This window comes from Methylobacterium variabile, assembly GCF_001043975.1.
GTDB classification, from domain to species: domain Bacteria; phylum Pseudomonadota; class Alphaproteobacteria; order Rhizobiales; family Beijerinckiaceae; genus Methylobacterium; species Methylobacterium variabile.
The window spans coordinates 1-52,743 of record NZ_LABY01000020.1 but is presented as its reverse complement, the minus strand read 5'-3'; the positions used below and the strand labels follow the sequence as shown (position 1 = coordinate 52,743).

62 protein-coding genes and 1 tRNA gene (1 of these 63 only partly in view) are annotated in these 52,743 nt (G+C 72.3%); 35 read left to right on the top strand and 28 right to left on the bottom strand.

Features of this window, described 5'->3' with window-relative positions; translation table 11 throughout:
* The 3 genes in view from pqqE to VQ02_RS03345 are tightly spaced (each overlapping or abutting the next) and all read left to right on the top strand, a layout consistent with a single transcriptional unit that may run on beyond the window.
* Positions 1-655 carry the 3' portion of a pyrroloquinoline quinone biosynthesis protein PqqE gene (gene pqqE / locus VQ02_RS03355; RefSeq protein ID WP_048442740.1) on the top strand. 497 nt of this gene lie to the left of the window's left edge, so only the last 655 of its 1,152 coding nucleotides appear in the window; its start codon lies off the left edge, out of view; it ends in the stop codon at positions 653-655.
* Positions 652-1,365, top strand: coding sequence for a hypothetical protein (locus tag VQ02_RS03350; protein ID WP_048442739.1), 714 nt, complete (start codon positions 652-654; stop codon positions 1,363-1,365). The genes pqqE and VQ02_RS03350 overlap by 4 nt, the downstream gene beginning before the upstream one ends.
* Positions 1,346-1,714 (top strand): hypothetical protein, encoded by a 369-nt coding sequence (locus VQ02_RS03345; RefSeq protein ID WP_048442738.1) that lies wholly within the window; start codon positions 1,346-1,348, stop codon positions 1,712-1,714. The genes VQ02_RS03350 and VQ02_RS03345 overlap by 20 nt, the downstream gene beginning before the upstream one ends.
* Here the strand turns inward: VQ02_RS03345 and VQ02_RS03340 are convergent.
* A complete protein-coding gene (locus VQ02_RS03340) occupies positions 1,693-2,934 on the bottom strand; it encodes a GGDEF domain-containing protein (RefSeq protein WP_053080191.1) in 1,242 nt (413 codons plus the stop codon). The two genes, VQ02_RS03345 and VQ02_RS03340, sit on opposite strands and share 22 nt — an antisense overlap.
* A gap of 507 nt (positions 2,935-3,441) precedes the next feature.
* On the opposite strand from VQ02_RS03340, the gene VQ02_RS03335 reads away from it, so the two are divergent.
* The 3 genes from VQ02_RS03335 to VQ02_RS03325 all read left to right on the top strand — a co-directional run bounded on the left by VQ02_RS03335 (position 3,442) and on the right by VQ02_RS03325 (position 5,992).
* Positions 3,442-4,362 carry an NmrA family NAD(P)-binding protein gene (locus VQ02_RS03335; protein ID WP_048442737.1) on the top strand — a complete coding sequence of 307 codons (921 nt, stop codon included), beginning with the start codon at positions 3,442-3,444 and terminating at the stop codon, positions 4,360-4,362.
* A gap of 62 nt (positions 4,363-4,424) precedes the next feature.
* Positions 4,425-5,351: a cyclase family protein gene (locus VQ02_RS03330; protein ID WP_048442736.1), complete on the top strand. Its 927-nt coding sequence runs from the start codon at positions 4,425-4,427 to the stop codon at positions 5,349-5,351.
* 8 nt (positions 5,352-5,359) lie between these two features.
* A complete protein-coding gene (locus VQ02_RS03325) occupies positions 5,360-5,992 on the top strand; it encodes a Uma2 family endonuclease (protein ID WP_048442735.1) in 633 nt (210 codons plus the stop codon).
* A gap of 35 nt (positions 5,993-6,027) precedes the next feature.
* Here VQ02_RS03325 and VQ02_RS03320 read toward each other — a convergent pair whose 3' ends face one another.
* Together VQ02_RS03320 and VQ02_RS03315 are read right to left on the bottom strand one after the other, a co-directional pair.
* Positions 6,028-6,417: a VOC family protein gene (locus VQ02_RS03320; protein ID WP_048442734.1), complete on the bottom strand. Its 390-nt coding sequence runs from the start codon at positions 6,415-6,417 to the stop codon at positions 6,028-6,030.
* A 27-nt stretch (positions 6,418-6,444) separates the two neighbouring features.
* On the bottom strand, positions 6,445-7,224 hold the full coding sequence (locus tag VQ02_RS03315; protein WP_048442733.1) for a quinoprotein dehydrogenase-associated SoxYZ-like carrier: 780 nt from the start codon (positions 7,222-7,224) through the stop codon (positions 6,445-6,447).
* Between the two features lie 314 nt (positions 7,225-7,538).
* On the opposite strand from VQ02_RS03315, the gene folP reads away from it, so the two are divergent.
* The 3 genes from folP to folK are packed head-to-tail and all read left to right on the top strand — an operon-like array spanning position 7,539 to position 9,194.
* Complete coding sequence (folP, locus tag VQ02_RS03310; protein WP_209436970.1) at positions 7,539-8,324, top strand: dihydropteroate synthase; 786 nt, start codon at positions 7,539-7,541, stop codon at positions 8,322-8,324.
* Positions 8,324-8,695, top strand: a complete 372-nt coding sequence (gene folB / locus VQ02_RS03305; RefSeq protein WP_157080472.1) for a dihydroneopterin aldolase — start codon at positions 8,324-8,326, stop codon at positions 8,693-8,695. The genes folP and folB overlap by 1 nt, the downstream gene beginning before the upstream one ends.
* Entirely contained in the window at positions 8,688-9,194 is a 507-nt protein-coding gene (gene folK / locus VQ02_RS03300; RefSeq protein WP_048442730.1) for a 2-amino-4-hydroxy-6-hydroxymethyldihydropteridine diphosphokinase, read from the top strand. The genes folB and folK overlap by 8 nt, the downstream gene beginning before the upstream one ends.
* Here the strand turns inward: folK and VQ02_RS03295 are convergent.
* From VQ02_RS03295 to VQ02_RS03250, 10 genes are all read right to left on the bottom strand, one after another.
* Positions 9,178-9,882: an SDR family oxidoreductase gene (locus VQ02_RS03295; protein ID WP_048442729.1), complete on the bottom strand. Its 705-nt coding sequence runs from the start codon at positions 9,880-9,882 to the stop codon at positions 9,178-9,180. The genes folK and VQ02_RS03295 overlap by 17 nt on opposite strands.
* A gap of 58 nt (positions 9,883-9,940) precedes the next feature.
* Entirely contained in the window at positions 9,941-10,477 is a 537-nt protein-coding gene (locus tag VQ02_RS03290; protein ID WP_048442728.1) for a PQQ-dependent catabolism-associated CXXCW motif protein, read from the bottom strand.
* Positions 10,474-11,304: a rare earth element methanol dehydrogenase accessory protein XoxJ gene (xoxJ, locus tag VQ02_RS03285; protein ID WP_048442727.1), complete on the bottom strand. Its 831-nt coding sequence runs from the start codon at positions 11,302-11,304 to the stop codon at positions 10,474-10,476. Before xoxJ ends, VQ02_RS03290 begins: the two co-directional genes overlap by 4 nt.
* Before the next feature lie 119 nt (positions 11,305-11,423).
* On the bottom strand, positions 11,424-12,035 hold the full coding sequence (locus VQ02_RS03280) for a c-type cytochrome, methanol metabolism-related (protein ID WP_048442726.1): 612 nt from the start codon (positions 12,033-12,035) through the stop codon (positions 11,424-11,426).
* 196 nt (positions 12,036-12,231) lie between these two features.
* Positions 12,232-14,046: a lanthanide-dependent methanol dehydrogenase XoxF5 gene (xoxF5, locus tag VQ02_RS03275; RefSeq protein ID WP_048442725.1), complete on the bottom strand. Its 1,815-nt coding sequence runs from the start codon at positions 14,044-14,046 to the stop codon at positions 12,232-12,234.
* Positions 14,047-14,474: 428 nt separating this feature from the next.
* Positions 14,475-15,407, bottom strand: coding sequence for a quinoprotein relay system zinc metallohydrolase 2 (locus VQ02_RS03270; protein ID WP_425339878.1), 933 nt, complete (start codon positions 15,405-15,407; stop codon positions 14,475-14,477).
* The gene (gene tsaA, locus VQ02_RS03265; protein WP_048442724.1) at positions 15,404-15,904 is read right to left on the bottom strand and encodes a tRNA (N6-threonylcarbamoyladenosine(37)-N6)-methyltransferase TrmO; all 501 of its coding nucleotides are present in this window, start codon (positions 15,902-15,904) and stop codon (positions 15,404-15,406) included. Before tsaA ends, VQ02_RS03270 begins: the two co-directional genes overlap by 4 nt.
* A gap of 232 nt (positions 15,905-16,136) precedes the next feature.
* Positions 16,137-17,138, bottom strand: a complete 1,002-nt coding sequence (locus tag VQ02_RS03260) for an asparaginase (RefSeq protein ID WP_048442723.1) — start codon at positions 17,136-17,138, stop codon at positions 16,137-16,139.
* Positions 17,139-17,287: 149 nt separating this feature from the next.
* A tRNA-Thr gene (locus VQ02_RS03255) sits at positions 17,288-17,362 on the bottom strand.
* A 136-nt stretch (positions 17,363-17,498) separates the two neighbouring features.
* The gene (locus VQ02_RS03250) at positions 17,499-18,164 is read right to left on the bottom strand and encodes a metallophosphoesterase family protein (RefSeq protein WP_048442722.1); all 666 of its coding nucleotides are present in this window, start codon (positions 18,162-18,164) and stop codon (positions 17,499-17,501) included.
* Positions 18,165-18,467: 303 nt separating this feature from the next.
* On the opposite strand from VQ02_RS03250, the gene VQ02_RS03245 reads away from it, so the two are divergent.
* The 5 genes from VQ02_RS03245 to trpS all read left to right on the top strand — a co-directional run bounded on the left by VQ02_RS03245 (position 18,468) and on the right by trpS (position 22,679).
* Positions 18,468-19,487 (top strand): helix-turn-helix domain-containing protein, encoded by a 1,020-nt coding sequence (locus VQ02_RS03245; RefSeq protein WP_053080190.1) that lies wholly within the window; start codon positions 18,468-18,470, stop codon positions 19,485-19,487.
* A 179-nt stretch (positions 19,488-19,666) separates the two neighbouring features.
* On the top strand, positions 19,667-19,906 hold the full coding sequence (locus tag VQ02_RS03240; RefSeq protein WP_048442721.1) for a hypothetical protein: 240 nt from the start codon (positions 19,667-19,669) through the stop codon (positions 19,904-19,906).
* Positions 19,907-20,108: 202 nt separating this feature from the next.
* Positions 20,109-20,747, top strand: coding sequence for a septation protein A (locus VQ02_RS03235; protein WP_048442720.1), 639 nt, complete (start codon positions 20,109-20,111; stop codon positions 20,745-20,747).
* Positions 20,748-20,813: 66 nt separating this feature from the next.
* Positions 20,814-21,548 carry an endonuclease III domain-containing protein gene (locus VQ02_RS03230; RefSeq protein WP_048442719.1) on the top strand — a complete coding sequence of 245 codons (735 nt, stop codon included), beginning with the start codon at positions 20,814-20,816 and terminating at the stop codon, positions 21,546-21,548.
* A gap of 90 nt (positions 21,549-21,638) precedes the next feature.
* Positions 21,639-22,679 (top strand): tryptophan--tRNA ligase, encoded by a 1,041-nt coding sequence (trpS, locus tag VQ02_RS03225; protein ID WP_048442718.1) that lies wholly within the window; start codon positions 21,639-21,641, stop codon positions 22,677-22,679.
* 185 nt (positions 22,680-22,864) lie between these two features.
* Here trpS and VQ02_RS36675 read toward each other — a convergent pair whose 3' ends face one another.
* On the bottom strand, positions 22,865-23,074 hold the full coding sequence (locus VQ02_RS36675) for a hypothetical protein (RefSeq protein ID WP_157080471.1): 210 nt from the start codon (positions 23,072-23,074) through the stop codon (positions 22,865-22,867).
* A 169-nt stretch (positions 23,075-23,243) separates the two neighbouring features.
* Between VQ02_RS36675 and VQ02_RS03220 the strand changes: the two genes are divergently transcribed.
* The gene (locus VQ02_RS03220; RefSeq protein ID WP_048442717.1) at positions 23,244-23,945 is read left to right on the top strand and encodes a haloacid dehalogenase type II; all 702 of its coding nucleotides are present in this window, start codon (positions 23,244-23,246) and stop codon (positions 23,943-23,945) included.
* Positions 23,946-24,089: 144 nt separating this feature from the next.
* Here the strand turns inward: VQ02_RS03220 and clpB are convergent, their stop codons facing one another.
* Positions 24,090-26,726 carry an ATP-dependent chaperone ClpB gene (gene clpB, locus VQ02_RS03215; RefSeq protein ID WP_048442716.1) on the bottom strand — a complete coding sequence of 879 codons (2,637 nt, stop codon included), beginning with the start codon at positions 26,724-26,726 and terminating at the stop codon, positions 24,090-24,092.
* A 260-nt stretch (positions 26,727-26,986) separates the two neighbouring features.
* Here clpB and VQ02_RS03210 point away from each other — a divergent pair, with 260 nt between their 5' ends.
* Complete coding sequence (locus VQ02_RS03210) at positions 26,987-27,766, top strand: MOSC domain-containing protein (protein WP_048442715.1); 780 nt, start codon at positions 26,987-26,989, stop codon at positions 27,764-27,766.
* Positions 27,767-27,778: 12 nt separating this feature from the next.
* Here the strand turns inward: VQ02_RS03210 and VQ02_RS03205 are convergent, their stop codons facing one another.
* Positions 27,779-27,988 (bottom strand): hypothetical protein, encoded by a 210-nt coding sequence (locus tag VQ02_RS03205; RefSeq protein ID WP_048442714.1) that lies wholly within the window; start codon positions 27,986-27,988, stop codon positions 27,779-27,781.
* A 276-nt stretch (positions 27,989-28,264) separates the two neighbouring features.
* On the opposite strand from VQ02_RS03205, the gene argB reads away from it, so the two are divergent.
* The 4 genes from argB to VQ02_RS34560 all read left to right on the top strand — a co-directional run bounded on the left by argB (position 28,265) and on the right by VQ02_RS34560 (position 31,244).
* The gene (argB, locus tag VQ02_RS03200) at positions 28,265-29,188 is read left to right on the top strand and encodes an acetylglutamate kinase (RefSeq protein ID WP_048442713.1); all 924 of its coding nucleotides are present in this window, start codon (positions 28,265-28,267) and stop codon (positions 29,186-29,188) included.
* Between the two features lie 127 nt (positions 29,189-29,315).
* Positions 29,316-30,047 carry a pyrimidine 5'-nucleotidase gene (locus VQ02_RS03195; RefSeq protein ID WP_048442712.1) on the top strand — a complete coding sequence of 244 codons (732 nt, stop codon included), beginning with the start codon at positions 29,316-29,318 and terminating at the stop codon, positions 30,045-30,047.
* Positions 30,048-30,183: 136 nt separating this feature from the next.
* Positions 30,184-30,606: a metallopeptidase family protein gene (locus tag VQ02_RS03190; RefSeq protein WP_048442711.1), complete on the top strand. Its 423-nt coding sequence runs from the start codon at positions 30,184-30,186 to the stop codon at positions 30,604-30,606.
* A 272-nt stretch (positions 30,607-30,878) separates the two neighbouring features.
* Positions 30,879-31,244, top strand: coding sequence for a hypothetical protein (locus VQ02_RS34560; protein WP_053080188.1), 366 nt, complete (start codon positions 30,879-30,881; stop codon positions 31,242-31,244).
* On the opposite strand, the gene VQ02_RS03180 is transcribed toward VQ02_RS34560, so the two are convergent.
* The 3 genes from VQ02_RS03180 to VQ02_RS03170 form a co-directional block, all read right to left on the bottom strand.
* Complete coding sequence (locus tag VQ02_RS03180) at positions 31,168-32,397, bottom strand: hypothetical protein (RefSeq protein WP_048442710.1); 1,230 nt, start codon at positions 32,395-32,397, stop codon at positions 31,168-31,170. The two genes, VQ02_RS34560 and VQ02_RS03180, sit on opposite strands and share 77 nt — an antisense overlap.
* Positions 32,398-32,519: 122 nt before the next feature.
* Positions 32,520-32,786 (bottom strand): hypothetical protein, encoded by a 267-nt coding sequence (locus VQ02_RS03175; RefSeq protein ID WP_048442709.1) that lies wholly within the window; start codon positions 32,784-32,786, stop codon positions 32,520-32,522.
* Positions 32,787-32,791: 5 nt separating this feature from the next.
* Positions 32,792-33,805: a WD40 repeat domain-containing protein gene (locus tag VQ02_RS03170; RefSeq protein WP_048442708.1), complete on the bottom strand. Its 1,014-nt coding sequence runs from the start codon at positions 33,803-33,805 to the stop codon at positions 32,792-32,794.
* A 249-nt stretch (positions 33,806-34,054) separates the two neighbouring features.
* Between VQ02_RS03170 and VQ02_RS03165 the strand changes: the two genes are divergently transcribed.
* From VQ02_RS03165 to VQ02_RS38015, 9 genes are all read left to right on the top strand, one after another.
* Positions 34,055-34,459 carry a response regulator gene (locus tag VQ02_RS03165; protein WP_048442707.1) on the top strand — a complete coding sequence of 135 codons (405 nt, stop codon included), beginning with the start codon at positions 34,055-34,057 and terminating at the stop codon, positions 34,457-34,459.
* A 40-nt stretch (positions 34,460-34,499) separates the two neighbouring features.
* Positions 34,500-34,937 carry a hypothetical protein gene (locus tag VQ02_RS03160; protein WP_048442706.1) on the top strand — a complete coding sequence of 146 codons (438 nt, stop codon included), beginning with the start codon at positions 34,500-34,502 and terminating at the stop codon, positions 34,935-34,937.
* Positions 34,938-35,217: 280 nt separating this feature from the next.
* Positions 35,218-35,781 carry a hypothetical protein gene (locus VQ02_RS03155; protein ID WP_048442705.1) on the top strand — a complete coding sequence of 188 codons (564 nt, stop codon included), beginning with the start codon at positions 35,218-35,220 and terminating at the stop codon, positions 35,779-35,781.
* 40 nt (positions 35,782-35,821) lie between these two features.
* Positions 35,822-36,514 (top strand): MotA/TolQ/ExbB proton channel family protein, encoded by a 693-nt coding sequence (locus VQ02_RS03150; RefSeq protein WP_048442704.1) that lies wholly within the window; start codon positions 35,822-35,824, stop codon positions 36,512-36,514.
* 80 nt (positions 36,515-36,594) lie between these two features.
* Complete coding sequence (tolR, locus tag VQ02_RS03145; RefSeq protein WP_048442703.1) at positions 36,595-37,071, top strand: protein TolR; 477 nt, start codon at positions 36,595-36,597, stop codon at positions 37,069-37,071.
* Between the two features lie 7 nt (positions 37,072-37,078).
* Positions 37,079-38,068, top strand: coding sequence for an energy transducer TonB family protein (locus VQ02_RS03140; protein ID WP_048442702.1), 990 nt, complete (start codon positions 37,079-37,081; stop codon positions 38,066-38,068).
* A 103-nt stretch (positions 38,069-38,171) separates the two neighbouring features.
* Positions 38,172-38,684 (top strand): metallophosphoesterase family protein, encoded by a 513-nt coding sequence (locus tag VQ02_RS03135; RefSeq protein WP_048442701.1) that lies wholly within the window; start codon positions 38,172-38,174, stop codon positions 38,682-38,684.
* Positions 38,685-38,850: 166 nt separating this feature from the next.
* The gene (locus VQ02_RS03130; RefSeq protein ID WP_048442700.1) at positions 38,851-39,171 is read left to right on the top strand and encodes a hypothetical protein; all 321 of its coding nucleotides are present in this window, start codon (positions 38,851-38,853) and stop codon (positions 39,169-39,171) included.
* A 96-nt stretch (positions 39,172-39,267) separates the two neighbouring features.
* Entirely contained in the window at positions 39,268-39,411 is a 144-nt protein-coding gene (locus VQ02_RS38015; RefSeq protein ID WP_167350702.1) for a hypothetical protein, read from the top strand.
* Between the two features lie 25 nt (positions 39,412-39,436).
* Here the strand turns inward: VQ02_RS38015 and VQ02_RS03125 are convergent, their stop codons facing one another.
* The gene (locus VQ02_RS03125; protein WP_048442699.1) at positions 39,437-39,697 is read right to left on the bottom strand and encodes a hypothetical protein; all 261 of its coding nucleotides are present in this window, start codon (positions 39,695-39,697) and stop codon (positions 39,437-39,439) included.
* A 165-nt stretch (positions 39,698-39,862) separates the two neighbouring features.
* Between VQ02_RS03125 and flaF the strand changes: the two genes are divergently transcribed.
* Positions 39,863-40,228 (top strand): flagellar biosynthesis regulator FlaF, encoded by a 366-nt coding sequence (gene flaF / locus VQ02_RS03120; protein ID WP_048442698.1) that lies wholly within the window; start codon positions 39,863-39,865, stop codon positions 40,226-40,228.
* A 130-nt stretch (positions 40,229-40,358) separates the two neighbouring features.
* Here the strand turns inward: flaF and VQ02_RS03115 are convergent, their stop codons facing one another.
* From VQ02_RS03115 to VQ02_RS03105, 3 genes are all read right to left on the bottom strand, one after another.
* Positions 40,359-40,679, bottom strand: coding sequence for a hypothetical protein (locus tag VQ02_RS03115; protein WP_048442697.1), 321 nt, complete (start codon positions 40,677-40,679; stop codon positions 40,359-40,361).
* A gap of 254 nt (positions 40,680-40,933) precedes the next feature.
* Positions 40,934-41,413, bottom strand: a complete 480-nt coding sequence (locus tag VQ02_RS03110; protein ID WP_245239613.1) for a Rap1a/Tai family immunity protein — start codon at positions 41,411-41,413, stop codon at positions 40,934-40,936.
* Positions 41,414-41,541: 128 nt separating this feature from the next.
* Positions 41,542-42,225 (bottom strand): hypothetical protein, encoded by a 684-nt coding sequence (locus VQ02_RS03105; protein WP_048442696.1) that lies wholly within the window; start codon positions 42,223-42,225, stop codon positions 41,542-41,544.
* Positions 42,226-42,521: 296 nt separating this feature from the next.
* Between VQ02_RS03105 and VQ02_RS03100 the strand changes: the two genes are divergently transcribed.
* Entirely contained in the window at positions 42,522-43,376 is an 855-nt protein-coding gene (locus VQ02_RS03100; RefSeq protein ID WP_048442695.1) for a trypsin-like serine peptidase, read from the top strand.
* Here the strand turns inward: VQ02_RS03100 and rsmD are convergent.
* Positions 43,363-43,923 (bottom strand): 16S rRNA (guanine(966)-N(2))-methyltransferase RsmD, encoded by a 561-nt coding sequence (gene rsmD, locus VQ02_RS03095; RefSeq protein WP_048442694.1) that lies wholly within the window; start codon positions 43,921-43,923, stop codon positions 43,363-43,365. The genes VQ02_RS03100 and rsmD overlap by 14 nt on opposite strands.
* Before the next feature lie 14 nt (positions 43,924-43,937).
* Positions 43,938-45,857, bottom strand: a complete 1,920-nt coding sequence (locus tag VQ02_RS03090) for a pseudouridine synthase (RefSeq protein ID WP_083469016.1) — start codon at positions 45,855-45,857, stop codon at positions 43,938-43,940.
* A gap of 44 nt (positions 45,858-45,901) precedes the next feature.
* Here VQ02_RS03090 and VQ02_RS03085 point away from each other — a divergent pair, with 44 nt between their 5' ends.
* The 4 genes from VQ02_RS03085 (at position 45,902) to VQ02_RS03070 (ending at position 50,625) form a co-directional block, all read left to right on the top strand.
* Entirely contained in the window at positions 45,902-46,390 is a 489-nt protein-coding gene (locus VQ02_RS03085) for a nucleoside deaminase (protein ID WP_048442693.1), read from the top strand.
* An 89-nt stretch (positions 46,391-46,479) separates the two neighbouring features.
* Positions 46,480-47,814, top strand: a complete 1,335-nt coding sequence (locus tag VQ02_RS03080) for an Nramp family divalent metal transporter (protein ID WP_048442752.1) — start codon at positions 46,480-46,482, stop codon at positions 47,812-47,814.
* A 151-nt stretch (positions 47,815-47,965) separates the two neighbouring features.
* Positions 47,966-48,811 carry a transglutaminase-like domain-containing protein gene (locus VQ02_RS03075; protein ID WP_048442692.1) on the top strand — a complete coding sequence of 282 codons (846 nt, stop codon included), beginning with the start codon at positions 47,966-47,968 and terminating at the stop codon, positions 48,809-48,811.
* 164 nt (positions 48,812-48,975) lie between these two features.
* On the top strand, positions 48,976-50,625 hold the full coding sequence (locus tag VQ02_RS03070; RefSeq protein WP_048442691.1) for a DEAD/DEAH box helicase: 1,650 nt from the start codon (positions 48,976-48,978) through the stop codon (positions 50,623-50,625).
* 53 nt (positions 50,626-50,678) lie between these two features.
* Here VQ02_RS03070 and VQ02_RS03065 read toward each other — a convergent pair whose 3' ends face one another.
* The 3 genes from VQ02_RS03065 to VQ02_RS03055 all read right to left on the bottom strand — a co-directional run.
* Positions 50,679-51,014, bottom strand: coding sequence for an Hpt domain-containing protein (locus tag VQ02_RS03065; protein WP_053080185.1), 336 nt, complete (start codon positions 51,012-51,014; stop codon positions 50,679-50,681).
* 91 nt (positions 51,015-51,105) lie between these two features.
* Positions 51,106-51,489, bottom strand: coding sequence for a hypothetical protein (locus VQ02_RS03060; protein ID WP_209436967.1), 384 nt, complete (start codon positions 51,487-51,489; stop codon positions 51,106-51,108).
* Positions 51,490-51,817: 328 nt separating this feature from the next.
* The coding region (locus VQ02_RS03055) for a histidine kinase dimerization/phosphoacceptor domain -containing protein (RefSeq protein ID WP_048442689.1) at positions 51,818-52,743 on the bottom strand (926 nt) is incomplete at its 5' end.

Genomic DNA, 52,743 nt, shown 5'->3' with positions numbered 1-52,743 from the left:
CAACATCGCCGAGGTGCCGGCGCTGATCGACCTCGCGGTCCGCCTCGGCGCCAAGCGCCTGGAGGTGGCCCACACCCAGTATTACGGCTGGGCCTACGTCAACCGCGCCGCCCTGATGCCGGCCAAGGCCGACGTCGATCGCTCCATCCGCACCGTCGAGGAGGCCCGCGAGCGGCTGAAAGGCCAGCTCGTCATCGACCTCGTGGTGCCGGACTACTACGCCAAGTACCCCAAGGCCTGCGCCGGCGGCTGGGGACGGCGGCTGATGAACGTCACCCCCACCGGCAAGGTGCTGCCCTGCCACGCCGCCGAGACGATCCCCGGCCTCGCGTTCTGGCACGTCCAGGACCATTCCCTGGCGGAGATCTGGACCCGCTCGCCGGCCTTCGAGGCCTATCGCGGGACCGCCTGGATGAAGGAGCCCTGCCGCTCCTGCGACCGGCGCGAGAAGGACTGGGGCGGCTGCCGCTGCCAGGCCCTGGCGCTCGCGGGCGATCCGGCCGCCACCGACCCGGCCTGCTCGCTCTCGCCCCTCCACGGCAAGGTCCAGGCCCTGGCGGTCGCCGAATCGGCGCTGGAGACCGCGCCGGACTACCAGTACCGCACCATCGGCGGCGCCCCCCGCGTCGCCATGCCCGAGGGAGCGCCCGTGTGAGACGCCTCGTCCTGGCGGCATTCCTGGCCGCCCTTGCCCTTCCAGCCCCGGCGCAGACCGTGTCGCAGCAGACGGCGCCGCCTCAGGGCGGGCCGGCCGGAGAGGCGCCGCCCAACGCCGCGACTCTGCTGTTCGAGACCAACCAGCTCGGGAACGCCCCGGCCGGCGGTACCTTGAGCTACCGCTACACCCGCTTCAGCGGCATCGCGGGCGCACCGTTCGGCCCGCCGGTCGAGGACCGCATCCGCGAGCAGGTGGCGCCAGGCCCGAACCCGGAGACCCGCAACCTCCGGGTCGAGATGTTCTCCGGCGAGCGCCGGATGCCGACCGCGACCTACGAGGACGTCCCGGGCAACCCGGTGCTGGTGCGCTTCCTGGAGCACCACCTCGAGGACCTCGCCAAGGTGCTCAAGGGCAACCCGCGCTACATCAAGAACGCCATCCGCCGGTCCCTGCGCGAGGCCGCCGCGGTGACCCCGGCCGAGGTCGAGGCCGACGGGGCGAAGCGGCCGGGCTGGCGCGTGGTGGTGCGGCCCTTCGCCGACGACCCGGTGCGGGACCGCCTGCGCGGCTTCGAGAGCCTGACCTACACCTTCGTGGTCGCGCCCGCGGTCCCCGGCCAGATCGTCTCGATCGACGCCCGGGCCACGAGCCCGGACGGAGGAATTCTGCTGCAGGAAACGCTGACCTATGAACCGAACGCTGGCTGAGCTGGCCCTCGCCGCGGGCCTCGTGATCGCGGCGGGCCTCGCCCCCGCCCGGGCCGACGACAACGACTACCCGACCGAGGCGCGGGCCGATTACGTCTTCGGCTGCATGGCGGCCAACGGCCAGACCCGCGAGGCGCTGACGAAGTGCGCCTGCTCGGTCGACGCCATCGCGGCGATCCTGCCCTACGACAAGTACGTGCAGGCCTCGACCATCCTAGGGATGCGCCAGGGCATCGGGCAGCGCGCCAACGAGTTCCGCTCCACCAAGATCTTCGACGACAAGGTGGCCGAGCTGCGCCGCGCCCAGGCCGAGGCGGAGATCCGCTGCTACCGGCCGAGCGCGAACTGAAGCCGGTCGGCCCGCGCGGGCGCCAGCGCCGCGCTCCCGGCGAGCTCGACGCGGTTCCGGCCGCGGCGCTTGGCCTCGTAGAGCGCCCGGTCGGCCCGGCGCAGGAGCGCGTCGACCTCCGCGCCGGCGCCGGCGCCCGCGAGGCCGGCGCTGACCGTGAACGAGAGGGCGGCGCCGTCGACCTCGACCGTCATCCGCGCCACGGCGGCCCGGAGCGCTTCGGCGAAGGCCAGGGCCCGGTCCGGGCCGCACGGGAGCAGGCAGGCGAATTCCTCGCCGCCGAGCCGGCCGGCCGCCGCCCTCGCGGTCCGGTGCCGCGGCGGCGCCGCGTCGAAGGTCCGCGCATCGAAGCTCCGAACTTGGCGCGTCATCTCCTCGGAGAAGGCCCGCAGCGCGGCATCGCCGGCGGCGTGCCCGTGCCCATCGTTGATCGCCTTGAAGTGGTCGATGTCCAGCATCAGCAGTGCGGCCGGCTCCCGGTCGCGGACGATCAGGTCCGACGCCGCCTCAAGGAAGGCGCGCCGGTTCAGCAAACCGGTCAGCGAGTCCGTCCTCGCCGCCCGGTGCTGTTGCAGCGCCTCGGTGTCGAGCTCCAGCGTCGTCACCGCGATGATCATGATGAGGTAGGTGATCAGGTTCACGAGGAGCATGAGCGCGCTCCACTGGTTCGGCTCGAACAGCGGAGCGACGACCACCGGGTTGAACATCGAGTAGACGATGGTCCAGACCGAGAGCGAGGCGTGGACGAGCAGGACCGCGCCGGCCATCAGGCGGCCGAAGCGCAGCCCGAGCCGCCCCGCCCGGAAGAACTCCAGGCACATGGCGACGGAGTAGCCGGCGATGATGGCCGAGGCCACGGCGTTGCGGGCCTGCTCGGCCTCGTAGAGCGCGGGCACCAGGCAGGCCATCGTCCAGGCAACGGAGCCGATCCACAGCGTCCAGGTCCGCCCCCGCCTGCGGGCGACGATGCGGACGGCCGCCAGGAAGAAGGCGAAGGTCTGGATGAAGCAGACCAGCGCCAGCCAGATCGCGACCCAGTCCGGCGCGGCGTTCCGGGACATGAACAGGAGGCAGCCGAAGGTCGCGATCCCCGACGAGGCCGCGAGCCAGAGATAGATCTCACGGCTCCTCCGCGACAGCCAGGCGAGCAGGAAGTAGAGGCTCATCACCAGGTCGATGACCGCCGAGGTGATGAACAGCGTCGGAAGATCGAGCGTCATGAGTGGGTCGTCTCCGCGCGGATGCAACTTCTGCTCGTCAGAAGTGAGGGCGGTTGCACCAGGCAGCCCGAGTCCCGCACCGCCTTCCTTAAAGGGAGGATCTGACGGCCGCGATGCTTCGACCGGTAAAATACGAGAGATCGCGAGGGGGCGATAGTGATGCTGGCCTCGTCCTCGCCGCAGCGCCGACGCCACCACGAGATTGCTGTGATACCCTCGCGCCTTCGCATCGACACGTCGATGCGAAGGCGTCCGGCGCATCAGCGCCGGCGCCCGTTCGGGCTTGCCTTGCGCCTCCGAACGGGTCCGTTCGAAGGCGCGGCGGTATGAGACGCCTACCGCTTCCACCCACCGCGACGGGGCTGCGCGCGATCCGGGCAGATTTGTCCGTCCGGTTTCGTTAGGTCTTGTCGGGGGCGGCGCGTCCGGCGGTGCGGCGGCACCCGACCCGCCCGGAACCGGGAGGCGCGGCGGCCGATTCCCTGCGCGGCGAAGCGGAGGCCGACGATGACCGAGCGGGCGAGCGGCGGAAGCGAAGGGGGAGCGCGGGTGCTGGTGGCCGGGGCCACCGGCGGCCTCGGCGGCCGCATCGTCCGGGCGCTCGCGGCCGGCGGCACGCCGGTGCGGGTCGTGGTGCGGCCGGGCACCCCGGCGGCCCGGACGGAGCCGCTGCGGCGGCTGGGGGCGGAGGTCGTCGCGGTGGACCTCCACCACGCCGTGACGGTGCGGGACGCCTGCGCGGACGTCACCTGCGTGGTCTCGGCGCTGAACGGCCTCGCCGGGACGATGCTCGACGCCCAGACCGTGCTCCTCGACGCCGCGGCGGCGGCCGGGGTGGCGCGCTTCATCCCCTCCGACTTCGCCCTCGACTTCACGCAGACCGCACCCGGCCGCAACCGCAACCTCGATCTGCGGAGGGAGTTTCACGCCCGGCTCGACCGGGCCCCGGTCCGCGCGACCTCGGTGCTGAACGGCGCCTTCATGGACATGCTCACCGGCCCGATGCCGCTGATCCAGTTCGGCCTTCGGCGCGTCCTGTGCTTCGGCGATCCCGACCAGCCCCTCGACTTCACCGCGATGGACGACGTCGCCGCCTACACGGCCCGGGCCGCCCTCGACCGGGAGGCGCCGCGGATCCTGCGCATCGCCGGCGCGGTGACCTCGGCCCGCGGCCTGGCGCAGGTCGCGGGCGAGGCGACGGGCGAGCCCTTCGGGATCCTGCGCCTCGGCGGCCCCAGCCTCCTGACCCCGATGATCGCCCTCGCCCGCACCCTCGCCCCCGGGCGGAGCCAGGTGTTTCCGGCCTGGCAGGGGATGCAGTACCTGCGCGACATGTTCGAGGGGCGGGGCAAGCTCGATCCCCTCGACAACGGCCGCTATCCGGGTCTGGCCTGGACCGGGGTGCGGGAGGTGCTCGACCGGCGCTGAGGCGGTTGCGGCTCCGCCCGCGGGCCGGCACTCTGGGTGCCTGTGTTCGGCGGGGATGCGCGATGAAGCGGCTCATCGGGGTGGCGCTGGCGGCGGGGCTCCTCGCCCGCCCGGCGGCGGCGGACGACCTCTCGCTCTGGTCGCTCTACGACCAGAAGCTCCGGTCGGCGAAGTACATCGATCTGACCCACGCCTTCGCGCCGGTGCAGCCGGTCTGGCCGGGGTTCTCCGGCGCCCGCTTCAAGCCGGCCCGGGCTGGCCGCACCCTGGAGGGGTTCGCGCGTGAGGGCGACGTCTTCACCTACGAGACCCACGGCTTCGTCGCCACCGCCTACGACCTGCCGACGGACCAGTACGGCACCCAGCTCGACCCGCCGGCGCACTGGAACCCCCGCGGCGCGACGATCAGCGACCTGCCGGCGACCTACACCCTGCGGCCCCTCGCGGTGATCGACATCTCGCAGAAGGCCGCCCGCGACGAGGGCTACCACCTCCAGGTCGCCGACATCGCGGCCTGGGAGGAGAAGCACGGCCGCATCCCGGAGGGCGCCGTGGTGATGGTGCGCTCCGATTGGTCGAAGCGCTGGGCCGAGGCGGAGCGCTTCCGGCAGAAGCCGTTTCCCGGCGTGAGCCTCGCGGCGCTCAAGTTCCTGCACCTGGAACGAAAGATCCTGTTCCACGGCCACGAGCCCCTCGACACCGACACGACGCCGAATCTCGAGGGCGAGGCCTGGCTGATGCACAACAACTTCGCGCAGGCCGAGGGTGTGGCGAACCTCGACCAGGTGCCGGAGGCCGGGGCGCTGGTCGCCATCGGCTTCGCCAAGCCGCTCGGCGGCACCGGGGGCTACGCCCGCTACGTCGCCATCGCGCCGGCGGGCTGGCCGCACGGCGTCAGCGTCGACGCGGCGCCGGGCGCGCCGCTGCCGCTCCAGCCCGCTCCCCTGCGGCGCGATGCCGACGGGGTGATGCGGCCGACGGGACCGTGAGGAGGACAATGATGCAGGACCGCCTGTCCCCCGCGGCGTTCCGGCTTTTCCAAGAGGGCCGACCCGACGAGGAGCGCTGGGAGCTGATCGATGGGACGCCCGTCATGATGACGCCGCCGCTCATCGACCACAACCGGATCGCCAGCACGCTCGAGCGCCTGCTGAACGATGCGCTGGAGCGGCACGACCCGGACCGCGAGGCGGTGCAGCGCCCGGGCCTGGAACTCGGGCTCGGATCCGCGGCGCTGGCGGCCCTGGGCTTCGGCACCGCCTACCGGCCGAAGCCCGACGTGGCGGTGATCGACTACGACCCGGTGCCCGGTCGCCGTTTCGTCGACCGGGCCTACCTGCTGGCCGAGGTGGTGTCCGGCACCGACGACGAGCCGGTGCTGCCCGGCGGCCTGCCCTGGATCGAGGCCAAGGCCCGGCTCTACCGGGCGCACGCGACCTGCCGGGCGGTGCTCATCATCGAGCAGCGGCGGATCGAGATCGCGGTCTGGCGGCGCGGCGCGGGTGGCTGGGAGGAGCAGCGTCTCACCGACGCGGAGGCGGTGCTGGAACTGCCGGAATTCGGCCTCGCATGCCCGGCCGGATCGCTCTACGCCGGCACGCATCTGCGGCCGCGGCGGCGATCCGCCTGATCGCCGCTTCCCCGCTCGCGAGGGGGGCCGGGCCGTCACCCGCCCATGGCGCTGCACAGCTCCACCAGCACGCCGTCCCCGTCCCGCACATAGGCGACGACCTGGCCCCAGGGCTTCGTCACCGGTTCGGCCACCGGCACCGCGCCCGCCGCCACGGCCCGGGCGAAGGCGGCCGGGACGTCGTCGGCGATCAGGCCGATCTCGAAGCCCGCCGGCGCCTCGGCGCGGCGGTTCGGGCGGAAGCCGGGGCAGGTCTGCGCCACGAACCCCTCCTCCGCGAAGGCGAGGGCTGTTCCCCCGGTCTCCATCTCGGCGTACTGCCCGCTCTCGTGGACGAAGCGCGGCGCCAGCCCGAAGGCGCGCTCATGGAACGCGACGCTCGCCGCCACGTCCGGGACGTACAGGATCACGTAGCCGAGGCGCACCCGCTCCCCCCTACCGGCAAAGCGCCGTCACGTACCACCGCCCGCCGGGAAAGTCTGCGTGAACACCCGCCCCTCGGTGTCCTTGGCCGCCACCGTCACCGGCTCGGCGTTGCCCGCGAAGGAGAAGCGGAAGGTCGGGTCCTCGCTGAGCGAGATGCCGCCGGTCATGGCGAAGAGCGGCGTGTCGCCCTGGCGCACGCTCAGGGATTCGACGAACCAAGCCGGGGTGTAGAGCCGGGTCACCTGGTCCATCTGCAGGCCGGAATAGTTGGGGTGGCGGACCTGGACCTGCGCCTCGCCGCGCTCCGCGAAGGCGCGGAAGCGCATCTGGCCGAGATGGGCCTTGGCTTCGGCAGGGTCCTTCACCGCCGGGGCCGAGCAGCCGCCCGCCGCCTTGACGTAGGCCTTCGTCATGTAGAGGCCGCCATCCTCGGTCTCGGCGATGGCGCGGACGTAGGAGTAGGAGTTCACCCGGATGCGGGTGGAGAGGTCGAAGCGCCGCTGGCTCTGCGCGAACCGGATCGTGCCGACCACCGGCGAGGGGTTCTCGTCCACCACCAGGGTCACGGCCTTGACCCGGCGGGCGTCGCCCTCCGGCAGGGCGATCCGGAGGGTCACCGGCACGATGGCGGCGTCCTCGGCGCGCTTGGGCGCCTCGAGGCTCACCAGCCCGGCCCCGTCGCCGATCGGGCGCTCGCCGAGGATGGTCGGGCGCAGCTCGGTCCAGGTCGTCTCGGGCCGCTCGTCCTGCGCCGCGGCCGGCCCGGCCAGGGCCGCGACGACGGCCAGGGCCGCTAACGCTCTCATGCCGACACTCTCATGGCGTTCTCCCGGATGCGGGCCCTGCCGGGCCTCTCTCAAGGCTTCGACCAATGTAGAGGACCGGCCGCCCCGGCACCAGGGTAAGTCCCTGAGCGGGCGCGATTTCACGCCTGGTCTCGCCGGATGGTGATCGGCCGCCCCGCCGTTGCGCGTGGGCGCGGGCCGGCCTATCCCGGGTCGGTCGCCCGCCCCAGGACCGCCGCCCCAAGACCGTCCGCCGAGGATCGCCGCCCGTGACCGCGCCATCCGCGTCTTCCCTCGCCGCCCTGCTGCCGGATCTCGGCCGCCGCACCCTGGTGATGGGCATCCTGAACGTCACCCCGGACTCGTTCTCGGACGGCGGTCGCTTCCAGGACCTCGACGCCGCCCAGGGGCAGGCCGCCCGCCTGATCGAGGAGGGCGCGGCCCTCCTCGACATCGGCGGCGAGTCGACGCGGCCCGGCCACACGCCGGTGCCGGCCGAGGAGGAGCAGGCCCGGGTGCTGCCGGCGATCCGGGCGCTGAGCCCTGCCCTCTCCGTCCCGATCTCGATCGACACCTACAAGGCCTCGACGGCGGAGGCCGCCCTGAAGGCCGGCGCCCGCATCGTCAACGACGTCTGGGGCCTGCAGCGGGAGCCGGAGATCGCCCGGGTCGCGGCCCATCACGGCGCCCCGGTGGTGGTGATGCACAACCGCGAGCGCGTCGATCCGAGCCTCGACATCGTGGACGAGATGCTGGCCTTCTTCGAGCGCTCGCTCGCCATCGCCCGCCGGGCCGGCATCCCGGATCGCGACATCGTGCTCGATCCCGGGATCGGCTTCGGCAAGAGCTGGGAGCAGCACCTCGAGGCCCTGCGGCGCTTAGCTGAGCTGAAGGCGCTCGGCTTCCCGCTCCTCGTCGGCGTGTCGCGCAAGTCGGTGCTCGGGCGCATCCACAACGCCGCGACCGCGCCGGCCGACCGGCTGTACGGCTCGATCGCCGCCCACGTCACGGCCGCGTCGCTCGGGGCCGACATCGTGCGGGTCCACGACGTGCGCCCCCACGTCGAGGCCTGCCAGGTGGTCGATGCGATCACGCGCCCCGCCGCCCGCGCCGGAGCCTGATTCCGTTGGACCGCATCCTGATCCACCGCCTCGCGGTCTTCGCCCGCCACGGCGTGCTGCCGGAGGAGGAGGTGCTGGGCCAGCGCTTCTACCTCTCGCTGGAGGCCCGTCTCGACCTGCGGGAGGCCGGCTGCCGCGACGACATCGCCGCCACGGTGAGCTACGCCGACCTCGCGGGCCTCGCCCACCGCATCGCCACCGAGCGCCGCTTCCGGCTGATCGAGGCCCTGGCCGAGACGATCGCCGCGGAGGCGCTCGCCGCCTTCCCGGCGCTCCAGGCCCTCACCGTGCGGATCGACAAGCCGAGCGCCCCGGTGCCGCTGGTGCTCGACGGCATCGCGGTCGAGATCACGAGGACGCGCCGTGGCTGAGGCCTATCTGGGGCTCGGCAGCAACCTGGGCGACAAGGCCGCGATGCTCGACGCCGCGGTGGCGGCGCTCGCCGCCACGCCCGGCATCGCCGTCACGGCCCGCTCGCGCAACTATCGCACCCTGCCCTGGGGCGACACCGACCAGGACTGGTTCCTGAACGCCGCGCTCGGCATCGAGGCGACGCTCTCGCCCCACGCCCTGCTCGAGGCCTGCCTGGCGGCGGAAGCCCGCCTCGGCCGGGTGCGGGAGCGCCGCTGGGGGCCGCGGGTGATCGACATCGACGTGCTGCACTATGCCGGCGCCACGGTCTCGGACGAGCGCCTGGTGCTGCCCCACCGCTTCCTGCGCGAGCGCGCCTTCGTGCTGGTGCCGCTCGCCGAGATCGCCCCGGACCTGCTGATCGGGGGCGAGACGGTGGAGCAGGCGCTGGCGCGGCTCGACCGGAGCGGGATCGAGCCGGTGGACGGCGATCCGCGAGGCGCTACACCGACCGCGTGATCCCGCCATCCACCCGCAGGTTCTGCCCGGTGATGTAGCCCGCCCCCTCGGAGGCCAGGAACGCCACCACCGCGGCGATCTCGTCGGCGCGGCCGTAGCGGCCGAGGGGCACGCGCTCGCGGATGCCCGGCTTCTCCGGCAGGCTGTCGATGAAGCCCGGGAGCACGTTGTTCATCCGGATGTTGTCGGCGGCGTAGCGGTCGGCGAAGAGCTTGGTGAAGGCGGCGAGCCCCGAGCGGAAGACCCCGGAGGTCGGAAAGGCCTGCTCGGGCTCGAAGGCCGCATAGGTCGAGATGTTGATGATCACCCCGCCTCCCTGGCGCTGCATGATCGGGGTGACGAGGCGGGTCGGGCGCACCACGTTGAGGAAGTAGACCTCCATGCCGCGGGTCCAGTCCTCGTCCGTCATGTCGAGGAGCGGGCCCTTCGGCCCGTGGCCGGCGCTGTTGACGAGCACGTCGACCCGGCCCCAGCGCTCCATCGTGCGGTCGACGAGGCGGGCGAGGTCGTCGGCCGACTGGTTCGAGCCCGTCACGCCGATCCCGCCGAGGGATTCGGCCAGGGCCTCGCCCTTGCCCGACGAGGACAGGATCGCGACGTGAAAACCCTCCGCCGCCAGCTTGCGGGCCGCCGCGGCCCCCATGCCGCTGCCGCCGGCGGTGACGATCGCGACGCGCGCGCTGCTCATGCTCCTGCCCTCGTTCTCGCTTCGAGACCCGCCTGCATGCCACGCCGCTGCGGGCGCGTCACGGCGCCGCCGGGCTGGCCCGCTCGAGGGGCAGGCCGGCCTCGCCCCAGCCGTCGCTGCCCTCCGGATACCAGTGGACGTGCCGGTAGCCGAGGGCGAGGGCGCGCCTGGCGGCGTTCCACGACATCCAGCATGCGCGCTGGCAGAAGATCACCACCGGCCTGCCCGGATCGCCCCCGGTCGCCGTCGCCAGCCCGTGGCGGAGATAGGCCTCGGTCTGCGGCGCCAGGGCGCCGAAGCCGGTATTGGGCAGCCAGTGGGCCCGCGGGATGCTGTCGTGCGGCGCATCGCGCCAGATCGTGCCGGGCGGCAGGGCGGTCGGCCGGGGCGGGCGCGGCAGCACGTCGACGAAGGCGGCGCCGGCCCGCCACAGCGCCTCGGCCTGCGGCGTCGAGACGACCGTGGCGCCGCGCAGGGTCGCGGGCGTCGGGCTGCGGTAATCCTCCTGCCGGTAATCGTCGGGCTCCGGCGGGGCCTCGGCCCGGATTCCGGTCGCGGCCAGGACCAGCAGCAGCGCCGCGAGGACCGGCCTCACGGCTTCGCGTCGGCGGGCAGCAGCCGGTTCTCCTCCTCGTCGAGGAGCGGCACCGCGTAGTCGCGCAGGACCGCCTCGATCTCGGCCCGGCGCTTGCGGAGCGCTGTGTTGAGGACCCGCTTCCACTCGTTCTCGCCGTGCCGCACCCCCATGGCGATGCGGTAGGCGAGCGGCGGCCGGTCGGGCTCGTGCAGCAGCGGCACCACCTCCATCGCGGTGCCGCTCTGCCGGGCGAGCCAGCCGGCGGCAGGCCCCCACAGCACCGCGGCGTCGAGCTTGCCCGACGCGACGTCGGCGACGATCTCGGCCGAGACGGTCTGGTGCTTGCGCGCGGGATCGAACTGGTAGGGCGGATAGGGCTTCATCGTCGGCACGAGGCCCACCGCTCCCATCCGGTCGACCGGCGGCGTGCCGACGATGACTCCGATCGCCCGGCCCTTGAGGCGCGGGTCGTCGAGCCCGGTCACGCCGTCGAGGGTGCCCTTGCGCGAGACCAGCACATAGGCCGAGCGGTAATAGGGGTTGGTGTGCTGCACCAGCTCGCTGCCGAAGGCCGAGCCGACGATGACGTCGCACAGGCCGGTGCCGAGGGTGTTGCGCACGAAGCCCGGCCCCTGCGTGAGCCAGTAGGAGCGCAGCTTCACCTTCAGCTCGTCGGCGAGGATCGCCGCGATGCGGTTCTCGAAACCGTCCCCCTGGCGCTCGGAGAACGGCATGTTGCCGGGATCGGCGCAGACCCGCAGGGCATCGGGCGTGACGAGATCCGGCAGGGACTGCGCCCGCGCCGGAGCGGCCAGCGCGAGGCCGGCCGCCAAGCAGACCTGCATTGGCAGGCCGACGCTTCGTCTGCTCAGCGTCTCGTTGCGTCGCCGGCTTTTGCCGCCGAACCGGGAACCGCTTCTGCGGAACCCGCTTGGCAGGAGAGTCGAGGGGATCGCCCGCGTCATCAGCCGCCCAGGCACTCCTTCTCCTGCTTGCGCGCCGCCTCCGGCTTGTCCTCCTTGTCGCCCGGCCGCACCCGGCCGAGCGCCCCGGCGGCGCGAGCCTTCAGGTAGACGTAGATGTCGTCCATGTAGCAGGTGACGTTCTTGTTGTCGCCGAAGGCCGGCATGACCTTCTGGGTCGAGGCGTTCACGTCCTGCTTGCCGCCCACGACGATGCCGACGAACTCCTCGTAGGAGAGGTACTTCAGCGAATCCTTCAGCGCCGGGGCGTAGGTCGAGCCCATGCCGTCCGGGCCGTGGCAGACGTGGCACTCGGCGTGATAGCGGCGGTAGCCCGAGTAGGTGTACCAGTCGACCTTCTTGCCGGTGTCGGTGATGTGGAAGGTCGGGGTGCCGGCGGCGTCGAAGTACTTGCCGTCCTCCACCTTCGCGGCGGCGTCCTTGGCGAGCAGCTTCTCGTCGGGCTCGGCGGTCTTGTCGTTGGGGTTGAGCTGGTTGGCCAGCGCGGGGTCGGCTTTCTTGGCGTCCTCAGCATGTACGGCAACCATCGCGACGGTTGCTAGGGCGAGGCCGGCCGCGAACGGCCGCAGGACAGCTTTGCTGAGGTCACGCAACGGACGTTTCTCCCTGACATCTTTGGGCGGCCGCCGCAGACGCCGCGGCACCGCCGTCGTCATCGTCATCTAATCATGAGTGAGCCGGCGCGGGAACCCGCGCCGGCCCGGACTTAGGTCTGAGATGCTTTCGTCGGAGACCTGAGCCCGGGGCCCGTAGGCCCCGGCTCCTTCGTGCGTCGCGGTCCGCGGCCGGTCAGTTCGGCAGGTTGAAGATCGTCAGCTGGCCGCCGAGGTTGGTGTAGTTCGACAGGGCCGCGTAGCCGCCGACCGCGCCGAGGCCGGCATTCGGGTCGGTGAGGCCGGCGGCCAGACCGATGCCCGCCCAGCCGCCGACGCCCGACAGGACGGCGATGTGCTGCTTGCCCTTGTGCTGGTAGGTCATCACGTTGCCGATGATGCCCGACGGGGTCTTGAACTTGTAGAGTTCCTTGCCCGTCTTGGCGTCGACCGCCTTCAGGTAGCCTTCCAGCGTGCCGTAGAAGACCACGTCGCCGGCGGTGGCCAGCGCCCCGGACCAGACCGAGAACTGCTCGGGGTTCGACCACTTGATCTTGCCGGCGAGGTTGTCCCAGGCGATGAAGTTGCCCATGCCGCCGTGGCTGTTGGGCGCCGGGTACATCGACAGGGTCGCGCCGACATAGGGCTGGCCCGGGGTGTAGCTCACCCGGAACGGCTCGTAATCCATGCAGACGTGGTTGGTCGGCACGTAGAACAGGCCGGTCTTGGGCGAGTAGGCCGCCGGCTGCTGGTCCTTGGTGCCGAGCGCCGCCGGGCAGATGCCCTTCGAGTTGGTGTCCTCGCCGTTCTGGTCGGTCGAGTACTTGGCGACCACGAGCGGCCGGCCGTAGGTCTTCGAGGACTTGTCCATGTCGACCTTGGTGGCCCAGTTCACCACCGGGTCGAACTTCTCCGCCACCAGCAGCTCGCCGGTGGCCCGGTCGAGGGTGTAGCCGAAGCCGTTGCGGTCGAAGTGGGTCAGGAGCGGCCGCTCCTTGCCGTCGACCTTCTGATCCGTGAGGATCATCTCGTTGATGCCGTCGTAGTCCCACTCGTCGTGGGGGGTCATCTGGTAGACCCACTTCGCCATGCCGGTGTCGGCGTCACGGGCGAAGATCGTCATCGACCACTTGTTGTCGCCCGGGCGCTGCTTCGGGTTCCAGGTCGAGGGGTTGCCGGTGCCGTAATAGACCAGGTTCAGCTTCGGGTCGTAGGAGTACCAGCCCCAGGTCGAGGCGCCGCCGGTCTTCCACTGGTCGCCTTCCCAGGTCTTGATCGACGAGTCCTTGCCGACAGGCTTGCCGAGCTCGGTGGTCTTCTCCGGATCGATCTTCATCTCGGCGTCGGGGCCGACGTTGTAGGCGCGCCAAGCCTGCTTGCCGGTCTTGAGGTCGTAGGCGGTGATGTGGCCGCGGATGCCGTACTCGGCGCCCGAGATGCCGACGATCAGCTTGTCCTTCACCGGCATCACGGTGGCGGTGTTGGTCTCGCCGATCTTCGGATCGCCGTTCTGCACCGACCAGTTCACCTTGCCGGTCTTGGCGTCGAGCGACACGATGGTGGTGTCGGCCTGGTGCAGGATGACCGCACCGTCGGCATAGGCGAGGCCGCGGTTCACCGTGTCGCAGCACATCACCGGGATGACGTTCGGGTCCTGCTTCGGCTCGTACTTCCAGATGATCTTGCCATCCTGGTTGAGGTCGAGCGCGTAGACGATGTTCGGGAACGGCGTATGCACGAACATCACGTCGCCGACCACCAGCGGGGCGCCCTCGTGGCCGCGCAGCACGCCGGTCGAGAAGGTCCAGGCCACCTGCAGCTTGTTGACGTTGCCCGTGTTGATCTGGTCGAGCTTCGAGTAGCGCGTGTTGGCGTAGTCGACGGTCTGCAGGACCTGCTCGGCCGGATTGGCCGAACGCTTCAGCACGTCGTCATTGGCGAGGGCCGAGGTCAGGGCCGGGACGACGCCGAGAATGCCTGCACTCACCGCAAGGAGATGGACCGCTCTCATGGATTCCTCCGACAGGTGCATTCCGCCGCCCGCCCCGGACGGGACGCAACGGACCGATTCCTGTTGTTTGCGTTTGGGGACGTCGATGGCTTCGGCAGCGTGTCACAACCGGCTGCCAGCGAACCTGGCGCGAGAGGGGCCCGGGCGGGCCTTGCCGTGTCTGCGAACCGAACACCGCCTTCCCCTGGCGGCACCGTTGAAACCGAAGCTTGAAGGAACTCTAAGAGAAAATAGGACGCCGTCAACACACCAACCCGCCGCAGGCCCGCGACTTCGGACCGCGAAATTCATAACTAAGGTATACATCGCCCTGTGCGTTGCAGAGCAACATGAAAATTGTGCTATGCAACATCAACCGGATGTGTAGGGCGGCATTCGCGGGGCGGCAAGAGAGCTTCGCGGGTCGCGGCGGAATCGTGGGGCGCCGGCTACTCCCACTCCAGCTCCTGGTAGGCGGCGGTGGCGTTGCGGGGATTGAAGTCGTCGAACAGGGCCCAGTCCCGCGCCGCGCCGGCGGCGGCGCGGCCGGCCTCCCCGATCGGCGTCCCGTCTCGCACCATCGCCCGGACCTGCATCTCGAGGTCCGCGAGGTAGCGGGCGATCGGGCCTGCGGCGGCCGGCCACGGGACGGCGGCGGGGCCGTGGCCGGGCACGACCCGGGCGGCGGGCCGCGCGCCGAGCCGGCGCAGCACCGCGATCCAGCCGGAGAGCCGCCCGTCGAGGGCCGGCACGTGGCCGACGAACAGCAGGTCGCCGAGGAACCAGGTGTCGGTCGCCTCGTCGCGCACCGTCAGGTCGCTGTTGGTGTGGGCGGTCGGCCAGGCCTCGAGGTGCAGCACCCGCCCGCCGAGGTCGAGGCCGAGGGTGTCCGAGACCAGCCGCGTCGGGGGCACGATGCGGGTACCTGCGAAGTCTGGGCCGATGAGGTCGGCATTGGCCCGCAGGTATCCTTCCGCCCGCGCCGCCAGGGCCTCCGGCAGGGCCTGGTGACCGACGAAGGTCGTCCCCTCCCCGGCGAAGGCGGCGTTGCCGAGCACGTGGTCGGGATGGACGTGGGTGTTGATGACGTAGCGCACCGGCAGGGCGGTGCGCTGCCGGAGCGCCGCGAGGAGGCGCTGCCCCGCCCGCAGGCTGCCGCCTGTGTCGATCACCGCGACCGCGTCGCGGCCGATGACGAAGCCGACATTGGCGATGGCGCCGGCATTGCCGCGCCCGGCGAGGGCGTAGGGCGCCGCGTAGACAAAGATCCCGGGGGCGACTTCCTGCATCGGGAGAGGCGTCGCCCCCTCCGGCGCCTCTCCGGCCCGGGCCGGGCCCCCGAGGAGAGCCAGCAGGAGGACGAGGGCAGCCGCCGCCCTCACGCCTCGGTCCCGATCTCCGCGTCCCCGGGCTGGGGGGGCGCCAGGGGGGTGAACAGCCGGCGGTCGGGCTTGATGTCGAGGAGCGGCGTCCCGTCGAGGCAGTCGAGGCCGCGCACGTGCAGCACGCCCTCCTCGACCCCGATCAGCGTGACGATGCTCGTGCCGATCGGGTTAGGCCGCACCGGCGAGCGCAGCGAGAAGGTGCCCCGGGTGGTGCCGTCGTTGGCCGGGCTCTGGCGCACCAGGTCCCGCCGGGAGCGGTCGAGCCAGTAGAGCACCTCGAGGCGCTCGTAGAGCGCGACGCCGTCCAGGGCCTCGCGCCAGGGGGGAAACACCTCGATCCGGCAGGCCGGCCCGTCCGCCCGGCCCTGGCGCGGGCAGCCGAGGCGGTCGGTCCAGGGGGTGCGGATGCGGCCGATGAAGACGAGCCCGGCATCCGTCGGGCTCGGCGCCTCCACCGCGACCTCGCCAGCCCGGATCTCGTTCAGGCGCACCATGCGGCGGCTCCCTCCCCTCGCGAGCAGGCCGGGCCTCGACGGAGGTGTTCAGACTGCGCCGGCCCGACCTGCCGCCGGACCGACCCGCGGGGGCAGTCGCCAGGTCCGGCAAGGGAACCCTAAGCCGACTTGCGGGGGCAAGCCAACGCTTCGTCCGCCGATGTCCCGGGCCTGTCGCAGGTTTTCGCCGCGAAACCGGCCGCTTCCCACCTCGAAGCGCCCCGGCCCGGCGTCAGTAGGTGGCGAAGATCTCCGCCAGGGCGGCGGGGTCGCGGGTCACCGTGAGGGCGAGGGCCAGCAGGATGCGGGCCTTCTGCGGCGTGAGGTTGTCGGCGCTCAGGATGCCGAGCTCGGCGAGCCGGGTGGTCTCCGGCACCGCCCCGCTGCCGGCCCGGGTCGACTGCACCACCGTCACGCCGGCGGCGACGGCCCTCCCCAGGGCGTCGGCCTCGGCCGGCGGGGTCATGCCGGGGGCGAGCCCCGCCGAGACGAGGCCGCGGGCGCCCGCCGCCACGAAGGCCCGCACCGCCGTGCCGTCGGCATCCGCGTAGGCGTAGGAGATGTCGACCCGCGGCAGGGCGTCGAGGGCGCGGATGTCGAACGGCGTGCCGGGGGCGTGGCGGCGCTCCGGCCGGCGGTAGTAGCGCACGTGCGGGCCGTCGACCTGGCCGAGCACGCCGAAATCCGGCGTCCGGAAGGTCTGGAGCCGGGCGACCGAGGTCTTGGTCACCTCGCGGGCGGCCTGGATCTCGTCGTTGAGCACCACCAGCACGCCCCGCCCGCGGGAGGCCGGCGCCGCCGCCGTGCGCAGGGCGGCGACGAGGTTGAGGCCCGCATCGCTCGACAGGGCGCTGATCGGCCGCTGCGAGCCGACCAGCACCACCGGCAGGTCGACGGTCAGGGTGAGGCCGAGCGCGTAGGCGGTCTCCTCCAGGGTGGCGGTGCCGTGCCCGATCACGATGCCGGCGAGGTCCGGATGCTCCGCCGCCAGCTGCTCGCAGAGCAGGACCAGCCTCCGCCAGTCGGAGAAGCCGATGCCCGGGCTCGTCACCGCCCGGTAGCGCACCGGCACCACCTCGGCCACCGCGCGGACCTCCGGCACCCGCGCGAGGATCTCCTCCGCCTCCAGGCGCTCACCGCTGGCGGTGTAGTCGAGAATGTCCAGGCCGTCCCGGCCCACCGACGAGATCGTGCCGCCGGTGCCGATGAAGGCCACCTTGGGGAGTGCGGTCATGCTGATGATCTACCTCGTGCTCGCGCCCCCGGCCATCGCCTTGGCAGGATCCGTGCCGCCCGGCGCCTCGCGTGACGGACTGCCGCTGAGCGGGCCTCGACGTCTCGGGCTCGCCACGTCGGGGCTCGTACTGGTCGGTCCGGGATGGCTGGTGCCGGCGGAGGGGATCGAACCCCCGACCTTCGGTTTACAAAACCGCTGCACTACCGCTGTGCTACACCGGCGAGGGCCTGCAAGCCCTTGAAACGCAAACACGAGCTGCCCGACGACGGGCGGGTCTTTAGAGCCTCTGGGCGTGCCTGCGTCAAGGCGCAAAATCCGGCCCGCCCGTTCCTGTTCCGTTTCCGGCGAACGCGCGGATCAGGCGCGCTGCGACTGCAGGAACGCGATCGGGCCGGGGTGGATCCGGTCGAAGACGGCGGCCGTCAGGCGGCCGGTCCGCACCACGTCGGTGTCGAGGTTGGTGCGGTACCGGTGGATGTCCGGGGTGCCCGTGCTGCACGGCGTGTGCCCGTGGACGACGTGCTTGCCGAAATCGTACTCGGCGGACAGGAACGGCTCGCGGATCCACAGGCGGGCCTTCACGCTCGGATCGATGCCGGGACGGCCCGGCCGGAAGCCCGCGTGGACGTAGTAGCGCAGGGCGTCCTCGTGCACGGTCTTCAGCCCGGCGATCCAGCCCAGCTCCGGCGCCGGAAGGTCCGCGGCGCGCGCGACGCCGTAGGATTCGAGGGTCCGGCGGCCCCCGGTCCTGATCCACTCCTCGGCCCGGCGCGGGTCGTGCACGGCCCGCAGCAGGGCCGATTCCCGGTTGCCCATCAGGCACACGATCGCGTCGGGGTCCTGCGCCTGGAGCCGCCTGAGGATGCCGATCACCCGGGCGCTCTCGGAGCCCTTGTCGATGTAGTCGCCGAGGAAGACCAGCCGCCGCCGGCCCGCGCCGTGCGCCTCGATCCGGTCGAGCAGGCTCTCGAGCGCCTCCGCGCAACCGTGCAAGTCGCCGATGGCGTAGGTCAGCTCGTCCATGGACGTGTCGGTTTTCTCAGACGATGAGCGGCGCATGCGATCCAACCCGCAGCTGTCGTCGTCGTCGACCCCGCAGCGGAAACCCGGGACGGCTGGTCGAGAAATCGAGACGAGGTCGCGTCCGGCACTCCGTCAGCACCCCGGCCTGGCGCCGCACGGACATCCGGGCCGGCGCCGTCCTCGAGCGGGGCGAGGCGCAACGCTGGGGCGTCGGAGCCGGCGGGGAACGGAGGCGCTTTCGTTCTTGCCTGTCGCGGTCTTCTCGCCTTAACGCCTTGGTGTGACAAGACGATCGAGTGAGCTATGCCTGAGGAAGTAGCCAGGTCCCGCCGCGAGGCGGGCCTGCGGTTCTCGACCTGTGCCGCCGCTCCGTCCGGGCAGGACGGGTTCGGCGCGTATCACGACCTCTACGCGATGGTGGCGGATGTGGTGCGGCTCGACGGCGCCTTCGCGGTCGAGGTCACGGCCCAGCGCCTCCACGGCATGATCCTGTTCGACCGGCGGATGCAGGGGGTCGCCCACGTCCGCTCGCCCCGGCGGGTCGTCCGCGACGGCTTCGACCACTTCACGGCGCAGCTCGTCCTCGACGGCGCCCTGGCGGTCGGCACGCCCGGGGGCGTCCGGACCGCCGGGCCCGGGGAGATCGCCCTCATCGACATGAACCGGCCGATGGAGACGCGCGCGGCCTCGGCCCGCGTGCTCACGCTGTCGGTTCCCCGCGGCGAGGTCGAGGCGGCCATGCCCGAAACCGGGCGGCTGCACGGCGCCGTCCTGCCGCAGGACCGGTCCCGCCTCCTCGCCGGCTTTCTCGGCTCGCTCCTCGGCGACCTGCACCTCCACGGGCCGGGCGACCGCCAGCGCCTCGCGCGGGTCACCTCGGAACTCCTCGGCCTCGCCCTCTCGGGCCACGACCCGCAAGGGGCGGAGGCGGTGCAGACGGCGACCTCCGCCGCCTGCCGCCGGCGGGCGCGCCAGTACATCGACGCCCACCCGGCGGCCACGCCGGACGCGGTGGCCAAGGGCATCGGCGTGTCGCGCTCCGTGCTCTACCGCGCCTTCGAGCCGAGCGGCGGCGTCGCCCGCTACATCCGGACCCGTCGGCTGGCGCAGCTGCGAACCCTGCTGGCGCAGCCGGACGAGGGCGGCCGGATCGCGGATCTCGCCTATCGCTGCGGCTTCTCGAGCGAGTCCGATTGCAGCCGCGCCTTCAAGGTGGCCTACGGCCTCTCGCCGAGCGAGTTCCGGCGCCTCGGGCGGGAGGAAGGGGGGCAAGACGCCCTCCCCCGGCAGAGCTTCGCCGGCTGGTGGAACGACCTGCGCTGAGGCGGCGCGAGGCCGGCACGCGGGGTCGTTGCTGCGCTGCAACATGAGGTCGCAGCCTTCGACCTTCGTCCAATCCTGGCACGCGAATCGCTCCCGTCTCGCCCGTCAGCGCGGCGCGAGCGTCCGTCCGGTCCCGGATCTCCGCCTGACTCGGATCGCGAGCGGCCGGTGGAGGTGGCATGGCGGATTTTCTCACCGTCGCGCTGGTCTGCGCCAGCACCCTGGCGGCACCGGATTGCTCGCGCGAGACGGCTCTCGACGTGGCGGTCGCTCCGGCGCCCACGCCGACGGCCTGCCTGATGCAGGGCGAGACCCTGGCGGCGCAGAGCGGCTTCCTGCGCGGGCGCGAGACCTACCTGAAGGTCGCCTGCGAGCGCCGCCGCACCGCCGCGCTCCGGACCGAGGCGGAGGCCCGGTAGGCGTTCGGGGTCGGCCGCGGCGGATGACCGGCGACGGCCCCGGGGCAAGGGTGCGAGGTAACGGTCCGGGGCAAGGGCCGGGGATGGATCGATCGGCCGCGGCGGTCTATGGCCTCGCGTGCCGTTGCGCGAGGCGCCGCGCGGGTCCACCTGTACCGTGAGCCGACCGCACGCGCGTCGAGAGGAGCGTCGCCCCCGCCCCATGCAGATCGAAGCCGTCCCGCCGCAGGTCCACCTGCCCCCCCTCGCCAAGCTCGCCCTGGAGCTGGGACCGCTCGGGGTGTTCTTCCTCGGCAACGCCTACGGCGACCGGCTCGGGTTCGCCGCCGACCAGCGCCTGTTCGTGGCGACCGGCCTGTTCATCGCCGCGACCCTGGCGGCGCTGGCGGTCCACTACGCCTGGGTGCGGCGGCTGCCGATCATGCCGCTCGTCTCCGGTGCCGTCGTGGTGGTGTTCGGCGGCCTCACCCTGGTCCTGCAGGACGAGCTGTTCATCAAGCTCAAGCCCACGATCGTGAACAGCCTGTTCGGGGCGGTGCTGCTCGGCGGCCTCGCCTTCGGCCGGCCGCTGCTGGCGCTCGTCCTCGACAGCGTGTTCGACCTGACCCAGGAGGGCTGGCGCAAGCTCACCTTCCGCTGGGGGCTGTTCTTCTTCGTGCTGGCGGCGCTGAACGAGGTGGTCTGGCGCACGCAGACCACGGATTTCTGGGTCGGCTTCAAGGTGTTCGGCATCATGCCGCTCACCATTGCGTTCGCGCTGGCCCAGACCCCGCTGCTGCTGCGCCACGAGCGCAAGAAGGACGAGACCGGGGCGGCGCTGCCCAAGTCGGAGCAAGCATAGGCCCCGTCATCCGGGACGTGGTGCCGCACCCGGAACGGGAGCGGGGCGCCGGGGATTCTCGTCGTCATGAGCCCCGCGCCCGCCGACCTCGCCGAGAAGGCCCTCGCCATCCACCGCCGCCTGTGCGGGGTCTATCACTGCCCGATTCCCTACTTCCACGACCTCGACCCGGTGAGCGAGCTGATCTCCTCGCTCCTCTCTCACCGCACCCGCAACGCCGACTCGGGCCGCGCCTTCAAGGCCCTGCGGGCGCGCTTCAACGACTGGGACTCGCTCGTCACGGCGCCGACCGAGGAGGTCCAGGCGCTGATCGCCGGGGTGACCTGGCCGGAGCTGAAGGCGCCGCGGATCCAGGCGGTGCTGCGCGCGGTGCGGGAGCGCGCCGGGAGCCTCGATCTCGGCTTCCTGCGCGAGATGCCGGTGCCGGAGGCCCGGGCCTGGCTCGAGGCGATCCCCGGGATCGGGCCGAAGACCAGCGCGGCGGTGCTGTCGTTCAGCGCGCTCCGGATGCCGGCGCTGCCCGTCGACAGCCACCATCACCGCGTCGCCCAGCGCACCGGGCTGATCGGCCCGAAGGTCGATGTCGGGCCCGCGCACGCCATCCTCCGCGCGCAGCTGCCGGCGGACTGGGACGCGCAAGCCCTCTACGACAACCACGAGGTGCTGATGCTGCACGGGCAGCGCTGCTGCTTCCATCGCAACCCGGCCTGCGGGACCTGCGCCGTGCTCGATCTCTGCCCCACCGGGCAGGCCCGGACCGGGTCGCGCGTGCCGCGGGAAACGGCCGCGCTTCACCCCTGATCCCTCGCGCTTGACCCCCCTCCCGGAACGGTCCAGAACGCCGCGCCCGCGGGACCGTCACGGCCCTCGGCAGGGGACGACGACACCACGATGCCCGCGTTCAAGGAACTGGTCTTCTCCGGCGTCCAGCCGACCGGAAACCTGCACCTCGGCAACTATCTCGGCGCGATCAAGCGCTTCGTCGCCATGCAGGCGCAGTTCGAGTGCCTGTACTGCGTGGTCGACCTGCACGCCGTCACGGTCTGGCAGGACCCGGCCGAGCTGACGCGGCAGATCCGCGAGGTCACCGCGGCCTTCCTGGCGGCGGGCATCGATCCGGCGCGCTCGGTGGTGTTCAACCAGAGCCAGGTGCCGCAGCACGCCGAGCTCGCCTGGATCTTCAACTGCGTCGCCCGTCTCGGCTGGCTCAACCGCATGACGCAGTTCAAGGAGAAGGCCGGCAAGGACCGCGAGAACGCGAGCGTCGGCCTCTACGACTATCCTGTCCTGATGGCGGCCGACATCCTGGCCTACCGCGCCACCCGCGTGCCGGTGGGCGAGGACCAGAAGCAGCACCTCGAGCTGACCCGCGACATCGCCCAGAAGTTCAACAACGACTTCGCGGGCGCGATTCGTGAGCAGGGCCACGGCGAGGCGTTCTTCCCCCTCACCGAGCCGCTGATCGGCGGGCCCGCCGCCCGGGTGATGAGCCTGCGCGACGGCACCAAGAAGATGTCGAAGTCGGATCCCTCCGACTACTCGCGCATCAACCTGACCGACGATGCCGACGCCATCGCCCAGAAGGTGCGCAAGGCCAAGACCGACGCCGAGCCCCTGCCCTCGGAGATCGCCGGCCTCGAGAAGCGGCCCGAGGCCGACAACCTCGTCGGCATCTTCGCGGCGCTCAGCGACGCGAGCCGCGAGGACGTGCTGCGCGACTACGGCGGCGCCCAGTTCTCGGCCTTCAAGGGCGCGCTCGTCGACCTCGCGGTGGCCAAGCTCGGGCCGGTCGGCGCCGAGATGAAGCGTCTCGTCGCCGATCCCAGCCATATCGACGCGGTGCTGGCCGATGGCGCCGCCCGGGCCGAGGCGATCGCCGCTCCCAATATCGCCGCCGTCAAGGACATCGTCGGCTTCGTGCGCCGGCGCTGAGCCGCGGCCGACCGAAGCCTGTCTCTGTCAGACATCGGACCGAACGGCGCGGTCCGATGTCAAGTCTTCGACAGATCATGTCATCCGCGGGTGGCACGAGGCCTCGCATTCGCCGCCTGCGGTGACTTTTGCGGGAAATCCAGCCCGCCGGTGCGACGCCTGCGTGCGTCCGCGAAAAGTCTTCGTCACATCTTGCCGCTGGCCTTCAGCTGTGTCAGCCGGTTCACGGCCCGCTCGGCCGAATCGTCGCGCTGCATTGCCTGCTCCCACTCCTCGATCATCGTCGGCCGAGTGCGCAGCTTCTGACGCAAGGTATTCATCTCATCGCGCAGGATGGTGTTTCGCATTACGGTTGCGTGCTTCGGGTGCGGTGGTGATTTGCGGCTGGTCGACATGCGGCACATGCTCTGACGGCATCGTTAACAGATGGTGTACGACCGCCGGATCCGGGCCCTCGGGCGGGCCCGCTCACCCGATGGTGATGCTGCAGGGGCCATGGGCTTGAAGCGCCGGCGCCCGGACCGATAAGCCGGAGCGGCACGACCAACCCGGGAGGCGGCCCGCATGGCGATTCAGGCTCTGATCTTCGACGTCTTCGGCACCCTGCTCGACTGGCACGGCGGCGTCGCCCGCGAGGCGTCCCGCCTCCTGGCGCCGTTCCGGCCCGACCTCGACGGCGGCGCCTTCGCGCAAGCCTGGCGCGACCGCTACCAGCCCGGCATGGAGCCGATCCGCCAGGGCGCCCGGGCCTATGCCGACCTCGACACCCTGCACGGCGAGAGCCTGGAGGGCGTGCTCGCCAACCTGGGGCTCGGCGAGGCGGTGCCGCCGGAGGTCCGGCGCGAGCTGGTCCTCGCCTGGCACCGGCTCGACGCCTGGCCCGAGATACCCGACGCCCTCGCCGCCCTGCGCGACAGGTACCTGCTGGCGCCCTGCTCCAACGCCCATGTCCGGCTCGCCATCGCCCATGCCCGCCGCAACCGCCTGCCCTGGGACGCGGTGCTCGGCGCCGAGTTCGCCCAGGACTACAAGCCGAAGCCCGCCGTCTACCTGCGCGCCGTCGAGGCGCTGCGGCTGCAGCCGGACGAGGTGATGATGGTGGCGGCCCATTCCTCCGACCTCGCGGCGGCCGCCGCCTGCGGCCTCGCCACGGCCCACATCGCCCGCCCCGACGAGAGCGGCCCGGGCACCGGCGAGTCGGCGCCCCTGGTGCCGGTGGATGTGTCGGCCTCCGACCTCGCCGACCTGGCCCGCCAGCTGACATGAGAAAGGGGCCCGCCTCCCCGAGGGAGGCGGGCCCCTGAGAGGGCGGTGGTGGGCCCGAGCGGGGTTGCACGGCGCAACCCCGCTCAGCGGCGTGTCTGGCGTCGCTCTCGTCGCCGAACCGGTGACCGCCTCGGCGATCGATGCTTAGTTCAGCAGGGCGTTCGCCGGCCGGCGCTCGGTGGCGACCGCCTGGTCGCCGATGAACAGCCCGGCGGGTCCGAGGCGCACCGGCACCGTCTCGCCGTCATGGACGTTGCCGGCCAGGATCTGCTCGGCGAGCGGATCCTGCACCGCCTTCTGGATCACGCGCTTGAGGGGTCGCGCGCCGTAGGCGGAGTCGTAGCCCTTGTCGGCGAGCCAGGCGCGGGCGTCGGGCTCGATGTCGAGGGTGATCTTGCGGTCCTCGAGCAGCCTGGCGAGGCGCCCGAGCTGGATGTCGACGATCGCCCCCATCTCCTGCCGCTGCAGCCGGTGGAAGAGGATGATCTCGTCCACCCGGTTCAGGAACTCGGGCCGGAAATGGTGCCGCACCACGTTCATCACGTCGTCGCGCACCACGTCGGTGTCCTGTCCCTCCGGCTGGGCGACCAGGTACTCCGAGCCGAGGTTCGACGTCATGACGATCAGGGTGTTGCGGAAGTCGACCGTCCGCCCCTGCCCGTCGGTGAGCCGCCCGTCGTCGAGAACCTGCAGCAGGACGTTGAACACGTCCGGATGCGCCTTCTCGATCTCGTCGAACAGCACGACCTGGTAGGGCCGGCGCCGCACGGCCTCCGTCAGCGCACCGCCCTCCTCGTAGCCGACATAACCCGGAGGCGCGCCGATCAGGCGGGCCACCGCGTGCTTCTCCATGTACTCGGACATGTCGATGCGCACGAGGGCGGTGTCGTCGTCGAACAGGAAGCCGGCGAGCGCCTTGGTCAGCTCGGTCTTGCCGACGCCGGTCGGGCCGAGGAACATGAACGAGCCGATCGGCCGGTTCGGGTCCTGCAGCCCGGCGCGGGCGCGCCGCACCGCGGTCGCCACCGCCACCACCGCCTCGTGCTGGCCGACGACGCGTTTGCCGAGCGCCGCCTCCATCCCGAGCAGCTTCTCGCGCTCGCCCTCCAGCATCTTGTCCACCGGCACGCCGGTCCAGCGCGAGACCACGCCGGCGATGTGGCTCGGCGTCACCGCCTCCTCCATCATGCCCGAGCCGTTGCCGCGCGTCCCGTCGGCGCCGCGCGCCTCGATCTCGGCCAGCTCGCGCTCGAGCCCCGGGATGATGCCGTAGGCGAGCTCGCCCGCCTTCTGGTACTGGCCCTGGCGCTGCGCCGCCGCGAGGTCGTTTCTCGCCTCGTCGAGCTTCTTCTTCAGCTCCGCCGCGCGGCCGAGCTTGTCCTTCTCGGCCTTCCAGCGCGCGGTGATCGCGGACGACTGCTCCTCGAGGTCGCCGAGCTCCTTCTCCAGCCGCACCAGCCGGTCGCGGGACGCGGCGTCGGTCTCCTTCTTCAGGGCCTCGGCCTCGATCTTCAGCCGCACGATCTCACGGTCGATGCTGTCGAGTTCCTCCGGCTTCGAATCGACCTGCATGCGCAGGCGCGAGGCCGCCTCGTCGACGAGGTCGATCGCCTTGTCGGGCAGGAAGCGGTCGGTGATGTAGCGGTTGGACAGGGTCGCGGCGGCGACGAGCGCCGAGTCCTGGATCCGCACGCCGTGGTGCTGCTCGTACTTCTCCTTGATGCCGCGCAGGATCGAGACCGTGTCCTCGACGGTCGGCTCCGAGACGAAGACCGGCTGGAAGCGCCGGGCGAGCGCCGCGTCCTTCTCGACGTGCTTGCGGTACTCGTCGAGCGTGGTCGCGCCGACGCAGTGCAATTCGCCGCGGGCGAGCGCGGGCTTGAGCAGGTTCGAGGCGTCCATCGCCCCGTCCGCCTTGCCGGCCCCGACCAGCGTGTGCATCTCGTCGATGAACAGCACGATCTGGCCTTCCGCGGCGGTCACCTCCGACAGGACACCCTTCAGCCGCTCCTCGAACTCGCCGCGGTACTTCGCGCCGGCGATCAGCGCGCCCATGTCGAGGGCGAGGAGCTGCTTGTCGCGCAAGCTCTCCGGCACGTCGCCGTTGACGATGCGCAGCGCCAGGCCCTCGACGATGGCGGTCTTGCCGACGCCGGGCTCGCCGATGAGAACCGGGTTGTTCTTGGTGCGCCGCGACAGCACCTGGATGGTGCGGCGGATCTCCTCGTCGCGGCCGATCACCGGGTCGAGCTTGCCCTCGCGGGCCGCCTCGGTGAGGTCGCGGGCGTACTTCTTCAGCGCGTCGTAGGCGTTCTCGGCCGTGGCGTTGTCGGCGGTGCGGCCCTTGCGCAGCGCATTGATGGCGCCGTTGAGCGAGGCCGCGGTGACGCCCGCCGAGGCCAGGATCCTGCCCGCGTCCGAGTCCTTCTCGACGGCGAGCGCCAGCAGCAGGCGCTCCACCGTGACGTAGGAGTCACCGGCCTTCTCGGCGGCCTTCTCGGCGGTGTCGAACAGGCGCATCAGCTCGCGGGTCGCCTGCGGCTGCGAGGCGCCGCCCGACACCTTCGGCTGCTTGGACAGCCAGGCTTCGGTCTGGGCCAGGGCCACCCGCGACTGACCGCCGGCGCGGTCGATCAGGCCCGCACACAGGCCCTCGGGGTCGTCCAGCAGCACCTTGAGCACGTGGGCGGGGCTCAGCTGCGGATGGCCCTCGCGCAGGGCCAGCGCCTGCGCCGCCTGCACGAAGCCCCGCGCCCGCTCGGTGTATTTCTCGAAATTCATGCGTTCGCTCCTCCTCGGCCGGTCCTCCCGCCCTCTGACAAGGCGACGGGGGACCGAAAGGTGCCCTCGCGCGTCGGCCGCGCGCCGGGCGCCGGCCCTTCCAGGAAGCCGCCGGCCCTCCCCATGTGGTGTGACATATCGGTAACACAAGGGGCCGGGGCCGCGATTTGCGGGCGTGGGGCATGCGGCCCGGCGATGGCTTGGCCGCAGGGCGCCGCGGCCCGATTTCCAGCGGGTGCGATTTCGGCTACCCACGGGCCATGACGACCGCCGCCCTTCAGGTCACCGCCCTTCACCGCTACCCCGTGAAGGGCCTCTCCCCCGAGCCCCTGGCCTCGGCCGCGCTCGCGGCGGGCGGCTACTTCCCGGGCGATCGGCTGTTCGCCGTCGAAAACGGCCCGAGCGGCTTCGACCCCGCCGCCCCGGTGCATCAGCCCAAGATCAAGTACCTGATGCTGATGCGCAACGAGGCCCTGGCGCGCCTCTCGACGTCCTACGACGACGCCACCGGCGTGCTGACGATCCGCGAGGGCGACCGCGAGGTGGCGCGCGGCGACCTCGGCACCCGGGAGGGGCGGCTTTCCATCGAGGCGTTCTTCCGCCGCCACATCCCGAAGGAGCTGCGCGGCCCGCCGAAGGTGCTGGCCGCGCCCGAGGGCTACCGCTTCACCGACTCGCGCAGCGGCTTCGTGTCGCTCATCAACCTGGCGAGCGTGGCGGCGGTCGAGGACATGGTCGGGGCGCCGGTCGATCCCCTGCGCTTCCGCGGCAACCTGCACGTGACGGGCCTGCCGGCCTTCGCCGAGCTCGACCTCGTCGGCGCGACGCTCACGACCGAGGGCGGCCTGCGCCTGAAGGTGACGAAGCGCATCGTGCGCTGCGCGGCCACCAACGTCGATCCGGCGACGGGCGAGCGCGACCTCGCGATTCCCGCCGCTTTGCAGAAGAACCTCGGCCACGCCGATTGCGGGGTTTACGCGGAGGTGATTGCGGGGGGCGAGGTGCGGCCGGGGGACGGCCTGCGGTTGGAGCCGGCCTGACGCTCCGGGAGGTCAGCGCTTCGACGGCAGCCAGGCCGGCTCGGGCTCCTGGCGCGGCAGCACCGCCGCGACGGCGTCGAGATCGACCGTGTAGCTGTCGGTGAGCAGGCGCCAGAGGTCCTGGCGGCTGGCGGCGCGGTGGCTCAGGGAGCTGACCGTTGCGGCGAGGAGCGAGGGGCTGGTGAGGGCGGGGCGCGGCAGGAGGGAATCGGCGGGGCGCATCGGGGAGAATCCGGTGGATCGTCCCCAGGATGTTCCGATCATGGTTAAGCGCCGGTAAAACGGCGCCGGCGCGGACGGCCGCCGGGATCCGTCATCCAACCGTCGCGTGCCGCCGCCAGAACCCGCCGACGCTGACGGGTGCGGCCGTCCGTCGGGACTTCCAGTGTCGAGGTCGCGCGAGTTTTCGGTGTGACACGCCGCGCGTTGATGCGTAGAACCCCGCGCCGTCCCCGGCCGCGCGCCGCGGCCCGACCTTGCGAGAGGAAACCCGCCACGATGAGCGATTCCGGAGCGGACAAGTCGCCCAACGTCCAGCTGCCCAACGTGCACGTGCGGGCCGAGGTGCTGGTGCAGGCGCTGCCGCACATGCAGCGCTACGACGAGGAAGTCGTCGTCATCAAGTACGGCGGCCACGCCATGGGCGACCGCGCCGCGGCCGAGGATTTCGCCGAGGACATCGTGCTCCTCGAGCAGTCGGGCCTCAAGCCCGTGGTGGTCCACGGCGGCGGGCCGCAGATCGGCCGCATGCTCGACCGGCTCGGCATCAAGTCCGAGTTCCGCGAAGGCTTGCGGGTCACCGACGAGGCCACCGTCGAGGTGGTCGAGATGGTCCTGGCCGGCTCGATCAACAAGCAGATCGTCGGCTGGATCTCCGCCGAGGGCGGCAAGGCCATCGGCCTGTGCGGCAAGGACGGCAACATGGTGCGGGCGCGCCGCGCCTCCCGCACGGTGACGGATCCCGATTCCAACATCGAGCGTCACGTCGATCTCGGCCTCGTCGGCGAGCCCGAGCACGTCGACCGCACGGTCCTAGACGCGGTGCTGAAGGCCGAGCTGATCCCGGTTCTCGCCCCCGTGGCGGTCGGCAGCGACAACCAGACCTACAACGTCAACGCAGACACCTTCGCGGGCGCCATCGCCGGGGCGATGCGGGCCAAGCGCCTGCTGCTCCTCACCGACGTGCCGGGCGTGCTCGACAAGAACAAGCAGCTGATCCCGGAGCTGTCGATCGAGGATTGCCGCCGTCTCATCGCCGACGGCACCATCACGGCCGGCATGATCCCGAAGATCGAGACCTGCATCTACGCCCTCGAGCAGGGCGTCGAGGCGGTGGTCATCCTGGACGGCAAGGTACCGCACGCGGTGCTGCTCGAGCTGTTCACCGACTACGGCGCCGGTACGCTGATCCGCCGGGCGTAGGGGAAGCGGACCGGGCGGCCTGCTCCGGCCGCCCGGTCATCTCGGACGACCTTTCGTCTTCCCTTCCGGCCCGCCTCGCCTATCTTGGGCGTCCGGGGCCATGGGGCCCCCGTCGCCGGAACGTCCCTTGCTCCTGCCAGGCGAGAGCCACCTCACCGCGCCTAAGGCCCGCGGCTTCTCCGGGATCGACACCTGGGTGTTCGACCTCGACAACACGCTCTATCCCCACGACGCCCGCGTCTGGCCGCAGGTGGACGAGCGCATCACCCTCTACGTGATGAACCTGTTCGGGCTCGACGGGATCTCGGCCCGGGCCTTGCAGAAATACTTCTACCACCGCTACGGCACGACGCTCCGCGCCCTGATGGCGGAGTGGCGGATCGATCCGTACGAGTTCCTCGACTTCGCCCACGACATCGACCATTCGAGCATCGCGCTCAATCCGGGCCTCGGCGGGGCGATCGAGAGCCTGCCCGGCCGCAAGCTGATCCTCACCAACGGCTCACGCCGGCACGCCGAGAACGTGGCGCGGAAGCTCGGCATCCTCGATCACTTCGAGGACGTGTTCGACATCGCGGCGGCCGACTTCGTGCCCAAGCCCGAGCGCACGGCCTACGAGAAGTTCCTCCACCGCCACGGGGTCGACCCGACCCGCTCGGCCCTGTTCGAGGACATCGCCAAGAACCTCGTCGTGCCGCACGACCTCGGCATGGCGACGGTGCTGGTGGTGCCCCGCACCATCGATCCGTTCCGCGAGAGCTTCGAGCAGGAAGCGGTGCGCGCGCCCCACATCGACCACATCACCAACGATCTCGCGGGCTTCCTGACCGACCGGGTCGCCCCGGCGGTGGCGGCGTGAGCCCGACCCCCGAGGATCCCGCCGAGGTCTGGGGCCGGCGCATCGGCCGCGGCCTCGGCTTCGCGGCCCTCGCCGTGCTGGCCTACTGGCTCGGCCAGCAGCTGCGCCTGTGGTGATGCCCAAAGCAGGGACCGAGATGACCGAGACCGACTGGAGCGACCGCCGGGCCCCCGACCTCGCCGCCATCGAGGCCCTGGCCGAGGCCGCCTTCGCGCGGCTGCCGGACGCGTTCCGCGCCCTGTGCGACGGCGTGGTGATCCGGGTCGAGGAGTTCCCCGACGACGAGACGCTCGAGGAGATGGGCTGCGAGAGCGAGTTCGACCTCCTCGGCCTGTTCCGCGGCACCGGCCTTGCCCAGGGCGGCGGCGCGGCGAGCCTCGCCACCGGGCAGTTCCCCAACATGGTCTGGCTCTACCGCCGGCCCCTCCTCGATTACTGGGCCGAGCACGACGAGACCCTCGGTCACCTCGTCACCCACGTGCTGGTGCACGAGATCGGCCACCATGTCGGCCTCTCCGACGACGACATGGCGGCGATCGAGGCCGCGGCCGAGGCGTGATGCCTTCGCTGGTGGCTTAAATCCTCCGGCGAGGTGCGCGCCGACCGGACGGACGGAGCCTAGGCCTGAAGCTCTAGAACAGCGTCCGATCGCACGACGATCGTGCGATGCCCTAAATCCTTGATAGGATCGCGTTATCTGGGGCAGACCATCATTCGACAACGCGAGAAATGCTCACCGGTAGTATAACCGTGATGCGATTGCGGGTGCCGTGCGGCGTCCGTATCGGCCAGTGACCGATCGCCAGTCCGGCTGCCGCAAAGAACCAGAAAATGTCCACCCGCATCACTCTCGACCACGTCCTCGTCGATACCGGAAGTGCCGACTGCGAGGGCTGCCTGGCCTATCGCGACGGGCGCCTCATCGGCGTCCTGACCCAGCTCGACCCGGACCTGCACGGGGATCTCGGCGTAGGGCGGCACTGGTTCCTCGAGGCCGGGTTCGGGCCGGTCGCCGCCGAGCCGCGCCCGCCGACCTTCCTGACCCTCGACGAGGCCTGCGCGTGGCTCGACGGCCGGACGGCCGGCGCCGGGCCACGCTGCCCGGCATCCGACCAACCGGTCACGCCGCGCTGCGCGGCGGCAGGGCACTCGCCTTCGGCCGGCTGGTGCGAAACTGGCCACGCTCCGCGGCGATGAAGACCAGCACCACCACCGTCACGCTGGTGAACCACCAGCTCGCGGTGGTGCCGATGCCGAGGCAGGCGGAGGCGAAGGCGGTGGCGGCGGTGGCCATCGCGCCGGGCGTCAGCACCGGGTGCTCGCGGCCGGAATGGCGGATGCCGTTCCAGAGCACGAAGGCCGCCGCGAAGGCGCCGACGATCCCGAGCTCGTACCAGATCTCGAACAGCAGCGAGGCCGGGGCATTGATCGGCAGCATGCCGACCACCTTGCCGCGCAACGCCGTCTCGAGGCCGTGGCCGGTGATCAGCCGCAGGGGCTCGCTCGTGACCACCCGCTGCCAGGCCCGCAGGGACAGGACCGTCGGGTGAAGCGGCCCGAGCACCGGGGTCAGCACGGGCCGCAGGAGGAAGGGCAGCAGGGGCGCCAGCGCAACCAGCCCCGCCGCGACGCCGGCGGTGACCCGCACCCCGAGGCCCTGGCGCCAGGCCGAGAGCGCGAAGGCGGCGGCCCCGAAGGCCAGCGCCAGCAGCGGCACCGGACCGGGGGCCAGCACCAGCGCCAGGGCCACCACCACGGCGAGGCCGAGTGCCTCCATGTCGCGGCGGCGCGAGCGCAGCCAGGCGGCGGCGGGCCAGAGCAGGAGGGCGAGCAGCATCGCGCCGCGCTCGAGCGCGCTGTCGTCCTCGAAGCCGCCCCGCAGGGAGGCGCCGCTGAACAGGCCGAGCAGCACGGCCCCGATCGCCGCCGCCCCGACCCCGAGGGGCAGGAGGTAGAGGTTGGCCGAGCGCATCCGGTCGGGCAGCGCGAGGTAGCCCGCCACCGTCAGCGCCACCGTGGCGGCGAGGTTGAGCAGGCGCTCGGTCGCCGGGCCGGGGAACGGCGTCCAGACCAGCGAGAGGGCGCACCAGCCCAGCAGCAGCGCGCCGGCGAGGATCGCCCGCGCCCCGCCGAGGCGCGACAGCCCGGCCCCGAGGGGGCGCTGCGCGCCGTCGAGGGCGGCCGCGATGATCAGCAGCACGATGCCGATCGGCGCCAGGATCACCACGCTGCGCCGCGACACCAGGGCCGTGACCGGGATCACCACCGTCAGGCCGAAGAAGGCGAGGCGGCGCAGGAGCGCCGCCGCGTCGACGGCGGGATCGGGGGTGGGCGACGTCGCGCGCGGCATGGCGGCAAATCCGGCTGCCGGCGCCGGAGGGCGCCGTTCTCCCCTCCTAGTCGAGAGGGCGGCCCATGGGCTGTAGATGGGGCGCAACACTGGGGCCGGGCGCTCGCGCCGCGGCGGGGTCGTCAGCCCCTCACCACCGCGGCGACGTCCTCGTCCGTGACCGCCTCGAGGGGCTTGCCCACCTTGCAGGCGCGCGAGCGCGCGCCGGGAGCCAGGATCAGGATCACGGTCTCGGTCCCCGGGCAGGCGGGGTCGGCGCAGACGATCTCGCTGACCGTCAGGCTCACCTCCGGGCCGAACCCGCCGAGCCGGCGGGCGAGATCCGCCACCCGGGCCCGCGCGGCAGCGTCCGCCGGCGGACGCCGGCGGAAGGCGCCAAGCAGACTCATGCCCGTCAGCGCGGCAGGCTGAGGAGGCCGGCCTGGCCATCGGCGCAGCCGAAGGCCAGGTGCTCGCCCCCGGCGTGCCAGCTCATCGCCGTCACGGCGCTGCCCCGCACCGCCGGGCGCACCAGCAGCTCGGAGGCGTCGGTGAAGCGGATCAGCAGCACGCAGCCGTCCTCGTAGCCCGCTGCCAGGACCGGGGCCTTGGGGTGGAAGGCGACCCGCGAGACCCGGGCCGGGCGCACGCCGCATTCCCGCGGCGCCTTGCCGGTCGGGCCCTCCTTGGAGTCGAACGGCCAGACGATCACCGCCTCGGCGCCGCTCGTCGCCAGCCAGTGCCCGTCCGACGACCAGGCGAAGGAGCGCACCTTGGCCGGGTAGCCGGTCATCCGCATGTGGCCCCGATCGGGTTGCAGGCGCCAGCCGTGCAGGGCGTTCTCCTGCATCGTGGTGATGACGAAGCGCCCGTCCGTCGACCAGGTCACGTCGATGTGCGAGCCCTTCCAGGTCAGGGCCTCGGGGGCGGTGTCGAGGTTCGGGTACCACAGCGTGGCGCCGCCGTAATGGGCCACCGCCAGCCGGTAGCCCTTGGGGGCGAAGGCGAGGCCGCGGGCGGTCGAGGGCGCCTCGAAGGTCTTCTCGCGGCCCTTCGCGTCGCGGGCGACGACGCGCTTGCCCGCCGCGTAGGCGACGCCGCCGTCGGGATGCAGGGCGAGGGCGTCGATCCAGGCGCCGCCCTTCGCCGTGGCGAGGGTCTCGACGCTGCCGTCCGCCCGCACCGCGGCGAAGCGGCCGTCGTCGCCGCCGGTGACGAGGCGCTTGCCGTCGCCGGCCGCCACCAGGATGCCGGCCTCCGGGTGGGCCTCGACCCGGGTGGTCTCGCCGGTCTCGGCGACGAGCAGCACCGCCCCGTCGCCGAGGGCCAGGGCGAGGTTCCGGCCGATCCAGTGCGCGGCGATGACGTGGGCGTCGGCCGCGATCCCGGTGACCTGCTGGGTGAGGGAGGGGGCGGCGGTGGCGCTCATCGCTCTTCCTGTGAACCTCGGATCTCGCGGCGGGCCTGTCACATGGGCGGCCTGCGCGCAAGGCCGCGGCCGGTTCCGGTCCGGATTAACCGCCCGTCCCGCAGGGTTAAGGCTTCGCTCACCAAACCCCGACAATTCGCGGGATCGCTCCCGAACACCGCCCAGGTTCGGGCGGTTCTTGTCTCGAACCGTCGCCGGAGCGCCCGGGTGCTCCGGCGGTCCCCTCATCCTCCTGGAGCGAGTTGCGTCATGATCCAGTCTGCCTACGCGGCGATGGTGCCGCCCGCTGCCCTCCCGTGCGAGACGGTGCTGGTGGTCGAGGACGAGGCGATGGTCTGCGAGATCGCCGCCGAGGCCCTGGCGGAGGAGGGATACCGGGTGCTCACCGCCGCCGACGCGGTCGAGGCCGGCCGCATCCTGCAGGCGGAGCGGGTCGACATGCTGTTCACTGACATCGACCTTGCCCGCAACACCAACGGGGTCGCCCTGGCCCGGGACGCCCGGCGCCGCTGCCCGCGCCTGCCGGTTGTCTATACGTCAGGCGGGCGCCATACCCTGCGCGAGGGCGAGGCCGTCGCCGACTCGGTCTTCGTCCCGAAGCCCTACCGCCCGAGCCAGCTCGTGGCCCTGGCCAACCGCATCCTCGGTCACTGACATCCCTGCCGCTTCAACCCCTTCCGGAGCCACGACACCCATGCGCCCGCCCTTCGTCCTGTCCGGCCTCCTGGCCGTCCTCCTCGCCGGCCACGCCCTCACGGCCGGAGCCAAGGACGCGCCGGCCCCCGCGTCGGCCTCGGCGGCGCCTGCCCCGAGCCCGGCCTGCGACGTCGTCGGGCTGCGCCTCGAGGACGTGATCGCCAAGTCCTCCGAGCTGCGGAAGCCGGCCAACGAGCAGGCGGTGCGCGACCTGCGCACCCTGCGCGACGCCGCCGTGGTGCTCGACACCTACAAGCACCCGGAGGTCTGCGCTCAGGTTCTGGCGGTTCTGCGCGGGCTCGTGGCCGATCCCGAGCGGGCGATCGACCAGGGCGGCGACACCGACGAGGAGAAGGCCGAGGCGGTCGAGCAGGCCCGCACCCCCAAAGTCCCCGAGACGTCACCCGAAAAGACGCCGGAGACGAAGAGAAAATAGAGGACAGGGTGGAAGCGGGGCTTGCCGAAGTTGCCCGGTGCCCCGGTAACAGATTGGAATTCCTCTGAGTTTCGCGGGCGGTCTTGATCCTGCCCGGCCATCTCGCTAGTTCGGTCCTGTCGGCGGTCCGGGATCATTCCCGGGAATGAGGCCGGCATTGTCTGACGAGCAAGAGCGGAGCCGGAAGGGCGACGCGCCGCATGCCGGGCCCGGACGGGGCGGATGGTGCGCGCGCGGGCGGCCCGCTTTCGCGCTTCGCCGCCTCAGAGGAGTCCGAGACGTGCTCACGCAAGGGTTGCCCTGGTTCCGGGCCCGCATCGGCCATATCGGCCTCGACCTGGCCTTCTGCCTCGTCCTGTCCCTGGTGCTGCTCGCCTCCGTGGTGGCTCAGGCCGCGCCTGCTCAAGCGACCGAGGCGCAGGCCGCGCCCGCCCACGCCGCTCCGGCCCAAGGTGCTCCTGCCCAAGGTGCTCCTGCCCAAGCCGCCGCCGGGGTGCCGCTGCGGGTGGAGCTGAACAAGCTCGAGACCGCGGGCGAGACCTGCAAGGCGGTGATGATCGTCGAGAACGGCAAGGGCGGCCCGATCCGCTCCCTGCGCCTCGACCTCTACGCCTTCGATCCGGACGGCGTCGCGCAGAAGCGCAGCGTCGTCGAGCTCGGCCCGGTGCCGGCCCGCAAGACGGCGCTCCGCCAGTTCGAGATCGCCGGCGCCCCCTGCGCCCAGGTCGGCCGGGTGCTGCTCAACGACGTGACGGCCTGCGAGGGTCAGGACCTCACCCGCGAGACCTGCCTGGAGCGCATCGAGCCCGCCTCCGCCAAGGGCGCCGCGCCGTTCCTGCGCTGAGCCCTCGCTTCCTCCTTCCCCTCTCCCGGAGACCGCCGAGATGGATCCGACCACCGCGCCCGCCGCGGCCGCAGGCCACGACTTCTCCTTCCTCGGCCTCTTCCTGCAGGCCGACCCGATCGTGAAGGGGGTGATGATCCTCCTGGTCCTGGCCTCCGTGGTCTCCTGGACGATCATCATCGAGAAGCTGGTGCGGATCGCCGGGGCCCGGCGCCAGGCCAAGGCCTTCGCCCGCCTCGTCGCCACCGGGGGCATGCCGGAGGCGCGCTCCGGCATCTCGGCCCGGGTGGTGGCCGCCGCCCAGGAGGCCTGGCGCGACCAGGACCCGAGCGAGAGCCGCGCCGAGCGGCGCGAGCGCATCGAGCGCGCCATGCGGGCGGCCCTCACCCTCGACATGAAGCGGCTGCAGATCGGCCTGCCGTTCCTGGCCAGCTCCGGCTCGGCGGCGCCGTTCATCGGCCTGTTCGGCACGGTCTGGGGCATCATGAACTCGTTCTCGTCGATCGCGAAGAGCCAGGACACCAGCCTCGCGGTGGTGGCGCCGGGCATCGCCGAGGCGCTGTTCGCCACCGCGATCGGCCTCGTGGTCGCGATCCCGGCGGTGCTCGCCTACAACAAGTTCTCGAGCGACCTCGCCAAGGTCCAGTCGGCCTTCGTCGCCGGCATCGGCATCCTGGGCAATCGGCTGGCGCGCGACCGCAGCCATCACGCCCGAAGCGCCGCTGCCGAGTGAAACGGCCGATCAGACGAATCCTGACGATCCACGCGTGAAGCGCCTGCCCTGGGGGGCAGGCTCCGGGAGAGGCCCGCCAGATGGGTATGGGACCTGCGCAGGCCGGCGGCGGCGACGAGGATGGCTTCGACGCCGCGCCGATGTCCGAGATCAACGTCACCCCGATGGTCGACGTGATGCTGGTGCTGCTGATCATCTTCATGGTCGCCGCGCCCCTCATGACAGTCGGCGTGCCGGTGCAGCTGCCGAAGACGGCCGCCGCCAAGACCTCCGAGTCGAAGAAGCCCGTGGTGGTGTCGGTCGACAAGGACGGCCAGGCCTTCCTCGCCAAGGAGCCCCTGCCGGCTGACGGCGCCCTGGCGCGCCTGAAGGAGGCCGCCGCCCAGGATCCGGGCCAGACCGTGCTGGTGCGCGGCGACAAGGACGTGCCCTACGGCAAGGTGATGGAGGTCATGGGCCTCGTCGGCCAGGCCGGCTTCGCCAAGGTCTCGCTGATCGCCAACGCGCCCTCCGGCGGGGGCCTGCCGGCACCGGCGCCAGCGGCGGCGCCCCGGTAGTCCTCCGATGAGCCACACCGTCACGACCGACGCACCGGAGCCGCGGGAGCCGGGGACGGGCCTCGGCCTCGCCTTCCTGGTGGCGCTCGCCCTGCACGCCGGCGGCCTCTTCGCCCTGACTTACTGGCGGGCCGCGCCGAATCCGCCCGGCGAGAATGAGATCACCATCGATCTCGCGCCGGATCTGGCAGCCGTCGACGTGCCGAACGAGTCCAAGGACGTCGAGGACACGCCGCCGCCGACCGACGTGACCCCGCCCACGACCGTGCCGACCGCCGAGCCGCCGTCCGACACCGTGCCGGTCGAGACGCCCCCGCCGGAGACGAAGGTCGACGAGACCCCGCAGGAGACTCCTGTCGAGCAGATGCCGGCCGAGACGGTGCCGCTGGAGAAGCCGCCCGAGACCGTGACCGAGGCCGTGCAGGAGCCCGAGGAGCAGGTCGTCACCTCGACCAACACCGAGGCACCGGCCGCGGTGGTGGCCAAGCCGGTGCAGGAGCCGAAGCCCGTTCCCGTGCCGAAGCCGGTGGCCAAGCCCAAGCCCGTCGAGAAGCCCAAGCCGGTCGAGAGGCCGAAGCCCGTCGAGGCGAAGAAGCCGCCGCCGAAGCCGGTGCGCGACGTCAGGCGCGAGGCGCAACAAGCCGCCGAGCGCAACGCGGAGGCCGCGCGCCAGCGCCGCGCCGCGGCCGCGGCCTCGCGGGTGAACGACGGCGGCAGCTCGGCCGCCGCGAGCGCCAACGCCGCCCGGATGTGGGGCGCGATGGTGCGCGGGGCGATCCAGGGCCGGGCGCGCAGCGTCGGGGCGGCCGGCACCGCGACGGTCCGCTTCACGGTGTCCCGGTCGGGCCGGGTGCTCGGCGCCTCCCTCGCCGGCAGCAGCGGCAACAGCAGCATCGACGCCGCGGCCGTGGCGGCGGCGTCCGGGAGCCTGCCACCGGCGCCGGCGGAGTTCACCGGGGCGCAGCAGAGCTTCACCCTGCCGGTCCGGTTCAACTGATGAGGGCGTCGCCCCGCGGGACCGTGACCGCGGGAACCTGACCTCATGACGGGCTTTCCGGTTGGCCGCCCGGCATCGGGCCGCGCGACCGACCGGACCCCGCATGACGACCTACTTCACCAGCGACACCCATTTCGGCGATCCGCGGGTGCTGCGCATCGACCGCCGGCCCTTTCCCGACCTCGCGACCCACGACGCCGCCCTCATCGAGAACTGGAACGCCGTGGTGGCGCCGGACGACACGGTCTGGCACCTCGGAGACTTCGCCCTCGGGCCGCCTCCGGAGCGGGTCCAGGCCCTCGTCGCGGCGCTCAACGGGCGCAAGCACCTGATCATCGGCAACAACGACGGCCCGGCGACGCTCGCGGCGCAAGGCTGGGCCAACATCGCGCACTACGCCGAGATCGACGTCGGCGATGTCCACCTCGTGCTGTGCCACTACGCGTTCCGGACCTGGAACCGGATGGGCCGCGGCGTCGTGAACCTGCACGGCCACTCCCACGGCAAGCTCAAGCCCGTGACCCGGCAGTACGACGTCGGGGTCGATGCCTGGGATTTCCGCCCGGTGACGCTGGACACGATCCTGTCGACCCGGCGCCGGCGCGCCGCGACCTGAGGCCGTGCCGAGGCTACTGAGTCCGGCTGCCCCCGATCTGAGCAGTTTTGAGCGGAACCCCGCAGGCGCTCCCGACGTTCATCGGTCACAATAAGCAAGCTTGGCATCAGCCCTCATCCATGGAGCAGATTGCCGCAGCTTCACCCCGAGACTGTATGAGTTCGCGATGACCACACTGCGTCGTCTCCCGCTCGGCTGGCCTGTCGCCGCCGCCCTCCTGCTCCTCGCCGGTCCCGCACTGGCGCAGCCGGCCTGCATCGGGGCCCAGCGCAAGATCGACGAGGCCGGCGCCCTGCGCTTCCAGGCCCGCCAGGATGCCAGGCTCGGCGACCGCGACCGGGTCTGTGACAACCTCGGCGACGCCGAGGACCGCTACGAGGACGCCCGCGACCGGCTCGACGAGTGCGGCCTGAGGGTCGCGTCGATCGACCTCAAGAGCGCCCTGCGCTCCGTGCGCCAGGAGAAGCGCTTCTTTCGCTGCGACTGAGGGCGTGCCGTAGCGCACGCCGGTTCACCTGAAAATCACCCATGTCTCTCACCGGGCGGTGCCGTGAGCCGGACCGCCAGATCGGATCGCCTCGCCATGACCAGCGCAAACCAGACCTCGTCGGACGCCCGCCTCTCCGCCCCGACCGCCTGTGCTCACTCGTTCACCGCGGCGCTCTGCGGCTTCCTGGGCTCGACCGCGGCGACCACCGTGGTGATGCTGCTGCTCAGCAGCGTCTGATCCTCGGTCAGGTGCCGCGCACCCGTCAGGGCGCCACCGACCAGAAGCGCCGACGGGCGAACAGCATGTCCGGGTGCCCGACCTGCGGGCTCCCCGCCTGCATCGCTCCCTGAGCCTGGACCACGGGCGCCGGGCAGGCCGGCTCCGGGCGCCGGGTCTGGATCACCACCGCCTCGGGCCGCACCAGTCCCATCCTCACTTGAACGTCCGGATTGCGCAGGGCCGCGATCGTCGCCACGGCGGCCATCAATGCGCCCGCGACGGCGCCGAGGAGGAAGTTCAGCATAGCGGCCGGTCCTTGCGCCGACATCGTAGCGGTTTGAGGGCGGGGCCTCGCCGGCCGGAGGAAATCCGGCTGCGGCAACGTCAGCTTCTTTCACAACTCAAGCTTAACAAATCGATGGCAGATCTGCCGGCGGGGCCGCGCTGCGGCCCGCCGGAGAGGCAGACGATGAGCTATGCGGCGAACGCCTACGCGAGAGTGTCGCAGGCGGCGTTATCACCCCGCGAGGCGGAAGCCGCGGTTCTGATCAAGGCAGCGGCACGCCTGCAGACGATTCAGGACAACTGGGACGCGCAGCAATCCGGGCTGAACGACGCCCTCGGCTTCAACCGCAAGGTCTGGACGATCCTGTCCTCCGCGGCGACGGAGCCGGACGGGCCGCTGCCGCAGGAGCTGAAGGCCGGGCTGGCCCGGCTCAGCGCCTTCGTGTTCACCCGCACCTTCGACCTGATGGTCGAGCCCGCCGCCGAGAAGCTGACCGCCCTGATCCGGATCAACCGCGAGTTGGCGAACGGCCTGCGCGGGAACCCCTGAGGGCGTTCACAGCCGACGAGCCGCACGTCCGCGGACAAGGCCTGTCCCGGGACTCGACCCCGACGAAAAAAGCCCCCGTCCCGATGGGACGAGGGCTCTCCTGGGCCTGCTCCCGTGCGGGACCGGCCTCTTACTTGCGCTGCCGGCGGGCCAGGGCGCTGTCGTCGCCGGAGGTGGTGGTCATCGGTGCTTCCAGGCCGCTGGTGTTCTGCTCGGCCCGGTCGGGCAGGGTCTGGTCGAAGTTGCGCCGGTTGGCGGCGTGGTCGTGATACTGCTCGGTCTGGACGTGCTTGCTGTCGAGACCCCGCGCCGCGCCGTGCTGGGACTTGTCGCGGTTGCTGAGCACCATGTTCTCCTCGAGGATCCCCTCGGGCAGCTCGGTCATCGCGCCGGTGCCGGAGCCCTTGCCCTGCGCTCCCGGACCCATGTTGTGCCTGTCGGCCTTGGCCATGCTCATCCTCCGATCAGCGGCTGCGGAGCGAGGATCCCGCCAATCGCGGCGCCTCGCCCTCGCCTAGACACTAACATTATGAAGCGCTTCGCCCGGAGCAAGCGGGGCCGCAGGAAATATTGCCGGGAACCTTTCGGCGGCGAAAGCGATGCGGTCGCCACGAATCCGACGCGACGACCATGGCGAGAGAGTTCTTTGACGTATGTAAGCTTGCGCGGTGCCTTGCGTGAACGTGCCGAAGCTGCGAGCCCCTGTCACTCCTTGCGGCACGGAAAGGCATCGCGCAGGGCCAGGAGAGCGAGGACGCCGGCCTTCTCGCGCAGGGCCGGCGGATGGGCGCTGCCATAGGCCACGACCGCCCGGACGAGCTGCAGCCGGTTGCCGTCCGGCGGCAGGCAGGTGCCGAGGAGCGGCGGCTGTTTGGCGGAATCGGCGACGCCGGCGAGGTCCTGCACGGCGGCCATGAAGGCCCAGCAGCCCACCGTCTCCGGATCCTGGCGGAACTCGACCTGACCGCCCCGAACCTTGGCGCCGCGCAGCAGGCTCTTGCATTGCGCCACCAGCACTTCGCCCTCCGCGGCCCGCGCGGGGACCGGTGCCAGCCCCGCGACCACCGCCCCCGCGAGGGCGGCGACCAGCCACCGTCCGGCGGCCGACGGGTGCGGCGCCCCGGGCGCGCGCAGGCGGTCGCCGGACCGAGGGACGCTGTTCCGGAACCTGCTCAGGATCGACATGCGGACTGACTCGACGCGGGAGGCCGCGTGCCTGCGGCCCGCCGCATTCTAGCAAGCGCGGCCGAGCCCCGCCCTGCCCCGGCCGCCGTCAGTCACACCCTCGTTGCCGCAGGCCGGCGGCGACGGGATCAGCGCGCCGGGTAGACGACCCGGGTCAGCGCCGCCTCGGTCCGGGCCGCGGGCTGCGCCGCCGGCCCGGCCTTCTGGTACTGCGCCATCATCCGGCGTGCGGCGTCGGCCGGGAGCGCCCCGATCGGAGCCGTCATCGCGAGCAGCTCCTTGCGGGTCTTGCTCGCCACCACGCCCGGACGGGTCACGTCCTGGAAGTCGGCCATCCGGTGCTTGTCGGTGTCGGGATCGCCGCGGAACACCCGCGGCCCCTCGGGCATGATGACGATGTCGCCGGGCCGCAGGGTGGGGTCGCGCAGGAGCGCGGTGCGGGCGTCGAGGGATTTGAGCGGCGACACGGCGAGCGCGAGGGGCTTGGTGTCGGCCTTCTCGGGCTTCGCCTCGGCCTTGGGCAGGGCGACGTAGCGCGTCTTGCCGCGCAGGGCCGCCCGGGCGTGGGCCGGGAGGCGGTTGCGCCGGGTCAGGCGCTGCCGCACCGGCGCGTCGTAGGGCTGGACGACGTAGGGCTGCGCCACCGGCGCGGGGTTGGAAGCTGGGCCTGAGAAGATCTGGCGGAAGAAATCCAGGCCGTCGCCGTCCGCGGCTCGCGCCCCCGCGCCCGAGGCGATCAGCAGGCAACCCGACGTCATCGCCAGGAGCAGGGCGCGCAGCCGGGCAGCCGGCAGGGTCTGGTGCGGCGGCATTGAGCCCCTCCAGTGATTATCATGATGGGTGAATGGGATGACCGTACTGGTACTCGGGCGATTAACCTCGACTACAGCCTGCCAGTTCCGGGACCGTCGCCAAAGATGAACGATTTATGAGCAAGGCGCCGCGGACCTTCTCCGATCGGGTGATCCGCAGGTCGCCGCCCGGTGCGGGGGATCCGTCGCAGCGCATCCGTCCTGCCCCGGCCTCGTGTTGCCGGCGCCCGCTTGAACACCGGGCGCCGGCCGGTGCATGGCAGAAGCGATCTAGGACGCCGCGACGGGAGCCGACGATGCCGCAGCGAGGCCGGGTGCCTCACGCCCTCACCCTCGGCCGGGTCCTCGGCGCTGCCCTGGCGCTCTGCCTCGCGCTGCCGGCCCGCGCGCAGGCACCCGCCGCCCCGCCGGACAAGCGCGTGCCCATGGAGCCGACGGCCTGGCCGTTCACGGCGATCGGACGGGTCAACGTGGTGCAGGGCCCGGCCCATCGCAGCCACTGCACCGGGACCCTGGTCGGCCCCCGGCACGTGCTCACCGCCGCCCACTGCCTGTTCGACGTCCGCCTCGACACCTGGGTCAAGCCGCATCAGGTCCATTTCGTCGCCGGCCAGGCCCGGGACCTGAACGGCGGCACCGCCGAGGCGGAGGCCTTCCGCCTCGCACCCGGCGTCGACCTGAGGCTGGCGGCGCGGCCGGCCCGCGGCGCCATCGCGCCCGAGATGATCGGGCGGGACTGGGTGGTCATCACCCTGCGCCAGCCCCTCGCCCTGAGGCCGGTGTCCTGGATCGTCCTGCCGAACGCCGACCTACCGGGAGGCCGGCCGGGCGCCGTGGTGGCGCTCGCCGGCTACGCCGCCGACAGGCCCTACCTGCCGGTGATCCATCGCGGCTGCGCGGTCCGTATCGACGCCCCGGCCCCGGGGCAGCTCGCCGACCTGTGCGAGTCGATGTCGGGGGAATCCGGCGCGCCGGTCCTGGTGCTCGATGCCGATGGCGGCGCGGCGCTCGTCGGCATCCACACCGCGGTGACCCAGGGCGTGCGGGTGGGGCAGGCCTACCGCTCGGCGAGCGGCGTCGGGGTCGCCGCCGGCAGCTTCGCGGCGGCGCTCGACGAGATGGTCAAGCCCGAGTCGGTCAAGCCGAAGTGAACCGCCAGAACGCCACCTGGGTGTCGCCGTAGGTGCGGCGTTCGAGCTCCGAGAAGCCGTCCGGCGGCGCCAGGGCGGCGGAGGCCTCCTCCTCCACCACCGCGAGGGCGTCGGGCGCGAGCCAGCCGCCCTTCCCGGCCGCGCCGAGCGCCCGGGGCGCGAGCTCGCGGCTATAGGGCGGATCGCAGAAGACGAGGCCGAACGGCTCCCCGGGCGGCGCGGGCCCGAGGCGCGTGGCATCCCGGCGAAACAGCCGGGTCACCCCCTCGAGCCCGAGGGCCTCGACGTTGGCCCGGATCACGCCCCGCGCCTCCGCCCCCTCGTCGACGAGGAGCGCGAAGGTCGCACCCCGGGACAGGGCCTCGCAGGCGAGCGCCCCGGTGCCGGCGAACAGGTCGAGCACCCGAGCCCCCGCGACGGGATCGTCGTAGGCGTGGGCCAGGACGTTGAACACCGCCTCGCGCAGCCGATCCGAGGTCGGCCGGATCGCGTCGCTGCGCGGACCCGCGAGGCCGCGGCCGCGCAAGGAGCCTCCGACGATCCGCATCGCTCGAGGCCCGCTCAGGCCCCGCGCGGCGGCCGGCCGCCGCCGGGACGGCCGCCCGGCCGCGCGCCGCGCCCGCCGGGCTTCGCCCCGCCACCGCCGCCGGGACGGAACCCGCCGCTGGGCTTGCCGAAGGGCTTTCCGCCGCCGCCCGGACGGCCGCCGCCGGGACCGCCCTTGCCTGCGAAGCTCTTGTCTGCGAAGCCTTTGCCCGCAGAGCCCTTGCCCGCAAAGGAGCGGCCCTCGCCGCCCCGACCGCCGGCGGGACGACCCTCGCCCTTGCCAGCGAAGCCGCGACCCTCGCCGCCGAACGAGCGACCCTCGCCCTTGCCGGCGAAGCCGCGGCCTTCGCCGCCCTTACCGCCGAACGAGCGGCCCTCGCCGCTCCTGCCGCTGCCGAACGAGCGCCCCTCTCCGGCGCCCTTGTTGAACGAGCGGCCTTCGAACGAGCGGCCGCCGCCGCCCTTCGCCCCGAAGCCACGGCCCTCGCCGCCCTCCGGGCGTCCGCCGGCCCGGCCGAAGCCGCGGCCGCCGTCATCGGCGAGGCCGGCCTTGGCGCCGCCCCGGGCGCTGCGCGCCGGCGCCGCGTCGTCGCGGGAGCGCCGCATCGGGCGGGCGTCGCCCTCGGGAGCCCGGTTCGGCGCGCCGTCGCGGAACTTGGTGCGGCGATGCGGGGCCGCCTCCTCCTGCGGCTGGGCGACCAGGCGCTCGACCAGAACCCGGCGATCGCCGCTGGCGATGGCGCCGACGCGCTTGCGCGGGGCGTCGGCGGTGGCGGCGCGGATCTCCTGCGGGCTGTCGCCGCGCCGGTGCACCCGTCCGCGGTTCGGCAGGTCGCCGGCGGCCTCGGCCTCGGGATCGCGCCAGACCGTGCGCGGCGGCGCCGGTGCGCGGCGGGCGGCCGGCGCGCCGGGCGGCTTGCCGAATTGCGGCCGGGCCGGGTCGCGCCCGCGGGCGGCTCCCTCCTGCGCCGCCTTGCGGGCGGCGGCCTTGGGCGAGCCGAACGGCGCGATCGGCTCGCGCACCGGGCTGGTGAAGTCGACGCCGGCCTGCTCGGCCAGGGTGTTGCCGAGCTGGTCCTTCAGCACCCGGGTGCGGATCTCCTCCACCAGCCCGACCTCGAGGTCGCCGAGCTGGAACGGTCCGAAGGAGAGCCGGATCAACCGGTTCACCGACAGGCCGAGATGCTCCAGGATGCGCTTGACCTCGCGGTTCTTGCCCTCGCGCAGGCCGAGCGTCAGCCAGACGTTGTCGCCCTGGGCCCGGTCGATCGTCGCCTCGATCGGGCCGTACTCCATCCCGTCGATGGTCACGCCCTTGCGCAGGCCGTCCAGCATCGCCTGGTCGACGTCGCCGAAGGCGCGCACGCGGTAGCGCCGGAGCCAGCCGGTCTCCGGATGCGCGATGACCTTGGCGAGGCCGCCGTCGTTGGTGAGGAGCAGGAGCCCCTCGGTGTTGATGTCGAGCCGGCCCACCGCCACCACCCGGGGCAGGTCCTCGGGCAGGACGTCGAACACCGTCTGGCGCCCCTCGGGGTCGCGGGCGGTGGTCACCACGCCGCGGGGCTTGTGGAAGAGCCACAGCCGGGTGCGCTCGCGGGTGGGCAGCGGCTCGCCGTCGACCGTGATGCGGTCGTCGGGCGTGACGTTGATCGCCGGGGAGTCGAGGCGCGCCCCGTTCAGCGTCACGCGGCCCTCAAGGATCATCGCCTCGGCGTCGCGCCGCGAGGCCACGCCCGCCCGGGCGATCGCCTTGGCGATGCGCTCCGGCTCCGGCTCGGCCGCCGGCGTCGCTGCCGCCTTGCCCTGAGCCGCCTTGCCCTGACCTGCGGCCGGCTTGGTCGAGGCCTGCCCCCCGTCCGGGGAGCCCGCGGATGCCTCGTCCCGTCCGCGACGCCGCTGCGGCGCCCCGGTCTCGTCGTCGTTGATGTCGTTCATGCGCGCCTGATACCAGACGGGGTTTGTCGACGCGAGTGGAACCGATGCGCGATTTTGCAAGGGGAGACCCATCCGCAAGCGGGGCCCCGCGTCCGGACCCTCTCGGCCTGGCCTTCGACGCGGCCCGGGAGGCGGCGGCGCGGGGCGAGGTGCCGGTCGGCGCCGTCGTGGTGCGGGACGGGGCGGTGCTGGCGGTCGCCGGCAACCGGCCCCGGGCCGACCGCGACCCCACGGCCCACGCCGAGATCCTGGCCATCCGCGCCGCCTGCGCGGCGCTCGCCGACGAGCGCCTGACCGGCTGCGACCTGTACGTCACGCTCGAGCCCTGCGCCATGTGCGCGGGCGCCATCAGCTTCGCGCGCATCCGCCGGCTCTACTTCGCCGCCGGCGACCCCAAGGGCGGCGCCGTCGAGCACGGCCCGCGCTTCTTCAACCAGCCGACCTGCCACCACGCCCCCGAGGTCTACGGGGGCCTGCGCGAGAGCGAGGCCGCCGCGCTCCTGCGGGACTTCTTCCGGGACCGACGGTCCTGACCGACCACGAATTCAGCCTTCTCAAATCAATATAGCAGTGGCTATATGACCCGGGCCCGGATCGATCGGGCGCGATGGAGCACGGGCTGATGCGAGACGGATGGGCGTGGCGCGCCGGCGACGGGGCGGCGGAGCCGAGCCTCGGGGCGATGAACGCGAGCGTGCCGGTGCGCCTCACCGGCTCGTGGCCGCGGCGGCTGCTGGCCTTCCTCGGCCCCGGCTACATGGTCTCGGTCGGCTATATGGACCCGGGCAACTGGGCCACCGACATCGCCGGCGGGGCGCAGTTCGGCTACACCCTGCTCGCCGTCATCCTGCTCTCGAACCTGATGGCGGTGGTGCTCCAGGCGCTCGCCGCGCGCCTCGGCATCGCCACCGGCCGCGACCTCGCCCAGGCCTGCCGCGACGCCTATCCGCGCCCGGTCGGGATCGCTCTCTGGCTCGCCTGCGAGGCGGCGATCATCGCCTGCGACCTCGCCGAGGTGATCGGCACCGCGATCGCCCTCAAGCTCCTGTTCGGCCTGCCGCTGCTCGCCGGTGCGATCCTGACCGGCCTCGACGTGCTGCTGATCCTGCTCCTGATGCGCCGGGGCTTCCGGGCCCTTGAGGCCTTCGTGATCGCGCTCCTGACGATCATCTTCGCCTGTTTCGCGATCCAGATCGCGATGGCCGCGCCGCCGGTCCGCGACGTGCTCGGCGGCTTCGTGCCGTCCGCCCAGATCGTCACCGACCCGGCGGCGCTCTACCTCGCCATCGGCATCCTGGGCGCCACGGTGATGCCCCACAACCTCTACCTGCACTCCTCGATCGTGCAGACCCGGGCCTATCCGCGCGACGAGGCGGGCAAGAAGAGCGCCCTGCGCTTCGCCGTCGCCGATTCGACCATCGCGCTGACGCTGGCGCTCTTCGTCAACGCCGCGATCCTGATCATGGCGGCCAAGGTCTTCCACGGCAGCGGCCACACCGGGGTGCAGGAGATCGAGGAGGCCCACGCCCTGCTCTCGCCGCTGCTGGGCGTCGGCCTCGCCTCGACCCTGTTCGCCCTCGCGCTCCTCGCCTCGGGCCTCAACTCCACGGTCACCGCCACCCTGGCGGGCCAGATCGTGATGGAGGGCTTCCTGCGCCTGCGGCTGCCGGACTGGGCGCGCCGCCTCCTCACCCGCGGCATCGCCATCGTGCCGGTGGTGGTGGTGACGGGCCTCTACGGCGAGCAGGGCACGGCCCGGCTCCTGGTGCTGAGCCAGGTCGTGCTCTCGATGCAGCTGCCCTTCGCGGTGATCCCGCTGGTGCGCTTCGTCTCGGACCCGGCCAAGATGGGCGCCCTCGTGATCCCGGCCTGGCTCAAGGTCCTGGCCTGGGCCATCGCCGCGGTGATCGTGGGGCTGAACCTGAAGCTCCTCGTCGACACGTTCACCGGCGCCTGACGCGGCTGTCGGAAAGCAGACATATGCGACCGGGGCCCTCGCATGCCCAACATTTGAGCAAAGGCGGCGGGCCGAAACGGCCGAGAACTCGGAACAACTCGGCCCGTCGAGGCTTGTGGCACCACGTTTCTTGAATTGCGTGGACGCCACGATGAAGATCCGCACCGGCTACTCGATTGCCTTCGATACGCCTGGCCCGACGCCGATGGTCCTGATGCTCAACGTCCATCCGTCCCGGGCCGGCGACCTGATCACGCCCGATACCATGACCATCGACCCGCCGGTCCCCGCGCACCAGTTCGTCGATTCCTTCGGCAACGTCTGCACCCGGGTCACCGCGCCGGGCGGCCGCATCACGTTCTCGTCCGACTTCCTGGTCGAGGACAGCGGCGCGGTCGACGAGTACGCGCCGGACGCGGTGCAGCACCCGGTGCAGGACCTGCCGGACGAGGTGCTGCCCTTCCTGCTCGGCAGCCGCTACTGCGACACCGACAAGCTGTCGAACACCGCCTGGCAGCTGTTCGGCACCACGCCCGAGGGCTGGGCCCGGGTCCAGGCCATCGTCGACTACGTCCACGAGCGGATCCGCTTCGACTACCAGCGCGCCGACGCCACCCGCAGCGCGCTCGACGGCTACACCCAGCGCGAGGGCGTCTGCCGCGACTTCGCGCACCTCGCCATCACGTTCTGCCGCTGCATGAACATCCCGGCGCGCTACTGCACCGGCTATCTCGGCGACATCGGCGTGCCGGCGGTGCCCGACCCGATGGACTTCTCGGCCTGGTTCGAAGCCTATCTCGGCGGGCGCTGGTACACGTTCGATGCCCGCCACAACCGGCCCCGCATCGGCCGCATCCTCATGGCCCGCGGCCGCGACGCCACCGACGTGGCGATCTCGACGAGCTTCGGCCCCGCCTGGCTCGCCAAGTTCGAGGTCCACACCGACGAGGTGACCGAGCCGGCGCCGCAGGCGCAGTGGCTCCAGGCTGCCGAGTAAGGGACGAGGTCCGGGATCCCCGCTCCCTCACGGGAGCGGGGATCCCGCGCCACCGCCGTTACAGTTCCTTCTCCGATTCGCCTCCGATGCGAAGAGGCGGCCTGCCCGCCCTGCCACTGCTGTCAAGCCTGGATGAGCAAACCTGATCCGGCTATGGCGGCGCGATGCTGCTTCGTCCCTACCAGCGCGCGAGCCTCGACGCGCTCCAGGCCGATTGGGCGCGCGGCGGCCGCAACGGCCTGATCGTGCTGCCGACCGGGGCCGGCAAGAGCCTCGTCATCGCCACCCTGGTGCGGGAGACCATGGCCCGCGACCCCGGGGCCCGGATCGCCGTCGTCACCCATACCCGCGAGCTGATCGCCCAGAACCACGCCGAGCTCCTCGGGCTCTGGCCCGAGGCCCCGGCCGGCATCGTCTCGGCCGGCCTCGGACGGCGGGAGGAGACGAAGGCCATCCTGTTCTGCGGCATCCAGTCGGTGTGGAACCGGGTCGAGGCGACCGGGGGCTTCGACCTCGTGATCGTCGACGAGGCTCACCTGATCCCGCGCGACGCCGACACCCGCTACGGCCGCTTCCTCGACGCGGTGCGGGCACGCTCGCCCGGGATGCGCCTCGTCGGGCTGACCGCCACGCCCTACCGTCTCGACAGCGGCCGCCTCGACGAGGGCGCCGGCCGGGTCTTCGACCGCATCGTCTACGAGGCCCAGGTCGGCGACCTGATCCGCGAGGGCTACCTCGCGCTGCTCGTCTCGAAGGCGACCGCCACGATCCTCGACGTCAGCGGCGTGCCCCTGCGGGCCGGCGACTACGTGCCGGGCGCCCTCGAGGCGGCGGTGAACCGCGACGTCATCACCAAGGCCGCCGTGGCCGAGCTGGTGGCCTACGGCGCCGGCCGTCGGGCCTGGCTCGCCTTCTGCGCCGGGGTGAAGCACGCCGACGCGGTCCGCGACGCGATCCGGGCGGAAGGCATCTCCTGCGAGGCGATCTCGGGTGAGACGGGCAAGCGCGAGCGCGACCGCATCGTGCGCGACTTCCGGGCCGGGCGCCTGCGCTGCCTCACCTCGGTCGGGGTGCTGGCGACGGGCTTCAACGTGCCGGAGGTCGACCTGATCGCGCTCCTGCGCCCGACCCAGAGCACCGGTCTCTACGTGCAGCAGGTCGGCCGTGGCCTGCGGCGGGCGCCCGGCAAGGCCGACGCCCTGGTGCTCGACTATGCCGGGCTGGTGCGCCGGCACGGCCCGATCGACGTGCTCTCGGCCAACGCCGTGGCGCGGGCGCGGCTCCTCGGCGAGGGCGGTCCCCGGGCCAAGCCCTGCCCGGGCTGCGGCGCCCTCATCGCGCTCAACGCCAGCACCTGCGAGGCCTGCTGGGTCGAGCCGGAGGAGGACGAGGCGGAGATGCCGCACGAGGCGGTGGCCGACGACGAGACCGCGGTCCTGTCCGCCGGCACCGTCGCGGTCGTGCGCGAGGCGCACGCACGCTGGTGGCCGGTGGCCGGCTGGGCGTTCCGGCGCGAGGCGCGCCCGCGCGCTCCGGACGTCCTGGCGGTGGCCCTCGAGGGCGACGAGGACGCGACGGTTGTGCGCCTAGACCTCGAGGCTTCGGGCTTCGCCCGTGAGAAGGCGGTGCAGTGGTGGCGCCGCCTCGGTGGCGCGATGCCCGCCCCCCTCGACGTCGACGAGGCCCTGGCGCGCTGCGACGAGCTCTCCCGGCCCGAGGCGGTCCGGGTCGTGCCGACCGGCCGGCTCTCCGAGAGCGTCGATTACCGCCTCGCCGGTGGGGCGACCTGGACCGACACGCGACGCGTGGCCTGAGACCGCGGCGCCGTCGAACGCGTCCGACGGCGCTGGCTCGGCCCGAACGGGCGTCAGCCCGCCGCGATCAGCCGGGACACCTCGGCCTCGGCCACCGCCTTCTCGGCCGCCACCTCGGCGGCGAGCCGGCGAACCTCCTCGGGGTCGCCCGCCTGGCAGGCCGTCTCCAGGGCGGCGCAGAGGTGCGACAGCCGGGTAAAACCGATCAGGCCCGACGAGGCGATGACGCCGTGCGCCGTCGCGCCGAGCACCGCCGGCTCCCCCGTCACCGACCAGTCCCGCAGCTGGGCCTGGAAGCGCCCGAGCAGCACTGGCAATGCCTGATCGCCGACCGCTTGGCGTAGGTCGGCGTAGGTCGTGGCATCGAGGGAGGGGGGCGTCGTGGGCATGGCGTCCGGCTCCAGCTGCGCGTCGGCTCGATGCGCGTCGGCTCTCGGAGCGCAACCCTACAGGATATGGAGCGCCCGCGATGTTCGGCCATCAGGCCGAGCGCGCGACGCTCGTGCCGATCTCCGCCGTCCGGGCCGCCTGCGCCTTGCGGGCATAGGTCCGCGCCCGCAGGACCGCCTCCGAGGGGAGCTGCTCGACGACCGATCCGTCCGGGCCGACGACCTGGAACACGATCTGCCGGCTGTCGGGATCGCGCCGGTAGAGGGCCCGGTCCGAGCCGACCTCGGAACTCTCCGGCGGCGGTTCGGCGGTCTGCCCGGCCGGCTTCCGGGCCTCCGGGCTCAGGTCGAGCGTCACCGCCGGTTCGAGGGGTGGGCTGGCGCTGGCCTGAGGGGAGCGGGAGGTGGTGTTCCGCACGGCCGGTTCCACCGCGGCCGGCGGATACGCCGCGGCAGGGCTGCTGATCTCGATCACGACGAAATCCTCTCGGATGCTCCGTTCGTGCCCAGCTAGCCGTCGCGAGCCCTACCCGGATGTTAACGCCGCCTGGGTGCTTGAAGGTTGTCTTAAGGCCGGGTTTCGATCGGTTAAGCAATTGCGCAGAATTCCGGGGATGCGCGCGGGTGGTGCCGATGGCCGTCGGGCGATGCCGGGGTCGCTCTCCCCGAACGGCCCTGCGCCGCGGAGGCCGAGAGCGCACGTCGTCGAGGCGAGGCGCCCGACGCAGCGAAAAAGGAGGCCTGGAGACGAGACGGCGCAGGGAAAACGTATCCGCGAGACGCGCCCGGGCCGGGGACGTCGATCACAGCGCGATGTCGATGCTCGCCGCCGTGCCCTTCTCGGCCTGGGCGTAATCGATCTGGGCCCGCAGGTTCGACGCCATGGCGCGCACGATGCGCGAGCCGAGGCCCGTGCCGCGCGGGGTGCCGGCGCCCTGCCAGCCGACGCCGTCATCGGCCACGGTGAGGCGCAAGGTGTTGCCGTCGCGCCGCGCGGTGATGCGGATCTCGCCGGTGACGCCCTCCGGATAGGCGTACTTGTAGGCGTTGGTGACGATCTCCGTGACGATCACCCCGAGGGAGACCGCCTTGTCGGTCGCCACCTCGACCGGAACGGCGTCGAGCAGGATGCGGTGGCGCTGGCCGGTGGCGTTCATCGCCCCGTCGAGATCCTCCACCAGGGTCGCCAGGTAAGCGTCGACGGCCACCACCCGCACGTCGTTGGAGGTGTAGAGGCGGCGGTGGATGCCGGCGATCGCGGTGATGCGGGTCTGGGTTTCCTCGAGGGCGGCGCGGGCGGAGGCGTCGGTGACGGTGTTGGCCTGCATCCGCACCAGCGCCGCCACCAGGGCGAGGCTGTTGGCCACCCGGTGGTTGACCTCGCGCAGCAGCAGTTCGGCCCGGTCCCGGGCCTCCCGCACCTCGGCCTCGGCCCGCTCCTTCTCGCGGCGGGTGCGGTCCTGCAGCACCGCCGTCGCGACCGCCTCGGCGAGGAGCTCGCGGAAGTGGCCCTGAAGGTCCTTCCAGACGTAGTCGACGGCGCCCGCCTTCAGGGCCGCCACGGCGACGCGGCTGTCCTCCGAGCCGGTGACGTAGATGACCGGCGGCGCCTCCGGCAGGGCGCGGATGCGCGGCAGGATCTCGAGGCCGGTCTCCTGCGGCATGTGGTGGTCGAGGGCGACGACGTCGAAGCGCTCGGCGGCGATCCGGGCGAGCCCCGCCTCGCCGT

Excerpts from the sequence above, each read along its gene's own strand:
- VQ02_RS03345 (WP_048442738.1), top strand. The coding sequence starts at position 1,346 with ATGAACCGAACGCTGGCTGAGCTGGCCCTCGCCGCGGGCCTCGTGATC.
- VQ02_RS03340 (WP_053080191.1), bottom strand. The coding sequence starts at position 2,934 with ATGACGCTCGATCTTCCGACGCTGTTCATCACCTCGGCGGTCATCGAC.
- VQ02_RS03335 (WP_048442737.1), top strand. The coding sequence starts at position 3,442 with ATGACCGAGCGGGCGAGCGGCGGAAGCGAAGGGGGAGCGCGGGTGCTG.
- VQ02_RS03330 (WP_048442736.1), top strand. The coding sequence starts at position 4,425 with ATGAAGCGGCTCATCGGGGTGGCGCTGGCGGCGGGGCTCCTCGCCCGC.
- VQ02_RS03325 (WP_048442735.1), top strand. The coding sequence starts at position 5,360 with ATGATGCAGGACCGCCTGTCCCCCGCGGCGTTCCGGCTTTTCCAAGAG.
- VQ02_RS03315 (WP_048442733.1), bottom strand. The coding sequence starts at position 7,224 with ATGAGAGCGTTAGCGGCCCTGGCCGTCGTCGCGGCCCTGGCCGGGCCG.
- folP (WP_209436970.1), top strand. The coding sequence starts at position 7,539 with ATGGGCATCCTGAACGTCACCCCGGACTCGTTCTCGGACGGCGGTCGC.
- VQ02_RS03295 (WP_048442729.1), bottom strand. The coding sequence starts at position 9,882 with ATGAGCAGCGCGCGCGTCGCGATCGTCACCGCCGGCGGCAGCGGCATG.
- xoxJ (WP_048442727.1), bottom strand. The coding sequence starts at position 11,304 with ATGCAGGTCTGCTTGGCGGCCGGCCTCGCGCTGGCCGCTCCGGCGCGG.
- xoxF5 (WP_048442725.1), bottom strand. The coding sequence starts at position 14,046 with ATGAGAGCGGTCCATCTCCTTGCGGTGAGTGCAGGCATTCTCGGCGTC.
- tsaA (WP_048442724.1), bottom strand. The coding sequence starts at position 15,904 with ATGGTGCGCCTGAACGAGATCCGGGCTGGCGAGGTCGCGGTGGAGGCG.
- VQ02_RS03260 (WP_048442723.1), bottom strand. The coding sequence starts at position 17,138 with ATGACCGCACTCCCCAAGGTGGCCTTCATCGGCACCGGCGGCACGATC.
- VQ02_RS03250 (WP_048442722.1), bottom strand. The coding sequence starts at position 18,164 with ATGGACGAGCTGACCTACGCCATCGGCGACTTGCACGGTTGCGCGGAG.
- VQ02_RS03245 (WP_053080190.1), top strand. The coding sequence starts at position 18,468 with ATGCCTGAGGAAGTAGCCAGGTCCCGCCGCGAGGCGGGCCTGCGGTTC.
- VQ02_RS03240 (WP_048442721.1), top strand. The coding sequence starts at position 19,667 with ATGGCGGATTTTCTCACCGTCGCGCTGGTCTGCGCCAGCACCCTGGCG.
- VQ02_RS03235 (WP_048442720.1), top strand. The coding sequence starts at position 20,109 with ATGCAGATCGAAGCCGTCCCGCCGCAGGTCCACCTGCCCCCCCTCGCC.
- VQ02_RS03230 (WP_048442719.1), top strand. The coding sequence starts at position 20,814 with ATGAGCCCCGCGCCCGCCGACCTCGCCGAGAAGGCCCTCGCCATCCAC.
- trpS (WP_048442718.1), top strand. The coding sequence starts at position 21,639 with ATGCCCGCGTTCAAGGAACTGGTCTTCTCCGGCGTCCAGCCGACCGGA.
- VQ02_RS36675 (WP_157080471.1), bottom strand. The coding sequence starts at position 23,074 with ATGTCGACCAGCCGCAAATCACCACCGCACCCGAAGCACGCAACCGTA.
- VQ02_RS03220 (WP_048442717.1), top strand. The coding sequence starts at position 23,244 with ATGGCGATTCAGGCTCTGATCTTCGACGTCTTCGGCACCCTGCTCGAC.
- clpB (WP_048442716.1), bottom strand. The coding sequence starts at position 26,726 with ATGAATTTCGAGAAATACACCGAGCGGGCGCGGGGCTTCGTGCAGGCG.
- VQ02_RS03210 (WP_048442715.1), top strand. The coding sequence starts at position 26,987 with ATGACGACCGCCGCCCTTCAGGTCACCGCCCTTCACCGCTACCCCGTG.
- VQ02_RS03205 (WP_048442714.1), bottom strand. The coding sequence starts at position 27,988 with ATGCGCCCCGCCGATTCCCTCCTGCCGCGCCCCGCCCTCACCAGCCCC.
- argB (WP_048442713.1), top strand. The coding sequence starts at position 28,265 with ATGAGCGATTCCGGAGCGGACAAGTCGCCCAACGTCCAGCTGCCCAAC.
- VQ02_RS03190 (WP_048442711.1), top strand. The coding sequence starts at position 30,184 with ATGACCGAGACCGACTGGAGCGACCGCCGGGCCCCCGACCTCGCCGCC.
- VQ02_RS34560 (WP_053080188.1), top strand. The coding sequence starts at position 30,879 with ATGTCCACCCGCATCACTCTCGACCACGTCCTCGTCGATACCGGAAGT.
- VQ02_RS03180 (WP_048442710.1), bottom strand. The coding sequence starts at position 32,397 with ATGCCGCGCGCGACGTCGCCCACCCCCGATCCCGCCGTCGACGCGGCG.
- VQ02_RS03175 (WP_048442709.1), bottom strand. The coding sequence starts at position 32,786 with ATGAGTCTGCTTGGCGCCTTCCGCCGGCGTCCGCCGGCGGACGCTGCC.
- VQ02_RS03170 (WP_048442708.1), bottom strand. The coding sequence starts at position 33,805 with ATGAGCGCCACCGCCGCCCCCTCCCTCACCCAGCAGGTCACCGGGATC.
- VQ02_RS03165 (WP_048442707.1), top strand. The coding sequence starts at position 34,055 with ATGATCCAGTCTGCCTACGCGGCGATGGTGCCGCCCGCTGCCCTCCCG.
- VQ02_RS03160 (WP_048442706.1), top strand. The coding sequence starts at position 34,500 with ATGCGCCCGCCCTTCGTCCTGTCCGGCCTCCTGGCCGTCCTCCTCGCC.
- VQ02_RS03150 (WP_048442704.1), top strand. The coding sequence starts at position 35,822 with ATGGATCCGACCACCGCGCCCGCCGCGGCCGCAGGCCACGACTTCTCC.
- tolR (WP_048442703.1), top strand. The coding sequence starts at position 36,595 with ATGGGTATGGGACCTGCGCAGGCCGGCGGCGGCGACGAGGATGGCTTC.
- VQ02_RS03140 (WP_048442702.1), top strand. The coding sequence starts at position 37,079 with ATGAGCCACACCGTCACGACCGACGCACCGGAGCCGCGGGAGCCGGGG.
- VQ02_RS03135 (WP_048442701.1), top strand. The coding sequence starts at position 38,172 with ATGACGACCTACTTCACCAGCGACACCCATTTCGGCGATCCGCGGGTG.
- VQ02_RS03130 (WP_048442700.1), top strand. The coding sequence starts at position 38,851 with ATGACCACACTGCGTCGTCTCCCGCTCGGCTGGCCTGTCGCCGCCGCC.
- VQ02_RS38015 (WP_167350702.1), top strand. The coding sequence starts at position 39,268 with ATGACCAGCGCAAACCAGACCTCGTCGGACGCCCGCCTCTCCGCCCCG.
- VQ02_RS03125 (WP_048442699.1), bottom strand. The coding sequence starts at position 39,697 with ATGCTGAACTTCCTCCTCGGCGCCGTCGCGGGCGCATTGATGGCCGCC.
- flaF (WP_048442698.1), top strand. The coding sequence starts at position 39,863 with ATGAGCTATGCGGCGAACGCCTACGCGAGAGTGTCGCAGGCGGCGTTA.
- VQ02_RS03115 (WP_048442697.1), bottom strand. The coding sequence starts at position 40,679 with ATGGCCAAGGCCGACAGGCACAACATGGGTCCGGGAGCGCAGGGCAAG.
- VQ02_RS03110 (WP_245239613.1), bottom strand. The coding sequence starts at position 41,413 with ATGTCGATCCTGAGCAGGTTCCGGAACAGCGTCCCTCGGTCCGGCGAC.
- VQ02_RS03105 (WP_048442696.1), bottom strand. The coding sequence starts at position 42,225 with ATGCCGCCGCACCAGACCCTGCCGGCTGCCCGGCTGCGCGCCCTGCTC.
- VQ02_RS03100 (WP_048442695.1), top strand. The coding sequence starts at position 42,522 with ATGCCGCAGCGAGGCCGGGTGCCTCACGCCCTCACCCTCGGCCGGGTC.
- rsmD (WP_048442694.1), bottom strand. The coding sequence starts at position 43,923 with ATGCGGATCGTCGGAGGCTCCTTGCGCGGCCGCGGCCTCGCGGGTCCG.
- VQ02_RS03090 (WP_083469016.1), bottom strand. The coding sequence starts at position 45,857 with ATGAACGACATCAACGACGACGAGACCGGGGCGCCGCAGCGGCGTCGC.
- VQ02_RS03085 (WP_048442693.1), top strand. The coding sequence starts at position 45,902 with ATGCGCGATTTTGCAAGGGGAGACCCATCCGCAAGCGGGGCCCCGCGT.
- VQ02_RS03080 (WP_048442752.1), top strand. The coding sequence starts at position 46,480 with ATGCGAGACGGATGGGCGTGGCGCGCCGGCGACGGGGCGGCGGAGCCG.
- VQ02_RS03075 (WP_048442692.1), top strand. The coding sequence starts at position 47,966 with ATGAAGATCCGCACCGGCTACTCGATTGCCTTCGATACGCCTGGCCCG.
- VQ02_RS03070 (WP_048442691.1), top strand. The coding sequence starts at position 48,976 with ATGCTGCTTCGTCCCTACCAGCGCGCGAGCCTCGACGCGCTCCAGGCC.
- VQ02_RS03065 (WP_053080185.1), bottom strand. The coding sequence starts at position 51,014 with ATGCCCACGACGCCCCCCTCCCTCGATGCCACGACCTACGCCGACCTA.